This is a genomic window from Streptomyces sp. MK7 (assembly GCF_032658145.1).
In the GTDB taxonomy this organism is placed as follows: domain Bacteria; phylum Actinomycetota; class Actinomycetes; order Streptomycetales; family Streptomycetaceae; genus Streptomyces; species Streptomyces spiralis.
Genome location: NZ_JAVACL010000051.1, coordinates 1 through 52,537, shown reverse-complemented (window position 1 = coordinate 52,537; position 52,537 = coordinate 1). Strand labels below are relative to the sequence as shown.

General features: G+C 69.3%; 41 protein-coding genes and 10 pseudogenes. 24 read left to right on the top strand and 27 right to left on the bottom strand.

All coding sequences use genetic code 11. The features are described 5' to 3' along the window. Nucleotides 1–326 precede the first annotated feature (326 nt). From R2S09_RS34515 to tnpA, 5 genes and pseudogenes are all read right to left on the bottom strand, one after another. Nucleotides 327–806 carry an alcohol dehydrogenase catalytic domain-containing protein gene (locus tag R2S09_RS34515; protein ID WP_316745301.1) on the bottom strand — a complete coding sequence of 160 codons (480 nt, stop codon included), beginning with the start codon at nucleotides 804–806 and terminating at the stop codon, nucleotides 327–329. A gap of 468 nt (nucleotides 807–1,274) precedes the next feature. After that, the gene (locus tag R2S09_RS34510) at nucleotides 1,275–3,191 is read right to left on the bottom strand and encodes a SpoIIE family protein phosphatase (protein WP_316745300.1); all 1,917 of its coding nucleotides are present in this window, start codon (nucleotides 3,189–3,191) and stop codon (nucleotides 1,275–1,277) included. Between the two features lie 986 nt (nucleotides 3,192–4,177). Then, nucleotides 4,178–4,684 (bottom strand): anthrone oxygenase family protein, encoded by a 507-nt coding sequence (locus tag R2S09_RS34505; protein WP_316745299.1) that lies wholly within the window; start codon nucleotides 4,682–4,684, stop codon nucleotides 4,178–4,180. 228 nt (nucleotides 4,685–4,912) lie between these two features. After that, nucleotides 4,913–5,902 (bottom strand): annotated as a pseudogene (locus R2S09_RS34500) (RNA-guided endonuclease InsQ/TnpB family protein); the annotation flags it as partial. Beyond that, a complete protein-coding gene (gene tnpA, locus R2S09_RS34495; protein WP_316745298.1) occupies nucleotides 5,899–6,336 on the bottom strand; it encodes an IS200/IS605 family transposase in 438 nt (145 codons plus the stop codon). The pseudogene R2S09_RS34500 and the gene tnpA, both read right to left, overlap by 4 nt. Before the next feature lie 149 nt (nucleotides 6,337–6,485). On the opposite strand from tnpA, the gene R2S09_RS34490 reads away from it, so the two are divergent. Beyond that, a complete protein-coding gene (locus R2S09_RS34490) occupies nucleotides 6,486–7,478 on the top strand; it encodes an AraC family transcriptional regulator (RefSeq protein WP_306192924.1) in 993 nt (330 codons plus the stop codon). 174 nt (nucleotides 7,479–7,652) lie between these two features. Here R2S09_RS34490 and R2S09_RS34485 read toward each other — a convergent pair whose 3' ends face one another. Further along, nucleotides 7,653–8,447 (bottom strand): SDR family oxidoreductase, encoded by a 795-nt coding sequence (locus tag R2S09_RS34485; RefSeq protein ID WP_316745297.1) that lies wholly within the window; start codon nucleotides 8,445–8,447, stop codon nucleotides 7,653–7,655. A 529-nt stretch (nucleotides 8,448–8,976) separates the two neighbouring features. Between R2S09_RS34485 and R2S09_RS34480 the strand changes: the two genes are divergently transcribed. Beyond that, the gene (locus R2S09_RS34480) at nucleotides 8,977–9,291 is read left to right on the top strand and encodes a helix-turn-helix transcriptional regulator (protein WP_306192922.1); all 315 of its coding nucleotides are present in this window, start codon (nucleotides 8,977–8,979) and stop codon (nucleotides 9,289–9,291) included. Continuing rightward, nucleotides 9,288–10,871 (top strand): helix-turn-helix transcriptional regulator, encoded by a 1,584-nt coding sequence (locus R2S09_RS34475; protein WP_316745296.1) that lies wholly within the window; start codon nucleotides 9,288–9,290, stop codon nucleotides 10,869–10,871. Before R2S09_RS34480 ends, R2S09_RS34475 begins: the two co-directional genes overlap by 4 nt. Before the next feature lie 835 nt (nucleotides 10,872–11,706). On the opposite strand, the gene R2S09_RS34470 is transcribed toward R2S09_RS34475, so the two are convergent. Together R2S09_RS34470 and R2S09_RS34465 are read right to left on the bottom strand one after the other, a co-directional pair. After that, nucleotides 11,707–12,138 (bottom strand): peptidoglycan-binding domain-containing protein, encoded by a 432-nt coding sequence (locus tag R2S09_RS34470; protein WP_316745295.1) that lies wholly within the window; start codon nucleotides 12,136–12,138, stop codon nucleotides 11,707–11,709. 135 nt (nucleotides 12,139–12,273) lie between these two features. Continuing rightward, entirely contained in the window at nucleotides 12,274–13,554 is a 1,281-nt protein-coding gene (locus R2S09_RS34465; RefSeq protein ID WP_316745294.1) for a DUF6348 family protein, read from the bottom strand. Between the two features lie 32 nt (nucleotides 13,555–13,586). Here R2S09_RS34465 and R2S09_RS34460 point away from each other — a divergent pair. Beyond that, nucleotides 13,587–13,757: pseudogene (locus R2S09_RS34460) on the top strand (transposase); the annotation flags it as partial. Between the two features lie 396 nt (nucleotides 13,758–14,153). Next, nucleotides 14,154–14,729, top strand: coding sequence for a transcriptional regulator (locus R2S09_RS34455; protein ID WP_306192974.1), 576 nt, complete (start codon nucleotides 14,154–14,156; stop codon nucleotides 14,727–14,729). 165 nt (nucleotides 14,730–14,894) lie between these two features. Here R2S09_RS34455 and R2S09_RS34450 read toward each other — a convergent pair whose 3' ends face one another. Beyond that, the gene (locus tag R2S09_RS34450; protein ID WP_316745293.1) at nucleotides 14,895–16,955 is read right to left on the bottom strand and encodes a calcium-binding protein; all 2,061 of its coding nucleotides are present in this window, start codon (nucleotides 16,953–16,955) and stop codon (nucleotides 14,895–14,897) included. A 136-nt stretch (nucleotides 16,956–17,091) separates the two neighbouring features. Between R2S09_RS34450 and R2S09_RS34445 the strand changes: the two genes are divergently transcribed. From R2S09_RS34445 to R2S09_RS34435, 3 genes are all read left to right on the top strand, one after another. Further along, nucleotides 17,092–19,590: a SpoIIE family protein phosphatase gene (locus R2S09_RS34445; protein WP_316745292.1), complete on the top strand. Its 2,499-nt coding sequence runs from the start codon at nucleotides 17,092–17,094 to the stop codon at nucleotides 19,588–19,590. 101 nt (nucleotides 19,591–19,691) lie between these two features. Next, nucleotides 19,692–19,844 carry a hypothetical protein gene (locus R2S09_RS34440; protein ID WP_306192983.1) on the top strand — a complete coding sequence of 51 codons (153 nt, stop codon included), beginning with the start codon at nucleotides 19,692–19,694 and terminating at the stop codon, nucleotides 19,842–19,844. A 71-nt stretch (nucleotides 19,845–19,915) separates the two neighbouring features. Further along, nucleotides 19,916–20,116 (top strand): hypothetical protein, encoded by a 201-nt coding sequence (locus R2S09_RS34435; protein WP_306192977.1) that lies wholly within the window; start codon nucleotides 19,916–19,918, stop codon nucleotides 20,114–20,116. On the opposite strand, the pseudogene R2S09_RS34430 reads toward R2S09_RS34435, so the two are convergent. Beyond that, nucleotides 20,106–20,476, bottom strand: a pseudogene (locus tag R2S09_RS34430) (VOC family protein). The gene R2S09_RS34435 and the pseudogene R2S09_RS34430 sit on opposite strands and share 11 nt — an antisense overlap. Nucleotides 20,477–20,658: 182 nt before the next feature. Here R2S09_RS34430 and R2S09_RS34425 point away from each other — a divergent pair. Further along, nucleotides 20,659–21,914 (top strand): annotated as a pseudogene (locus R2S09_RS34425) (IS256 family transposase). 34 nt (nucleotides 21,915–21,948) lie between these two features. On the opposite strand, the gene R2S09_RS34420 reads toward R2S09_RS34425, so the two are convergent. After that, entirely contained in the window at nucleotides 21,949–22,902 is a 954-nt protein-coding gene (locus R2S09_RS34420; RefSeq protein WP_316745291.1) for a MerR family transcriptional regulator, read from the bottom strand. 198 nt (nucleotides 22,903–23,100) lie between these two features. Between R2S09_RS34420 and R2S09_RS34415 the strand changes: the two are divergent. The 3 genes and pseudogenes from R2S09_RS34415 to R2S09_RS34405 all read left to right on the top strand — a co-directional run. Next, nucleotides 23,101–23,307, top strand: a pseudogene (locus R2S09_RS34415) (IS21 family transposase); the annotation flags it as partial. Nucleotides 23,308–23,691: 384 nt separating this feature from the next. Then, nucleotides 23,692–24,393, top strand: a complete 702-nt coding sequence (locus R2S09_RS34410; RefSeq protein WP_306192982.1) for an SMI1/KNR4 family protein — start codon at nucleotides 23,692–23,694, stop codon at nucleotides 24,391–24,393. Between the two features lie 161 nt (nucleotides 24,394–24,554). Next, nucleotides 24,555–24,689: pseudogene (locus R2S09_RS34405) on the top strand (MerR family DNA-binding transcriptional regulator); the annotation flags it as partial. Nucleotides 24,690–25,003: 314 nt separating this feature from the next. Here R2S09_RS34405 and R2S09_RS34400 read toward each other — a convergent pair. Next, a complete protein-coding gene (locus R2S09_RS34400) occupies nucleotides 25,004–25,273 on the bottom strand; it encodes a hypothetical protein (RefSeq protein WP_316745290.1) in 270 nt (89 codons plus the stop codon). Nucleotides 25,274–25,833: 560 nt separating this feature from the next. Between R2S09_RS34400 and R2S09_RS34395 the strand changes: the two genes are divergently transcribed. Beyond that, a complete protein-coding gene (locus tag R2S09_RS34395) occupies nucleotides 25,834–26,493 on the top strand; it encodes a class I SAM-dependent methyltransferase (RefSeq protein ID WP_316745289.1) in 660 nt (219 codons plus the stop codon). Nucleotides 26,494–27,038: 545 nt separating this feature from the next. Here the strand turns inward: R2S09_RS34395 and R2S09_RS34390 are convergent. Further along, nucleotides 27,039–27,629 (bottom strand): hypothetical protein, encoded by a 591-nt coding sequence (locus R2S09_RS34390; protein ID WP_316745288.1) that lies wholly within the window; start codon nucleotides 27,627–27,629, stop codon nucleotides 27,039–27,041. A gap of 160 nt (nucleotides 27,630–27,789) precedes the next feature. Here R2S09_RS34390 and R2S09_RS34385 point away from each other — a divergent pair, with 160 nt between their 5' ends. Beyond that, nucleotides 27,790–28,359: a WHG domain-containing protein gene (locus R2S09_RS34385; RefSeq protein ID WP_316745287.1), complete on the top strand. Its 570-nt coding sequence runs from the start codon at nucleotides 27,790–27,792 to the stop codon at nucleotides 28,357–28,359. Between the two features lie 37 nt (nucleotides 28,360–28,396). Further along, nucleotides 28,397–29,575: a GDSL-type esterase/lipase family protein gene (locus R2S09_RS34380; protein WP_316745286.1), complete on the top strand. Its 1,179-nt coding sequence runs from the start codon at nucleotides 28,397–28,399 to the stop codon at nucleotides 29,573–29,575. 193 nt (nucleotides 29,576–29,768) lie between these two features. On the opposite strand, the gene R2S09_RS34375 is transcribed toward R2S09_RS34380, so the two are convergent. The 8 genes from R2S09_RS34375 to R2S09_RS34340 form a co-directional block, all read right to left on the bottom strand. Continuing rightward, the gene (locus tag R2S09_RS34375; protein WP_316745285.1) at nucleotides 29,769–30,296 is read right to left on the bottom strand and encodes an SMI1/KNR4 family protein; all 528 of its coding nucleotides are present in this window, start codon (nucleotides 30,294–30,296) and stop codon (nucleotides 29,769–29,771) included. 31 nt (nucleotides 30,297–30,327) lie between these two features. Next, the gene (locus R2S09_RS34370) at nucleotides 30,328–30,747 is read right to left on the bottom strand and encodes a hypothetical protein (protein ID WP_316745284.1); all 420 of its coding nucleotides are present in this window, start codon (nucleotides 30,745–30,747) and stop codon (nucleotides 30,328–30,330) included. A 53-nt stretch (nucleotides 30,748–30,800) separates the two neighbouring features. Further along, nucleotides 30,801–31,229, bottom strand: coding sequence for a hypothetical protein (locus R2S09_RS34365; RefSeq protein ID WP_306193059.1), 429 nt, complete (start codon nucleotides 31,227–31,229; stop codon nucleotides 30,801–30,803). Continuing rightward, entirely contained in the window at nucleotides 31,226–31,972 is a 747-nt protein-coding gene (locus R2S09_RS34360) for a class I SAM-dependent methyltransferase (protein WP_306193061.1), read from the bottom strand. The genes R2S09_RS34365 and R2S09_RS34360 overlap by 4 nt, the downstream gene beginning before the upstream one ends. After that, a complete protein-coding gene (locus R2S09_RS34355) occupies nucleotides 31,969–32,733 on the bottom strand; it encodes a DUF2071 domain-containing protein (RefSeq protein ID WP_306193063.1) in 765 nt (254 codons plus the stop codon). The genes R2S09_RS34360 and R2S09_RS34355 overlap by 4 nt, the downstream gene beginning before the upstream one ends. Continuing rightward, the gene (locus R2S09_RS34350; protein ID WP_316745283.1) at nucleotides 32,730–33,653 is read right to left on the bottom strand and encodes a hypothetical protein; all 924 of its coding nucleotides are present in this window, start codon (nucleotides 33,651–33,653) and stop codon (nucleotides 32,730–32,732) included. The genes R2S09_RS34355 and R2S09_RS34350 overlap by 4 nt, the downstream gene beginning before the upstream one ends. Next, nucleotides 33,650–34,024, bottom strand: coding sequence for a DoxX-like family protein (locus R2S09_RS34345; RefSeq protein ID WP_316745282.1), 375 nt, complete (start codon nucleotides 34,022–34,024; stop codon nucleotides 33,650–33,652). The genes R2S09_RS34350 and R2S09_RS34345 overlap by 4 nt, the downstream gene beginning before the upstream one ends. Nucleotides 34,025–34,789: 765 nt before the next feature. After that, complete coding sequence (locus R2S09_RS34340; protein ID WP_316745281.1) at nucleotides 34,790–35,968, bottom strand: hypothetical protein; 1,179 nt, start codon at nucleotides 35,966–35,968, stop codon at nucleotides 34,790–34,792. 273 nt (nucleotides 35,969–36,241) lie between these two features. Between R2S09_RS34340 and R2S09_RS34335 the strand changes: the two genes are divergently transcribed. Continuing rightward, a complete protein-coding gene (locus R2S09_RS34335; RefSeq protein WP_316745280.1) occupies nucleotides 36,242–37,432 on the top strand; it encodes an IS110 family transposase in 1,191 nt (396 codons plus the stop codon). A gap of 98 nt (nucleotides 37,433–37,530) precedes the next feature. Here R2S09_RS34335 and R2S09_RS34330 read toward each other — a convergent pair whose 3' ends face one another. After that, nucleotides 37,531–38,307, bottom strand: coding sequence for an SDR family oxidoreductase (locus tag R2S09_RS34330; protein ID WP_316745279.1), 777 nt, complete (start codon nucleotides 38,305–38,307; stop codon nucleotides 37,531–37,533). A 104-nt stretch (nucleotides 38,308–38,411) separates the two neighbouring features. Between R2S09_RS34330 and R2S09_RS34325 the strand changes: the two genes are divergently transcribed. After that, a complete protein-coding gene (locus tag R2S09_RS34325; protein ID WP_316745278.1) occupies nucleotides 38,412–39,260 on the top strand; it encodes a LysR family transcriptional regulator in 849 nt (282 codons plus the stop codon). A 1,136-nt stretch (nucleotides 39,261–40,396) separates the two neighbouring features. On the opposite strand, the gene R2S09_RS34320 is transcribed toward R2S09_RS34325, so the two are convergent. Continuing rightward, complete coding sequence (locus R2S09_RS34320) at nucleotides 40,397–40,885, bottom strand: excalibur calcium-binding domain-containing protein (protein ID WP_316745277.1); 489 nt, start codon at nucleotides 40,883–40,885, stop codon at nucleotides 40,397–40,399. A gap of 352 nt (nucleotides 40,886–41,237) precedes the next feature. Then, entirely contained in the window at nucleotides 41,238–42,065 is an 828-nt protein-coding gene (locus R2S09_RS34315; RefSeq protein ID WP_316745276.1) for a helix-turn-helix transcriptional regulator, read from the bottom strand. Between the two features lie 114 nt (nucleotides 42,066–42,179). Between R2S09_RS34315 and R2S09_RS34310 the strand changes: the two genes are divergently transcribed. The 4 genes and pseudogenes from R2S09_RS34310 to metF all read left to right on the top strand — a co-directional run. Continuing rightward, entirely contained in the window at nucleotides 42,180–42,956 is a 777-nt protein-coding gene (locus R2S09_RS34310; protein ID WP_316745275.1) for an alpha/beta hydrolase, read from the top strand. A gap of 328 nt (nucleotides 42,957–43,284) precedes the next feature. Further along, nucleotides 43,285–44,533, top strand: a pseudogene (metK, locus tag R2S09_RS34305) (methionine adenosyltransferase). Between the two features lie 17 nt (nucleotides 44,534–44,550). Further along, nucleotides 44,551–45,527: pseudogene (locus R2S09_RS34300) on the top strand (carbohydrate kinase family protein). Between the two features lie 43 nt (nucleotides 45,528–45,570). Further along, nucleotides 45,571–46,443, top strand: a pseudogene (gene metF / locus R2S09_RS34295) (methylenetetrahydrofolate reductase [NAD(P)H]); the annotation flags it as partial. Between the two features lie 76 nt (nucleotides 46,444–46,519). On the opposite strand, the pseudogene R2S09_RS34290 reads toward metF, so the two are convergent. Beyond that, nucleotides 46,520–47,266: pseudogene (locus R2S09_RS34290) on the bottom strand (LysR substrate-binding domain-containing protein); the annotation flags it as partial. Between the two features lie 425 nt (nucleotides 47,267–47,691). Here R2S09_RS34290 and R2S09_RS34285 point away from each other — a divergent pair. Next, nucleotides 47,692–48,450, top strand: a complete 759-nt coding sequence (locus tag R2S09_RS34285) for an iron-containing redox enzyme family protein (protein WP_316745274.1) — start codon at nucleotides 47,692–47,694, stop codon at nucleotides 48,448–48,450. A 43-nt stretch (nucleotides 48,451–48,493) separates the two neighbouring features. Then, entirely contained in the window at nucleotides 48,494–49,714 is a 1,221-nt protein-coding gene (locus R2S09_RS40765) for an aminotransferase class I/II-fold pyridoxal phosphate-dependent enzyme (protein ID WP_399145307.1), read from the top strand. Here the strand turns inward: R2S09_RS40765 and R2S09_RS34280 are convergent. Together R2S09_RS34280 and R2S09_RS34275 are read right to left on the bottom strand one after the other, a co-directional pair. After that, on the bottom strand, nucleotides 49,654–50,043 hold the full coding sequence (locus R2S09_RS34280) for a VOC family protein (protein WP_306193110.1): 390 nt from the start codon (nucleotides 50,041–50,043) through the stop codon (nucleotides 49,654–49,656). The two genes, R2S09_RS40765 and R2S09_RS34280, sit on opposite strands and share 61 nt — an antisense overlap. A 383-nt stretch (nucleotides 50,044–50,426) precedes the next feature. Then, nucleotides 50,427–50,750: a transposase gene (locus tag R2S09_RS34275; RefSeq protein WP_316745273.1), complete on the bottom strand. Its 324-nt coding sequence runs from the start codon at nucleotides 50,748–50,750 to the stop codon at nucleotides 50,427–50,429. A 426-nt stretch (nucleotides 50,751–51,176) separates the two neighbouring features. Here R2S09_RS34275 and R2S09_RS34270 point away from each other — a divergent pair, with 426 nt between their 5' ends. Continuing rightward, a complete protein-coding gene (locus tag R2S09_RS34270) occupies nucleotides 51,177–52,256 on the top strand; it encodes a MerR family transcriptional regulator (protein ID WP_306193109.1) in 1,080 nt (359 codons plus the stop codon). The last annotated feature ends 281 nt before the right edge of the window (nucleotides 52,257–52,537 follow it).

The window sequence follows — 52,537 nt, the reverse complement described above, 5'->3', positions numbered from 1 at the left end:
ACGGCGGCGCTCCGCGCCGCCCCGCTCATGATGCAATTCCTCGGGCCTGAAGACCCGGGGTTCCTTGCAAGAGAGGCTGAAGTCGGGGGTTTTGGTGAGGAGTTGGAGTTGGTCTTCGTTCGGGTGGGGGGCGGGTTCGGTCGTGGGGATCTGCGGTGGTGGATGGGGGACTGCGTCCGCGGCCTGCAGGCGCCGGTGGGCCGCGAGAACGGCTGGCGATTGGCCGAGTATGCCGGACATCGTGACCCTGCTGGGCTGTGGCACCTGCTCGGCGGTGCTCGCTGGGAGGTCGAGGCCGGATCGGTGGCCAGCCGGCCCCATCCTGGCTACATGACGCGACCGCAGCGGCCTGGCAGATCCTTGGCCGCGGCGAGCTGGATGGCCAGGGCTCCGGTGGCCCCGCCTCCGTTGGTGATCAGGAGCCGCTGTTCTCGGCTGAGGTCCAGCTCCTCCAGGGCCTGCAACGCGGTGAGTCCGTTGACCGGCAGTGCCGCCGCGTGCACGGCGTCAAGATCGGGTGGGCACGCTGCCGTGTGATCCGCGTTGATCAGAACGCGTTCGGGCCAGAAGCCGCTTCCCCCGCGCAGCGGGGCTTCGTGTGCGAGTACCCGGTCGTCTGCGGCAAACCCGGTGACACCCGCGCCGACGGCGAGCACCTTGCCCGCGCCCTCCACTCCCAGCGCTGCCGGGGGGCGCAGCCCCACGTCCCAGCCGGCGCCGTTGAGCAGTCGGTCCCACGGGCCGACCCCGGCCGCCTCAACCGCCACCAGGATCTGACCGGGCCCGGGCGATGACGGTTCGGACAACTCCAGCAGGGCGGCTTCCCTTCTCGGCCCCGGACACTCCGCACGCCTTCACAGCAGATCTTCGGCCTCTCACTCAGTCCGGCCGACCGGGAGGTACGGGCCGGGAACCCAAAGCAGGCAGCAGTATCAACCGCGGCACTCCTGATTGAGGTCGCTCGTGGTCTCAGCCGCATCGGTGTCGAGCGTATGCAGCTGGTGGCCCGGTCATGCGGTCAATTTGAAGAGCGACTGACTGGGCCAACCGTGGGATGGAGACGCTTCAAAAAGGCGCAAGGAGTCCGCGGGCCGTGCAGCCAACCAACTGTGGGCGCCGCGCGGCTGCTGTCGTGGCGCCCCGAGCCGCCGGCATGGTGCCGGCGGGACACGGCCAGGGCGATGGAGCACGGCCCATGCGTTCCGGCCCGTTGTATCCGGACGGCGCAATTCACTCGGGGGCGCGGCTTTCCGCCCAGGGAAGAGCATCGGGTCTCATGCGCGTCGGATGACCAGCACGGCCACGTCGTCGAGGTGGTCCACCGCGGCCACCGCGCCGAGGATTCGGTCTGCGGTCGCCTCGACGTCGAGCCGGTCCTGGAGGGCTCGACCGGCCAGCGCTCCCGCTCGCTCCAGTCCGGCTTCCAGGGTCAGGCCCGGCCCTTCGACCACACCATCGGTGACCATGACCAGCGCGGTGCCCTCTTCCAAGGTGAAGGTCTCCTCGGGGTACTCGCTGTCGGGCACGATTCCCAGGACCGGCCCGCCGGGAAGTGCGCGGATGGTGTGGCTGCCGTCGTCGCGTGCGTGGAGCAGCGGCACATGGCCTGCGCTGGTGCCGATGACCTGTCCGTCCTGCGGATCGACGTGCAGCATGATGCAACTTGCGAAGCGTGGCACGTCCATCGCGACGAGCAACTCGTTGGTACGCGCCAGCACCGTTCCCGGCTCAGGCTCGTGGGCGGCGATCGCGCGCATGGACGAGCGCACCTGGCCCATGAAAACCGCGGCATCCACGTCGTGCCCTTGAGCGTCGCCGATTTCCAGTGCGACCGCACCGTCGGGCAGGAAGAACGCGTCGTACCAGTCTCCGCCGACGTCCAGCCCGTCCCGGCTGGGCTGATAGCGGGCGGCGATCTGCAGGCCTGGGAGGTGCTCCGGCAGCGTCGGGAGCATGCTCTGCTGGACCGCCGTGGACAGCTCGACGTGGGCTTGTTGCAACCTGATGCGCCTCAGCGCCTGGCCTGCCAATTCGGCCAGAGCCGTCGTGAAGGCGAGCTTCTCGGAGGACGGGGGGTGCTCACTGTCGTACGTCACCACCCAGGCCCCGAGCGGCTGGTCGTCCGGCGGGCTGAGGGGGGTGATCGACAAGGCGGTGCCGGGGACGGGGCGCGGCACGGACAGACTGTCATCATGCATCCAACGGCGGACGAACTCCTCGTGGTTGGGGAAGAACTGCGCCTGACCGGTACGGATCACGCAGGGCAACGGCCGGTCCTCGTCCAGCGACAGGCCGTGCAGAGCACCAGCCTCCCACAAGGGAATCCCGGCATCCGAGGAGACCCGCAAGCGCCCGTCGTCGACGACGGCGAAGAGCGCGCCGCAACCTCCGACGGCCGCGGCGAGCCGGGCCAGGACAACCTGCTGCAGTTCCTGCTCGGTGGCGGCGGTGAACAGGGCGGAGGAGAACGCGGTGATCCCGTCGGCGCGCTGCCGTTCCGCGCTCACCTCGGCCAGCATCTTCTGGCGGTGTGCCTCCGACTGGGTGTCGTCGCGGACCACCGCGAAGACCCGTTCGGGGCCGCCGTATCCCAACTGGACCCGGCGGGTCTGGCCCGCGAGGACACGCCGGTCGCCGTCCTCGGTGAGGAACCGCGCCCTGATCCACGGGGACTGGGCGGCGGACGGGCGCACAAGCCGCTGCACGTCGCTTCGGTCATCAGGGTGCACTCGACTGATCATCTCGGACAGGGGCACCGACGGCTGCGGGAAGAGCGTGGCCAGGGCGGGTGCGCCCCCCAGCGACTCCAGCTGGTGCTCATCGGGGGAACACATCCACAGGCCCAGGCCGGCGTCCTTCGCCGCAAGCTGGAACGGGATCAGCAGACCACCGAGGTCGTGTTCCGCGTCCAACGAATGCAGCCACACGAGCCGCTCGCCACTCGCGTGATCCGTCACCGGCCGCGCCTCGAGGAGGCAGGCCGCGGATGCGGTGCCCGTGCCGGGAAACTCCAGCACACGCATCGCAACCATCTTCGTCGTGGCCCCGTGCACCAGCAGGCTCTCAGCCGAGATGCGCTGATCCTCGGAGAGCAGATCAACGAAGCCATGGCCCACGGACTGTTCCCGCGGCCTGCCCAGTGCCGCGGCCATCGCGGCGTTGAGCGAGCAGATGACACCGTCCGGGGTCAAAAAAGCCGACGGTGTAGCCCTCTGAAGAAGTTCGTCCGAGGTGTCCACGTGCCGCTCCCTGACCATCGTCGAGCGATATATCCCTATTGTTCTTCAATAACAGTATCCGCCGCAGGGCAGGTCGTTCCCCCTGTCGCTCATGACGAGGACATTCCCACTGCCGACCCGGTCGAGGGCAAGGTGTGGTCAGCCGGGAGCAGGGTCCCAGCCGGTGCAAGCCGACAAGAAGGCGGCGCAGTCGGTCACGGCGGCGGGTCTCCCGGAACGTCTCGTACGACGCCAGGGGCACGCCGGCCCGGACGATCACCGCAAGCGTCGCGACCACAAGGAGCAGGGCGCCGACCCGGTTCGGGCTCACTGTGCCGATCCGCGCGGCGATCGACGCGCGTCGACGAGCGCCGGTGGCGACCTGCTCAGGATCGGGCGGGCCCCGGCGTGACGGTCAGCAGAACCAGCCGTCCTGGACCCAGACGTGGCGGTTGATGTCGCCGTAGGCCCAGCCGCTTTGCTTGCTCTCGACCAGAAAGGTCTGGCCGTGGTAAAGCGTGCCCATCCATGCACCCTCGGTTACTTGTCATGTACTCAACCTCCGTGCGGGGCTGTCCCGACGCCGACGCGGCCGCCGCGACAACGCCACCCTGCGGTCACCGGCCAACGACGCCGACCGCAGGACTCGGACAGCGAAGAGCCCGCAGTTGTTCAAAGCCGTGAGCCGACTGCCGACCACCAACTGGACATCAAAGGCGCTCCCCGCCTGCGCGGGCCCTCCGGCGAAGCCGTCTGCGACCTCGTCGGCCTTCCCCTGGCCACCGTGTGTACGACGACTCGCCGTAGAGCACCCGGACCGGCCATGCGCCCGATCCCACACCGGCGCGGCACTTGCCGCGTGCTGCCGGGGGCTGCGAACTGCTGCTGTGGGACAGCGCATGAGTGCGCTCCGGCGTGCAGGGGTGAGTGCTCGGGCGGAGCCGGCGGGCAACCGGACGTCATATACGGCCGGTACCGCCCGCCATCCGCATCGCCCACACCAGGCAGCCGAGCGCGCCGCCGGTGACCAGGGTCCGTGCGATGTTCCAGTGCACCCATGCCGACTCGAACCGCGCCCGAACCGTCGCCGGATCGTGGATGCGCGCCGGCGCTCCCGCGTCCGCCAGGTGGTTGTTGAGCGGCACGTTGAAGCCCATCGTGACCACAAGCGAGGCCGCGTAGAGCACGACGCCCGCAATGATCCAGGGCAGGGCGGACCGCCCCGCCCCGCCGCGGTGCAGCACCGCGGCGACCACACCGAGCACGAGGGCGCCGCCGAAGGCGAGTGCGAACCAGCCGTTGAGAATCACCACGTTCACCCGCTGCATCGTCCCGATGAACGTACGGTCGTCGGCCCGCGCCAGAGCGGGCATCACGGCGACGGAGAAGGCGAAGTACAGTCCGGCCATCAGACCGGTGGTGAGCGTGGCGGCAAGCAGCACCAGGCTGCGCAGGTCGCCGGTCACGGCAACTCCTCGGGTCGGGCGGCCGGCGCGAAGCGGGGCGGGCGCGAGCGGTGCCGGCGGCGCGGATAGCGCGGGTGGCGTGTTCTGCGTCATGACTTAAGTGAATCCGCGCGGCACATCGCCCGGCCATCGCCGAGAAGCTCATCCCCATACGCAGGCGTCCACACCTACTCTGTGGCCGTGACTCCACCCACGCGTAGACGCGCGGGCTTCCTGTGTCGATGGCTGGGCTACGTCGCAGAGGACCAGCCCGGCCCTGTCGAGGACGTTCGTCGCGCCGACGTGGTCCGCGTTCGCCGTGAACCCGCACGCCGTGCATGCGAACTTCGCTTGCGTTCCGCGGTTCTCCTTCGCGGCATGCCCGCACTCGGGGCATGCACGGGAGGTGTTGCGCGCGTCCACCGGGACCACGAGGCGACCGGCACTCTCAGCCTTGTTCGCCAGGATTGCGAGGAACTGCGCCCAACCCGCGTACAGGACGCTGCGGTTGAGACCGGCCTTCGCGGCAGCACCGTTCGGCAGGAAGCCGCCGGGCTGCTCGGGGTCGGGCTTGGGGGCGGGGCTCTTGGTCATGCCCGCCGTGTTGAGCCGCTCGTGCGCGATCACGTCGTGGTCACGGACCAGCGTGCGGGCGGTCTTGTGGTGGAAGTCGGCGCTCTGCCGCCGAATCCTGGCCTGCAGCGTGGCGACCTGTCGGGCCGCCGCGCGGTGGCGCTTGGTCGGCTGCCGGGTCCGCTTGGGGAACCTCGCAAGGTGCCGCTGAGCCTCGGCCAGTTCCCCGGCCACCGCGTCGAGGAAGCGGGGGTCGGCGACGTGCTCGCCGTCGGAGGTGGTGGAGTCCCAGCGGCAGCCGTCGCCGTCCTTCGGGAAGGCGACGGTGTCAAAGTGGCCGACGCCCTTGAAGCGCGAGTACCCGGGCTTCTCACCCGCCTTGACCCGGAGGAAGAACGCAGCGAACGCCTTGTCCAGGCGCCGCAAGGTGGCCTGCTGGGAGGAGAACGATCAGCGGCCCTGCCGCTCGGGGTCGAAGGTCCGGATCGCCTTGAGCTGGGCGGACTGGTCGCCGTAGCGGATCGTGGTCTTCGAGGCGTGTCGGTGGGCGTCACGGCGCTCTTGCAGGGCGCCGTTGTACAGCGAACAGTGGTCCGCCGGCATCTCGCGCAGCGCGGCCGTCTGACGGGCTGTGGGGCGCGGGAGGAACTTGTACGCGCGGATCACGAGCTGTCCTCCTCCTCCTCCTCCTTCCGCGGGCGTTCCCACTGGGTGTCGATGTACTTCTCGACCGTCGCCGCCGACACGGCACCGACCGATGCCGCGAAGTACGACGACGACCACAAGGTCGGCATCCGCGACTTCAGGTGCGGGAACTCCTCGCGCAGGACGCGGGAGGTGAAGCCCTTGAACTGGTTGGCCACGTACGAGGCCGACGACTTCGGGTCGTGCTTCACGAAGAGGTGGACGTGGTCGGGCATCACCTCAAGGGCGATGATCTCCCAGCCGCGCTCGTCGGCCTTCTGCCGGATCAGTTCCTCCAGTCGTTCCGCGACCCGGCCACCGAGGACCGGACGGCGATACTTCGGGCACCACACGATGTGGAGTCCGAGGTCGTGCACGCCGCTGGAGAATCGGCGAACCTTCCTGGTCACGGCCATGCGGTCACTCTACACACGCCGCAGGTCTAATGCGGCAGAAAGGCGGCACAGGTGAACAGTGCAGATCCGTGCACCCAGTTGAGATCAGAGCAGCCCAAAAAAGCCATTCCCCACCCCGCTCAAGCGGGGCGTCCCCTGGCTAGGTCCTGATGGACGCACTGGCCACCCTCCTCGACGGGCCGCGGGCGCGCGGCGCGTTCCTGCTGCGGTCGGTCCTCACCCCGCCCTGGTCGGTCAGGATCGCCGACCTGGCACCGCTCACCCTGATCCACATGGCCAGGGGCGACGCCTGGATCAGGACCGACGACGGACAGGCGCGGCCGCTGCACTGTGGCGACATCGCGGTGATCCGCGGACCGGAGCCGTACGTCGTCGCCGGCGACCGGCGGACCGAGCCGCAGATCGTCATCCGGCCCGGCCAGGTCTCCACCGACACCGACGGCAACGAACTGTGCGAGCAGATGAGCCTGGGAGTGCGGACCTGGGGTGACGGGCCCGACGGGGCGGACGGCGCCGGGAACAGCGCAGCGAAGCAGACCCCGCTGTCCGCGGTGATGATCAGCGGCACCTACCAGATGCGCGGCGAGATCAGCAGCCGGCTGCTGTCCGCTCTGCCGCAGGTGCTGGTGCTGGCGCAGGACGCCTGGTCCAGCCCGCTGCCCGCGCTGCTGAGCGAGGAGATCGTCCGGGACGAGCCCGGCCAGGAGGTGGTGCTCGACCGGCTGCTCGACCTGCTGCTGATCGCGGTGCTGCGGACCTGGTTCGCCCGGCCCGAGGGCGGAGCCCCCGCCTGGTACGCCGCCCAGAGCGACCCGGTCGTCGGGCCGGCGCTGCGACTGCTGCACGACGACCCCGCCCACCCCTGGACCGTCGCGGACCTGGCCGCCAGAACCGGCGTGTCCCGGGCCGCCCTCGGCCGCCGCTTCACCGACCTGGTCGGCGAGCCGCCGATGGCGTATCTGACCGGTTGGCGGCTGGCACTGGCCGCCGACCTGCTGCGCGAGCCGGACGCCACCATCGCCTCCGTCGCCCGCAGGGTCGGCTACGGCAGCCCCTTCGCGCTCAGCGCGGCCTTCAAACGGGTCCGCGGGCTCAGCCCGCAGCAGCACCGGGAGCGCACCGCGGCAGCCGCCCCCTACTAAAGGCAGCCGGTCGACCGGAAGATGACTGCAAGCGCATGTGGAGGGAATCCCGGGGGTGTCCCTTCGGCCTGCGAGACCGCAATTCGGCCTGTGGCCGGACCGCCCTTTGCGCAGGACGGTCCGGCCACAGCCCTGGCACCGGGCGGGGCGGGGACGCAGTTGGTCGGCGACGGCTCAGGGGAGGATGGAGTCGACGTAGCCGCCGTCGACGCGCAGGGCGCCGCCGGTGGTGGCGGAGGCGAGGGGCGAGGCGAGATAGACGACCATGTTGGCGATCTCCTCGGGCTCGATGAGGCGCTGCAGCAGGGACTGGGGACGGTGCTTGACCATGAACTCGTGCTGCGCCTGGTCCCAGGGCAGCTCGTTGCCGACGAGTTCGCGGACGAACTCCTCGACTCCGCCGGTGTGGGTCGGCCCGGCGATGACGGAGTTGACGGTGACGCCGGTGCCGGCGGCGTCCTTGGCGAACCCGCGGCTGACGGCGAGCAGCGAGGTCTTCGTCATGCCGTAGTGGATCATTTCGGCGGGGATGACCACCGCCGAGTCGCTGGCGAGGTTGAGGATCCGTCCCCAGCCGCGTTCCTTCATGCCTGGCAGGTATGCGCGGATGAGCCGGATCGCGGACAGGACGTTGACCTCGAAGTAGCGGCGCCACTCGGCGTCGTCGATCCCCAGTGCAGCGGCGGTGCCGAAGATGCCGAGGTTGTTGACGAGGACGTCAACCGTGGGCACGGCCTTCAGCACGGCGGCGCTGCCCTGCTCGGTTGCCAGGTCGCCCACGGCGCCGGTGACGTCGTCGCTGCCGGAGCCGGCACGCACGGTACGGACGCCGCCCGCGACGCGCTCTTCGCCGCGCCCGTTGACGACGACGCTGGCTCCCGCGCGGGCGAGGCCGGTGGCGATGGCGAGGCCGATGCCCTGGGTGGAGCCGGTGACCAGAGCGGTGCGGCCGGAGAGATCGATCTGCATGATGGGTTCTTCTCGTCGAGGCGGTGGCGCTGCTACGGCGTACCTGGTGCCGCCCGTCAGGTCGGGGGTGACGGACTTGGGGATCACGATGTTCCCAGCCCGCAGGTGCCGGCACAGCATGACCTGCGCCGGGGTTAGGCCATGTGCCTCAGCGATGTCCCACGTTCGCCCCGTTGCCGAGGGCTGCGCCCCTGAGCCAGAGCCTCCAGGCCTCGGTGGCGACACCGTGCTCTGCGGGCCGGTATGCGTCCAGCTGATGCAACGCAACGAGCGAAGCGGCGGGCTGCAGTTTGGTGTCGTGGTGCCTTGCGCTGACAGGACGCATGGCCGGGGCGGCCCCCACGTTCCCGCGCCCTGGGCAAGGGCCGCCCCCCGTCTCCTGTCTCGTCTTGTCCCCAGCTGGCTGGAGAGCGCCGCCGGGTACGCCACTCGAACGGGCGGTGCGGTCGGACGTCGAGCAGTCCGCCACCCCACGACCTCTCATGCGGGATCCGCATGAATCATGAGTTTCTGCTGGTAAGTTGTCACCATGCGCACGAGTCTGGATGAGCGGGTACGGTCCTCCGTGGCCGCGCTCCTGCACGCGACCGGCGAGTCGCAGACCGACCTCGCCGCGGCCCTGGGAGTGGGCCAATCCCAGGTGAGCCGCCGGCAGTCCGGCACAGCCGCATGGACCCTGGCCGACTGCGACGCGGTCGCCGCACACTACGGCATCGACGTCCTCGAACTCCTGGCGGGACCCACCCGGGCCTTTGAGGCGCTGCCCGCTGAACGCCGTCGCGGCCATGCCCGCCACGTCAGCACCGCACGCGCTGCGGCCGCAGGGGACGGGGGAGCTCGATGACGAACTTCGACGCGATCGACGCTCTGCTCGCCGGGGCCAGGAAGGAGGTCCCGCTGCCGCCCGCCGAGGAGCGGCGCGCCCTGCGCGAGGGCCTGAGCCTTTCACGCGCCCAGCTCGCGCAGGCCTTGAACGTCAGCCCGTCCACGGTCGGGGGCTGGGAGTCCGGACGGGACCCGAGCGGTGAAGTACGGGAGAAGTACGCGTACTTCCTCGAAGGAGCCCGGGCCAAAATGGCTGCCGCCGCGGCCGAGGAGGCCCCGGCCGAGGAGGCCCCGGACGAGGAGGGCGTGGACGAGGAGGCCCCGGCCGAGGAGGGCGTGGACAACACCCCGGCCGGGACCGTCAGCGTCGAGCAGGAGCCAGGTCCGGCAGACGGTGACGACGTTGAGGCCCTGTCCGCGCCCCAGCCCTGTGTGCTGTGCGGGCAGCCCGCCTCCCACCAGGTCGCCGGATTCCCGCAGCACCTGGACCCCGCCGACTGCGGCACGGCCGAGCGCACACACGCGCGCGAGCCCGCACGGCCGCAGAAGCCCGCTCCGCACAGGGAGCCCCGCCGGCCGGCGCCCGCCGGGAGGCAGGACCAGGCGGCGCGCGGGCTCAGGGTCGTACCCGCCGGCCGCCGCCTGAAGACCGCCGACACCCCGGACCTGATCGGCTCCGCCGTCACCGCCGCCCTCGCCGCCCACTGCGGCGACATCGAAGCGGCGACCGCAGCACTGGTGAAGCGGGCCATCCCGGACGCGATGGCGCTGCTGGACGAGACCCGCAAGGGCGGCCGGTACGACATCGTCGCCCACCCCTGGCTGCCCGACATCCTGCGCAAGCAGACCGCGCGCGGCGCCGACCGGATCTGGGAGGCCCGGCCCAAGTGGTCGCGCTGCGAACTGCCGCCCGGCGAGCACGAGGTGACCGCGCTCGACGTCAACGGCGCATACCTGTCCGCACTCAAGACCCACCTCCCGATCGGCCAGCTGGAACACTCCGCCGGCGACCACCACGACCGCCGGCGCGCCGGCGTCCATCTGATCACCCCGCCCGACTGGGAACACGACGCCTACCTGCCCAACCCGATCGGCAGCCGTGACGAGCCCGGCCCGCTGTGGGTGACCGAGCCGACCCTGCGCCTGCTGCTGCGCCTGGCGGGCCCGAAGCACGCCCTGTGCGACCCCCCGCAGATCCACGAGTCCTGGACGTCAGGGGCCACCGAGAGCCTGCTGGAGAAGTTCCGCATCGCGCTCAAGGACGCCCGGGAGCGGGCCATCACCGACAACGACGAGGTGACGCTGGAGTACGTGAAGGCGATGTACTCCAAGTTCGTCTCCACGATGGGGGAGTCGAACTACAACCGGGAGATCTACCGCACCGACTGGATGCACCTCATCCGCTCCCAGGCCTTCGTGAACCTGTGGTGGAAGGCGCACCGCGCGTACGACGAGGGCCTCATGGTCGTCCGCGCGATGGGCACCGACGAGCTGCACGTGATCGGAGACTGGCGCGCGGTCTTCCCCGAGGGACGCGGCGTCACCGAGATGAAGGTCAAGGACGTCTACACCGTCGGCACACCCGCCGCCCCGGACTAAAGTCCCCCGGTCTCGCCGGCCTCGACACCCGCCACACCCCGCCGCGCCGGCCAGCTTGAGCGACGCAGGCCGCGCCGCGCTGGTCGACAACCGTCGCCCCAAGCTGCCCGAGGCACAGGTGCCAGCGACGCGACCGGGAGCGTGGGCATCCGCCGGCTCTTTACCTGCAACGGGACCACCACAGAGGCACGTTCCGTTTCGTGCAGGCGCAACTGCCGCTGTCTTCCATAGCGCTGTCCTGGCTGATCCACCGTGGCTGTCCGCCCGAGGCCATCGCATTCGCCCCCGAACGCGGCACCGCGCCGGCCGACGAAGCCACAAGGCCCCTGGAATCCGCAGGAAGCGGCTGCCAGTCATCTGTGGTTCCTGCAGAGGTGCATCGAACTTGTCGGTTCGCCGGAGTTGCGTAAGGCGGCGGAAAACTATGTGTTGCGGCTACACGATGTGGTGTATCGGGAACTTCCGAGAGGCCGGGACGTGTGGGATCACATGGCCGAGCGCCGGGAACCATTCCTGGATGCCGCACGCAAGGAGTTGGGCGTTGCGGACCTCCCTCCCAGCGGGAGCCAGGGTTTGCGGTCGCCAGGCGCCCGCCCAACTGCAGGCCGGTGGCTTCCCGGGTGTCACGGTTCCCGATGCCAGACGGTGGGCGGCGAGGGCGTGCCGACGGGGAGATCCTGGGCACCGTACTCGCTGCACGACCTCATGGTGCTCCCGCAGCAGGCGGGCCTTGAGGGCTGGGACGCACTGGACGTAGCCGCGCACGCGGAGCTGATCGAGTGGCGGGGTGGTGGGCCGCACGTGTGCGAGAGTTGGCAGTCTGTCCCAAGTGACGTCAGCAGTAGGGTGCGCCTGAACTGTTGGCCCAGAAGGAGAGGAAGGACCAGGTTTGAGCTCCTACGCGCCCGTCAGTATTGATTTCCGCGCATTGCTGGGAGGCCCTGGTCGCGTTCCGGGTTTCGCTGCCGAACTTGCCGTCCTCATCCAGGTTTGCGCCGATGGCGTGATTTAGGTAGCACTGTGCTTGTTGGACGGCTGGCCCGGCGGAATCGCGCTGCAGGTTGGGTCGCTTCTTGGTGTAGTTGCAAACGTCGTCCGGACCGGGGCCGTCCTTGCGCATCGTTGGACCCTTCGACTTCTCTGCATGGACGACTTTGCCGGACACGGTCGGTGGAGTGTCGTGCGAGGCGCCGGCGGCCGGCCCTGCTGACAGGGCAACCGGGAATACAAGGGCCGCGGCGACGGTGTATGCACGCCGCATGCTCATCACCACCTCCATCACAGGTGCGTGCCCTTTCTTCCATGCTGCGCTGGTGCCTCGCGGGCCGCATCTGGGGGAGAACCGGGGCGCGCGGCGATCGCTGCAGGCATCCCGTCCCGCTGAGCAACAACTGCGGTCAGCTCACGGGGAAAGTCGGGGATCGTGCTCGCCGAGCACGAACTCCGCCGGCCAGCGATCGTTCAGCACCTTGGCCAACAACGGGTGAGTGGATGCGACCACCTCACAGTAGGGAACCCGCCCCTCCCTCTTGATCGGCTGGCCCTCAAGGACGACCGGTGCGCGCAGCACCTCCTCGCCCCACGGCCCGACGGCGTTGCACAGCAGGCCCTCGAAGCGGTGTCCGGGCAGGGTGCCGTCGTGGACCCGCGCTACGAACTCCTCGATCACCTGGGCCGCGAGGTAGATCCAGACCAGGAAGACCACCGTGCGGCCGTCCTCAAGCGGGATCGGGAGGCGCACCTTGAGGAAGTTGCCAACGCCGTCTGCGACCATCATCGCCCCGGTGTCGACCTGCACGCGCTTGGCCCGCTCCTCCTCGGAGAGTTCCGCGACCAGGTGGGGCAGAGTCAGCTCGAAGCCCGGGTGCTCAGGGTCCAGTTCTCCGCCGCAGGAGCACCCCGCGTCGTGGGCGTGGTGGGTGTCGAGGTCGGTCGCGGGACCGCTCGGTGTGGCGCCGTCAGCCGACAGCGGGAGCAGCAGCGCGTAGTAACGCACCGCAGTGAACGCAGTCGGCTCGGGCAGGTTCAGCGCCGCCATGGCGGCCGAGGCGGCTTCGTGGCGCTCGCCGTTGACCCGAACCTCCGTCTCCATCGCGCCCGGTCGCCCGCCGTAGAAGACTTTGACGCCGTTGAAGAACGGGGATTCCAGGTCCGCGATGAACGTGTCCGAGACGCGGTGCAGCACGTTGGCCTCCAGCAGAGCACCCTGCATCCGCCGGTTCTCGGAGGTGTCGAGGCCGAAGGCCACAGCGCCGGAGATGATCGAGCGCCAGCCGGGCACGCCGCGTTCGTGTTCGGGACCCGCCTGGTCCGCGAAGCGCTCACGCTGGTCGAGGAGTTCGAGCAGGCAGGCTCCGGCCGTCTGCACCCATGCGTCGGCCGCCTCGCGAGGATCGGCGGATATCGCCACCACGCAGTCCGTGAAGCAGGGCACGTCCGGCTGGATGCTGACATCCGGCAGCGCGACCAGGTCGTAGTGCCGACCACCCCCGTGCCGGGGCGGGGCCACCGCTACCGCCCAGCCGTGCGGACTGAGCAGCGAGTTACCCTTGAGCTCGGCACCCTCCGTCACGCCGGGCGCGAAGGCCTCAAGGCCGGCCTTCACCAGGGCGAGCAACTCGGTGTCGGGCAGGCGCTCGTCGGGCTGCTCGGCCCTGCGGGCACGGCTTCGTATCCAGGACATGCGGTGGATCCTACTTAGATGTCGATGACGAGCTGTGGGCGCTGATCGAACCGCTGTTGCCCGAGGTGGAGCGCCGGACTCGGCACCCAGGGCGCAAGCGGCATCCGGACCGGCTGGTGTTCCAGGGGATCTTGTTCGTGCTGCGCACCGGGATCTCCTGGGAACACCTTCCGCAGGATCTCGGCTTCGGCTCCGGCATGACATGGTCAGGACCTCTTGACCACCAAGCTCCACTCGACCGTGCACGGATTTGAGCCGCCGGACAGAGCGCGCTGCACGGCAGGCCCGCCATGCCGCTGAGACGGCGAGAACCCGCGCCAAGCGCTCGCTGACGCGAATGCCACATCACCGCACGGGGCTGCCGTGCCGGCAGGGCAGAATGTACGGCAAGGGTCGGACCGTACGAAAAGGGCGAGGGGCGACACGGTTCAAAGCGGAGTGATATCGGGGCAGTGCGCGGTGCAAATGTGCTGTCCCGACCGGTCTCCAGCAATCGGGAGGCTGTACTTCCGCGTCGCGGAACCCGGTATCCTTGACACACGCTCAGAGATAGGTGCGCTCGCGGTTCTGTCACATGTTCGCAGGCTGAGGAGACGGTGGTGCCGGAGAGGAATATCGAGTTCGGTACATACGGTGCCCGTGGCATCAAGGGACACGAGGCCGTCGCTCGCCGGCTCGATGCGCTCGCCGGCTTCATCGCCACGCCGATCACGGCACGTCGTGGCCTGCTCGCCCGTCTGCACTACCTCACCCGCACCGACCACGCCCGTGAGGCGGCCCGTGAGGCCGGCCTGACCGTCACCGACCGCACGCTCAAGGCGTGGCTGGACGGCAAGCGCAGTCCGTCGAAGAAGAACCTGGCGCGCATCCAGACGGCCTACCGAATGGTGCGCCGACAGAATGTCGCCCGCTATCTGCTCGCGCGCCTCAACCGTGAAGGCCGCGGCACCCGTGTCGAGTTCCACCCGCTCAATCAGTCCCAGGTCGGCCGGCCCCGCCAGCGCGTGGTCTCCTACCGCACGCTCAACGTGCGCCACTGGGACCGCATCGTCGAGGCATGGGCCAACGACGACGAAGAGGCCATGGACGACGCCTGGATCAGTGACGCGGTGGTGGACCTCGGCTCCGAGTGGGGCCAGTACGAGTACGTCACCAACGTCGGGTTCGCCGCGTAGCAGGACTGTCCCAGAGCGACGAGAGCAGCCGCGAGACAGACACGAGTTGACGGCCTTGCGAAGCGGCAACCGCGCCAACGGCCCCTTGTCGCACAGCGGTCCGACGATGCCGGGTGAGGCCGGCCTCCCGCCTGAGGAAGCCGGCCTCGTCAGGTGGGGTGGGGGTCAGGGGCAGCTGATCCGGACGTCACCCGAGTCGGTCGTGCAGGTGTCGAAGTTGGGGCCGCCGTTGGCGGTGTCGTTGCCGGAGACGTTGTCGACGGTGTCGAGGTTGTCGCTGCCGTAGTAGCCGATCAGGTTGTCGTTGCCGGGACCCCCGTTGAGGGCGTCGTTGCCGTAGCCGCCGTCGAGGCGGTCGTTGCCGTAGCCGCCGTAGACGGTGTCGTTGCCGTAGCTGGCGTTGACGGTGTCGTCGCCGCCGAGGGCGCAGATCACGTCGTTGCCGCTGGTGCCGGTGATGGTGTCGTTGCCGCTGGTGCCGACGCGGGTGCAGCCGCGGGCGTTGTTGACCGTGGTGGTCGCCGTGGCGGTGTTGTTGCCGGGGACCGGGTCGGTCTCGCTCGCGGTGACCGTGGCCCGGTCGGTGAGGGTGCCGATGGCCCGGGGTTCGGCGGCGATGGTGACCGTGGCACTGGCTCCGGGGGTGAGGGTGCCCAGGGAGCAGGCCGCGCTCGTGGCGGTGGTGGTGCAGATGCCCGAGGTGGTGGTCGCCGAGACGACCGAGGCGGCAGGACCGCTGAGCGTGTCGGACAGGGAGACGTTGGTGGCAGCGGTCGTGGTGCCGGTGTTCGTCACCCGCACGGTGTAGGTGGCCCGGTCACCGATGCTGACGGCGGTGGGGCCGCTCTTCGTCACGGAGAGGTCCACGCCGGCCGGGGGCGGCGGAGTGCTGCCCCCGCCGAGGAAGCGGGCCAGGGCGAAGTCGGTGTTCGGTCCTCCCACACCGGCGGCGACGATCTTGCCGTCGGTCTGGAGGGCCACACCGTGGGCCACGTCGTTGCCGCCGAAGTCCGCGGTCGCGACGCCCCCGGTGCCGAAGCCGCTGTCCAGGCTGCCGTCGGGGTTGTAGCGCAGGACGGCGAAGTCGCCGCCGGGCCCGTTGCTTCCGGCGATGACGATCCGGCCGTCGCCCTGCACCACCACGTCGCCGGCTCCGCCGCCACCGGGGGTGAGCACCTTGCCGTCGCCGTCGAAGCCGGTGTCCAGGGTGCCGTTGGTGTCGTAGCGGGCCAGGGCGAACCTGCCGCTGCTGCCGCCGGCCGCGATGATCTTGCCGTCGGACTGCAGCGCGAGCCCTTCCACGGACTCGTAGTCGCCGAAGTCGGTGCGCTGGATGCCGCTGCTGCCGAACCCGGCGTCGAGGCTGCCGTCGTGGTTGTAGCGGATGAGCGCGAAGTCGAAGCGGGTCGACCCGACCTCGCCGCCGACGACGATCTTTCTGTCGGGCTGCAGGACCAGGGCACGTGCGTCGCCGCCCTCCTGCAGGGACGGCCCGGCCGGATTGGTGGTCACCATGCCGTCGCCGCCGCCGAAACTCGTGTCCGGGCTGCCGTCGGCGTTGTAGCGGGCCACGGCGGCGTCGCCACCGACATAGCCGGCGGCGACGATCTTGCCGGTGCCGGGCTCCACGGCGACGTCCATGGCCTCTTCGGGCTGGCCGAAGTCGGTGAACACCCTGCCGTCGCCGTCGCCGAAACTCGTGTCCAGCGTGCCGTCGCTGTTGTACCGGGCCACCACGAACCAGCAGCAGTTCTCATACCCCCGCCAGCTGCCGCCCGCCACGACGATCTTGCCGTCGGGCTGCAGCGCCACGGCGTGGGCCTCGCTCCACTGGAGCTCTCCGGGCGGGATCATGTTGTTGATGGCGGTGGTCACCTTGCCGTCGCCGCCGCCGAAGCTGGTGTCCGGGCTGCCGTCGGCGTTGCGACGGGTCAGCGCGAAGTCGCTCTCCACCGTGGTGGTGTCGGCGGCGGAGCCGACAGCGACGGTCTTGCCGTCGGGCTGCACTGCCACGTCGTTGGCCTGATCGTCTCCGACGAAGTCGGTGAGCACCTTGCCGTCGCCGTTGAACGTGGGGTCCAGATCGCCCGGGGTCGCGGCCGCCATGCCGGGAAGGGCGAGTACGAGCGCCAGACCGGTGGCCGCCACGATCTGGGCCCGGCCCGCCCTCGACCGCCGGCTCTCCCGGAATCGGCGCAGCACCGATCGCACATGAGTTGTCAGCATGGCCGCACCTTTGCGCCGGACGCATGGCATTGCGTCCGCGCCCGGGCCGCGTTGCGCTCACTGGACGCCGGAAATGCACCCCCGAGGGTGAGGGAGAAAGGTTGGCCGCCACTGGCGGCCTGCGCACACTGGGTGTATGGGCCGGATGACCGTCGGCCAGGCGGCGGAGCGCGAAGACATGCTCGCGGAGGCCGTCGCAGATGCCGTCCAAGGCACGAGCGCGTATGCGGGGAGCGTCTTCCTCCGCTCCCGCGATCGTCGGTCCCTCGTGCTCACGGCGACGTGTGGGGTGCCGCCCTCCCTGCTGGGTGGCTGGCGCCTCATCGCGGTGAACAGTCCCATCCCGGTCGCCGTGGCATACAAGTCCGGGCGCACGGTCCACCTGGCAAACGCTGATGAGACGATGCGGAGGTACCCGCAGCTGGCGGTGGCTCTGCCGTATGCCTTCGGCTCGTGCTCGGTGCCAGTGCAGGCACATGGTGAACGCTTCGGATCGCTGGCGATCGTGTGGCCGGCGTCACCGGGCAGCGCGGGGCTGGCCAAGGCCGAGCGCCGCTGCCTGCGGAGCGTCGCCGGTCGACTGGGTAACGGTCTGGCCGCGCTCTGTGACCGCACCGGTGATCCGGTGGAATGCGACCCGGGGACGTCTCCTGTGGAGACCCCGGCCCCCTCGGCAGCAGCCCTACAGGTGGGGTTGTTCGACTGGGACCCCGGCTCCGGCACCTTCGGCGTGGACGATGCGCTCTGCGGGATCGTCGGTCTCGATCCCGATGCTTTCGACGGACGAGTCGAAACGATCAGTTCGTGCCTGCATCCCGGTGACCGAGGGGCTTTTCGGGCCTGTGCCCGCGAGGCGGGGCTCGAGGGCCGGTTCAGCGCACGTCGTGTGCGTGTACGGGAGCGGGGTCACGCCGGCGGGGAGTATCGCACGGTCGAGCTGTGGGGCCGCGCACTGCGAGCCGGCGACCCGCGCTCCGGCACGCACCTGGTCGGCGCCGTCGTGGATGCCCAGACCGGTAGTGCGGCCCTCGCAGCGGTCGAACGGCTGCGGGACGGGCTGTTCTCCCTGGCTCCGGACGGGCGGGTGACCTACGCCAACCACAGTGCCCTGCGACTGCTGGGCGTGCCCGTCGACGAGATTCTGGGCCGGTGCCTGTGGGACGTGCTGCCGTGGCTGTCCGACCCCGGCGTCGAATACCGGCACCGGTCCGCGATGATTTCGCAGACGCCGTCGTCCTTCCTGGCGAGCCGGCCGCCCGACCAGTGGCTCGCCTTCTCCCTCCACCCACGGGCGGACGGGGTGACCGGCTGGGTGGTGCCCGCCCCCAGTGCCCCATCGGCTCATGCGATGCGTGCTTCCCCGGCCACTGGAGCACCCGCTGCCCCACCGGCACGTCTGGGTGCCATGTACCACGTCCTGCAGCTGAGCAGCGCGCTGACCGAAGCAGTCACCACACGCCAGGTGTGCGAAGTCGTCTCCGACCAGCTCTTGCCGGCCTTCGGGGGCCAGCAGATGGCGATCTATGTGGTCCGCAGCGCAACGATGCACCTGCTCCACCACACCGGCCGCCACGAAGAATTCCTCGACTGGCTGGAGGGCGTTCCCCTGCACGCTCGCCTGCCGGGAACGGAGACCCTGACCTCCGGTGCTCCGCTCTTCATCGAGTCACAGCAGGACCTCGCACGGGGCTACCCGGGAATCCCCATGGGCCAGGTGAGCTCCTGGGCGTATCTGCCGCTGATCGCCTCTGGCCGCCCGGTCGGCACCTGCGTCCTCGGCTTCGACGAGATCCACCACTTCACCGAAAAGGACCGCGGCGTCCTCACCGCACTTGCCGGGGTGATCGCCCAGGCCCTGGAACGAGCACGGCTGTACGACTCGGAGTTCGCCGTCGCACACGGCCTGCAAAAGACGCTTCTGCCGCACCGGCTGCCAACCGTCCCGGGTATCCGCACCGTCGCGCGCTATCTGCCGGCTACCAGCGGCATGGACATCGGTGGCGACTGGTACGACGTCATCCGCTCCGCCACCGGGGTCTGTCTCGTCATCGGCGACGTGGAGGGCCACAGCATCGCTGCCGCGGCCACCATGGCGCAATTGCGCAGTGCCGTACGGGCTTTCGCAGCTGCGGGCCATACGCCCGGCGAGATGATGGCGGGCGTCAACCGAACCCTGATCGACCTCGACTCCGACTTGCTGGCGAGCTGCTGCTGCATCCACCTCGAGCCCCGTGGCGAGCACGCCTACGCCGTCACGGCCGGCCACCCGCCTCCGCTTCTGCGCCGCCCCGACGGCACGACCGAGGCCCTTGGCCTGGACATCGGACCGGTTCTGGGCGTGGATCACGCGAGCGCCTACGCCCATACCCGCATCGCCCTCCCGCCAGGATCCGTTCTCGCCCTCTACACCGACGGGCTGGTGGAGGAACCCGGCACAGACATCGACGTGGGGATCGACCGCCTGCGAGCATCGCTGGCCCACGCTCGTGCGGACTCACTGGACGAACTCGCCGACCGGATCCTGCACAACGCCCGCGGCTCCCCCTACCGGGCCGACGACATCGCCCTGCTGCTCACCGAGCATGGTGGCGACCAGGGCCCCCATCACCCTCAAGCCGGCTCGTGCGGGCCGTGACGACAACTCCACGGCGGTGCGGTGACTCGGCGAGTTCCCTCCGCTCACCACAGTCCAGCACCACACCCTGAAGATCAGCGATCACGTAGTCGACCAACCCGCTGGAGCGGATCAACCGCGAGGTCATGCGCACCGACATCGTCCAGGTCTTCCTCAACGACGACTCGCTCCTGCGACGGGTCACCGCAGTGCTCTTCGAACTGCACGACTCAAAGGGCCAGAAGTCGAGCCGGGCAGGAAGGCACCCTGGCTGACAGCAGCCGAGTTCCCCGAATGCGTCGCGCTGACCCACACGTTCACGTCTCCCCGCTGGAGGAAACTGGCGATGAGCGACGACTTCTACGTCTCCTGCAGTTGCATCGCCCAGTTCCACCAGCGCTTCCCCACCGAGAGCCCGATTCGCGGCACGAGCCGCGGCTGGCTCACGAAAACCGTCGGGTCAACGGCTGCGGCGATCGAATATCGGCTCGGCAACCCCGACGGCATAGCCACGCTCATTGCCGCGAGAACGCCAATCAGCGCGTGACGATGCAGAAGGGATGCCCAGCAGGGTCGGTGAGGACCCGCGCCTTGTCTCCATGCGGCTGGTGATCCGGTTTGCCCGCACCCAGCTCCAGCAGCCGGGCCTCGGCCTCGTCCAGGCTCTCCGCGACCTTGAAGCAGATGTGAAGCTGCTGGGGAACGATCTGGTCAGGCCAACTCGGAGCCGGGTAGTCCTCGACCCGCTGGAAGCCGATGAAAAGTCCGTCCTCACGGTTGAGACCGGCGAACTCGGCGTCAGACTTCGGGTGTGGTTCAAAGCCGGTGGCTGCTGATAGAACGCCGCCAGAGCCAGCGGATCAGGGCAATCAAGTGTTATCGCGACCAATTCCATCTCCAGGGGCATGAGACCTCCGAGCCGATCAGTGGACTTCCGTGCACGCCATAGAGGCGGCTGCCTACGGATGAGGAGCAATGCTCAGTACCTGTGGATCACTCCTGACGGAAGGAGGCGTACCTTCCCGATGGATCGATCGATAGGTCCTCGAGCAAGGCCGACGTTGCCGCGTCGGTCGGGAAGGCACGCCCGTGCTTACGGTAGTCACCGAGGGCGGCAGCGCGCCAAGTGGCAGTTCGTTGGTGGATGAGATTGTCCGGGAGGGCGCACGGCGGATGCTGGCCGCCGCGCTGGAGGCCGAGGTCCACCAGTACATCGCCGAGTTGGCCGATGAGCGTGATGACAAGGGGCGCCGCCTGGTGGTCCGCAACGGCTATCACCAGCCCCGGCAGGTCACCACTGCGGCTGGCGCGGTCGAGGTGAAGGCGCCGTGGGTGTACGACAAACGCCTCGACGAGGCCACGGGCGAGCGTAAGCGGTTCTCCTCCGCAATCCTGCCGCCGTGGTGCCGCAGGTCCCCGAAGATCAGCGAGGTGCTGCCGCTGCTCTACCTGCACGGCCTGTCCTCCGGCGACTTCGTTCCTGCCCTGGAGCAGTTCCTCGGCTCCACCGCCGGGCTCTCGGCGGCGACGGTCACCCGGCTGACCCAGCAGTGGCAGGCCGACCACAGTGCCTTCATGGACCGCAACCTCGCGGAGGTCGACTATGTCTACGTGTGGGCCGACGGTATCCACCTCAACGTCCGCCTGGAGGAGGCCAAGGCGTGCGTCCTGGTGCTCATCGGGGTCCGTGCCGACGGCTCCAAGGAACTGGTCGCGCTCAAGGACGGCTACCGCGAATCGGGCGAGTCGTGGGCCGACCTGCTGCGCGACTGCGCCCGCCGGGGCATGCGTGCCCCGGTCCTCGCGGTCGGAGACGGTGCCCTGCGCTTCTGGAAGGCCCTCGCGGAGGTGTTCCCTGACAGCCGTGCGCAGAGGTGCTGGGTTCACAAAACAGCCAACGTCGTCGACTCCATGCCGAAGTCCGTGCAGCCCGGCGCGAAGAAGGCCATCAAGGACATCTACAACGCTGCGGGCCGTGACCACGCGGCACGAGCGATCAAGACATTCGAGAAGCTCTACGGTGCGAAGTTCCCCAAGGCGGTCAAAAAGATTACCGATGACCAGGAGCAACTGCTGGCGTTCTACCACTTTCCGGCCGAGCGCTGGATCCACCTGCGCACCACGAACCCTATCGCGTCGACCTTCTCCACCGTCCGGCTGCGGACCAAGGTCACCCGCGGCGCCGGCTCCCGCGTTGCCGCCCTGGCATGGTCTTCAAGCTCGTCGAGTCCGCCGAGCAGCGGTGGCGGGCCGTGAACGCGCCCCACCTCGTGGCCCTCGTCCGCGCCGGAGCCCGCTTCGAGGTCGGCCGCCTTGTCGAACGCCCCGAGATCCTCGCGGCCTGATCGAAGCCGCGAGGAGCGTTCGGCCGACGCGGGACTACCGCACGCGGGATGACTGCCCGGTGCTGGCGCGCAAGGCTTGCGTGAACCACGTGAACACTGGAGCCAGGCTGGGCGGGACGGACCATCCGTTGATGACGGCGAGCAGGTGCCAGTAGCGTTCTGCGCGGGGGGTGCCGGCGATCTCCAGGCGTGTCAGCAGCCAGTGGCGCAGGTCGGCGTCGTCGGCGCGGTTGAAGGTGTGCGCGTAGCGGGCGGTGAGGGTGTCGATGATGGGTGCGGCCTCGGCGGAGGCCGGGGCGATGCCTGCATCGATCGCGCGGCCGACGCTGTTCCGGACGGTCTCGGTGAGGTCGTGGTGCAAGCCGGTGTGGTCGCCCTGGGCGCGTTCGGCCGCCTGGTATTGCGCCATGCGGCGCACGGCTGCGCGGAAGTCGGGATCCTGGGTGAGTTCGGCGAGTTCCACCCAGGCGTCGACCTGCTCGGATTCGGGGTCGTCCGGCAGTTCGGGCATGGCTGAGCGCATCATGTCGACGAAGTCGGCGTTGGCGTCGAGTCCGCCGAACGTGTCGTCGATGAAGTCGGTGATCAGGCGTCGGCGTTCGTCGTCGGAAAGCTTGGCGAGCTTGTGCATGAGATCCATCTCCTCGGGGCTGGAGCCACGTTTGGCCACGGCGCGCAGCACAGCGCGCCGCAGCCGCAGCGTGCGGATCTGCACCTCCAGGGCATCGGCGTGTGCGGCCGCGACCTCGGGCACGGAGACTTCCCGGTCCAACACCTGCCGGATGACAGCAAGGTCGAGTCCCAGGTCACGCAGGGTGCGCACCAGATCCAGACGCGTGAGCGCGCCGATGTCGTAGAGCCGGTAGCCAGCCGGGCTGCGGTCTGTCGGCGGCACGATCCCGGTGTCGGAGTAGAACCGGATGGTCTTGACCGTCAGCCCGGTCCGCCGGGCCAGGTCACCGATCCTGAAGAGCGTGTCGCCGTCCATGCCCTCACTCTCACGCCTCCCCCTACGGGAGACTCAAGCCTCCCTCTCCCCGCTGAGTCGCCATCCACAGGTATTGACAATCACTCACGGAAGAGCGAGACGGGGAGGGTGCGTTCGTTCCGCTCAACCGTAAGCACAGCAGGTCAGGGGCACACCATGCCAGCAGTTATCTGGGAGAGGACATCTGCTGGTTGAACGATGCAAGACGGAGGTCGGTTGACGGTGGTCCTGGACTCGCATCGCCGGCTGGAACTGCGACGCTTCCGTGGTCTGCCGGAGTCCGGGGCGATGAGCCTGTCGGAGATTGCCAGGGAGACAGGGCTGGACCGGAAGACGGTCCGCAAGTACCTGTCTGCACCGGGCCCGGCCACTCCGCCGCGGTGGTCACCGAACGGGTGGTCACGCGCAAGTGGCCTGTCACGTTCGTTACCGGGGAGGCCGCGAACGGTCGGCGGCGTTCCCGAACCGGTGCGCCAGACAGTCACACGTGAGAGTGGCCGAAGCGGACTTCACCCCCGCAGTGACGTACAACTGCGACAACGGGCCTCCTGGTACTCGAGTTGGCGTAGACACCCACCGAGCTACCAAGAGTCCCTGTCTCCATGTCCGACTGTCGTTGTAATCACCTGATCGAGACTCCCGTTCGACGAACACCACTCAAGAGCGAATAGGACGGGAGCCGCGTCGCGGCTGCCCCTTCGCCGTTACCCACTTCGGCGACACCAAGGGCGAACCTCCGTTGTCGGTGGCATGGACTAACGTCCGTGCTCGCCATTGACAGGAGGAGCCGTGGACACACAGACAGGCTGGTCGGGGGTCCGGGAACGTGTAATCGCGCTGGTGGAGGCACGGTATCGGACACACGGCTGGGAGCCTCCTCAGCATCCCGTCTTCGAGCCGGTCCTGACTGCCGCAGAGATCGCTGAGGTCGAGGCCCAGTACGGAGTCGAACTCCCCACGGAGTACCGCACCTTCTTGGCGGAGGTCGGCGCGGGCGGACCCGGACCTGAATTCGAGCTGACATCGTTGCGCCGGGTCGACGGGAAATGGGGCTGGGTCTGGGAAGACGGCGATCCCATTCCGCTGGACCCGAGCGAGCCCTTCCTGGAGACGGAAGAATGGGCCGACCAACAGCTGGCAACCCTTCGCGCTGCCGGGTGCGAGCCCACCACCCGCGACGAGGACGACGACTACCTCGACGACTACCGCAAGGTTTTCGGCGACGCCGCAGACCAGGTGTGGCACGAGCAGCGTGACCGGGGCGCGATCCTCATCAGCGACAACGGATGCGGGATGACCAGTTGGCTCATCATCGTCGGCCCGCACCGCGGAGAACTCCGCGACCGGAACGTTGGGACCAATCCGCCCTACATACCGTTCGTCGATGCGCACGGAAACCGCCACAACTTCCACACCTGGTATCTCGAATGGCTCGAGCGAAGCGAGAGGGAAGCCCTGGGATCCTGGGACGACGGCCCGGACCCGCAGTAGCTCTCAGGCCGGCGGCCTGCGATGTCCAGCCCATGCCGGCACCGGCAGCACCCTCCGCGCCGCCCGTCCACTTGAGGCATTGTCAAAACTCGTGGAGTGATCGGACGTCGGCAGGCGGTTGGGTTCGAGTCTCCCGTAGGGGGAGACGTCAAGGTGGGGGCATGGACGGCGAGACGCTCTACTCGATCGGTGAACTGGCCCGGCGGACCGGCCTGACGGTCAAGACCATTCGGTTCTACTCCGATCGCGGGATCGTGGCGCCGACGGACCGTAGCCCGGTTGGCTACCGCCTCTACGAGGGGTGGCTGCAGTCACCGCCCGCACCCTGAAGGCTGCGCGTCCTGGCAGGGCGGTGGCGACGAGGGCGAGGAGCCCGGCGGCCGCCACGACGGCGACGTGGAGCAGCGGAGTCACGGCCGGGGCGGCGTGGCCGGTCATGTCGATGCCCGTCGGTCCAAGTAGCCCAGCACCGCATCGGGCCGGCAGTACCCTCACGCACCGACGCCCTCGCTCAGCGCCCGCAGGGCCACCTTTCAGGAGACGCCTCTCCACCGTTTGCCGGCCATGTGGCAGCCGCTGACGTGTACGGCGACGGGCGGCGAACTGCAGTTCAGGCTGTTCTCGAGGATCCAGTCGGGTATCGGCGGCCGGGCTTGCTCACCCCGATGCCGCTCCTGTCGGCAGGGCCGTCCGCAGGCAACGCCGCACGGACGAAGCATGCAGGAGGCCGGCACAGGCCCAGCGGGAGGCGGAAACAGCCGAGCAGCGGGCCCGGCAGCGGGAAGAAGAGGACGGCCAGGCCCAGGCAGCAGTCGAGCTTGCCGAGGCCGCACTGCGGGAACTCGAGGAACGCGCCACCGAGCCGGCCCAGCAGCTCCACGCCACGGTCGAACTACGGCGCCGCAGGCGAGGCGGCCTGGACCGCGCACGTCGGCGAGCCGCACGGGCAGAGGACACTGCACGGCAGGCACGCCATGCCGCGGAGACGGCGCGGACCCGGGCCGAACGGTCGGCGAGCTATGTCGAACAGACGGAGGGTGCCGCGCACCCGGGGCGGTCGATGTGGGCCTGAGACGCCGCGGAGGGCCCGGTGTTGCAGCGGCGGAGTATCGGGTCCTCAGGGTTGATCAGTGGTGGTGATGCCATCAGTACGGCAGCGAACGTTTCGTTCCCGCTGACGCTGGCTTTCACGCCCGCGCGCATGAGAGGGGCGGTCGCGCGAGCCCGAAGCTGATCACCACTCTTGGGACTGACGGCTAGCCCGTCCCGAAGGCCCCGGGCCCGCTCAAACTTCGATGGCACACGCTCAGGGTTCGGTGTCACCGAACAGTCGCTGACTCAAGCCACTCAGACTTCGGTGGCACACGCTCGCCCAGATCGACTGGTGCGGCCGAAAGTCGGGGTTGACCTTGCCTCAGGGGTAGGCCTGATCCTTTTGTCATGAGCAGCGATGACGATGCCCTCCTGGCGGAGCAGATGGCCTACTACCGTGCTGCGGCGGCCGAGTACGACCGGCCTTATGCAGAGCTGGAGGAACTGCAGCGGCTCCTGGCCGTGGTCGATGACCTTCCAGTCAGCGGGGATGTGCTGGAGCTGGCCTGCGGAACGGGCCAGTGGACGCCGAAGCTCGCCGCCCGGGCTCTGTCGGTGACAGCTGTCGACGCGGCAGCCGAGGTGCTGACCATCGCTCGTGCCCGCACTCCCTTCCCCAATGTTCAGTTCCTTCAGGCCGATCTGTTCGAGTGGCAGCCGCTGCGGCGCTACGACACCGTGTTCTTCGCCTTCTGGCTCTCCCATGTTCCACCGACGAGGTTGCCCGACTTCTGGAACACCGTCGCTGCCATGCTCGCACCAAGTGGCAAAGTGATCTTCATCGACGACGGACCCGCCGCTGTTGCGAGCGAGGAAGGCGTCACGGACGGGCTCGTTCCCACGGTGCTGCGCCAACTCGACGACGGCAGCCAATACCGCATCGTGAAGGTGTTCCATGACGCCCGAGCCCTCACGGGCGACCTCACAGCACTGGGATGGACGGTCCGCGTCCGGGCTTTGGACGGAAGCATCATCGGCATCGCAGAACCGCCGGCCGGCCCCACCTGACTTCCGGTTCCTCAGCATCCCCTTGAACGACACCGCGACTCACGAAGTCATCCGCACTCGTCCCGTTGATGATCTGCAGTGATCCAGACCACTCAAACTTCGATGGCACGCGCTCAAGGTTCAGTGGCACAGGACAGAGATGACCCGTCTCAACGACGTTTGACCGTGGTTTCTCACCGGCGGGTGTGGCCGGGAGTCAGCAGTGTCAGAACGGGGGTTCGGGGGAGAAGGTGCCACTCCAGACGGGTTCAGCCGGCTGAGGCCTGGGCTCTTGAAGAACTCGCACGGCGTCCTTGATGCGGCCGAGGTCGATGAGGCGCAGTCTCGGCAGATCGGTGTGCCATCGGTGTCCCGCCCGGGCAGCAGCCGGTCGGGGCCGCAAGAGGGGCAGCGGCCGCGGACGCGCATCGCGCGTTCGTAGCAGGTCAGGCAGATTGGGCCGTCCGACCACTCGGCGGACTTCGAGGCTCGACGGCCGCAGCGTGCGCAGTCGCGGATCATCCACCGCTCGTACTCCTCCGGTGTCACTGCTCACCCCTCCGGCGTCAGCCGGACCCGTGTGGGTCGGCGGGCGGCCAGTCGAAGGTCAGGTGGCAGGCGTCGCCGACCCGCAGTCCGCAGCGCAGGAGGATCAAGGTCAGCGCCCGTCCGTCGGGGGCGTGCCAGCGCTCCAGGTTGGCGGGCTGTTCGACCTGGGCCATCACGTGCTCGGCCAGGGCCCGCGGCAGCCGCTTGTCGGGGCGGGGGAAGTCATCTGGGTAGAAGATCGCGTTCGACGGGAGGCTCTGGTCCCGGCCGTGGCGGCGCACGGCGTGGAAGAAGGCGTTGAGCGAGCTGATGTCCCGGCTGCGGAAATGAGTTGAGCGCGAATCGAGTGCCAGGTCGGCGAGGTAGCGTTCCAGCACGGTCCGGTCCACGCGGGCGAGCTCATCGACGGCGACGCGGGGACCGGCCAGGAAGCCGGAGAACCGGTTGAGGGCCAAGATGTCCACGACGGCCTGGTTGACGCTGCGGCCGATACTCAGCCGCCAGCGCACGAACCGTTTGGCCACCTTGCTCAGCCATGGCTGGGGGACGCGGTCGAACCGCAGCCGGGCCCGAGTGTCGTCGATGCCGAGCCTGCGAAGCTCCCACACGTCGCGCGGGAACTCGCGGGTGCCCGCGCGGCTTCGCAGGCCCTGCCGTCGCGCTCACCCCCTTCGGCAGAGCCGCCAAAACTTAAGGTGTACAGTATCTACCTATAGATTGTAGGTAGACGCCTACTGGTCATAGGCGCATTGAGAGTAGGTGATGGTTGTGGTTCGGGCAGGACTGAGCCCGGAGCGGCTGACGCTCGCTGGTGCGGAACTCGCCGATGAGGCCGGGTTCGACCAGGTGACCCTGTCCGCGCTCGCCCGGCGTTTCGACGTGAAGTCGGCGAGCCTGTACGCGCATGTGAAGAACTCCCACGAACTCAAGACCCGGATCGCGCTGTTCGCACTGGAGGAACTCGCCGACCGGGTCGCCGACGCCGTGGCCGGGCGCGCGGGCAAGGACGCCCTGACAGCCTTCGCGAACGCCTACCGGGACTACGCCCGGGCGCACCCCGGCCGGTACGAAGCAGCGCGGTACCGGCTCGACCCGCAGACTGCCGCGGCCAGCGCTGGCGTCCGGCATGCACAGATGACACGGGCGATCCTGCGCGGCTACGACCTGGCTGAGCCGGACCAGACGCACGCGGTCCGCATGCTGGGCAGCGTCTTCCACGGCTATGCCTCCCTGGAGGCGGCCGGCGCTTTCGACCACACGGACGTCGCCGCTCAGCATTCCTGGGCCTGGACCCTGGACTGCCTGGACACCGCATTGCGGAGCCGGACCACCCCCTGACCGGCCGCCCCACCCCAGAAGCAAAAGGCTTGAGGCAATGAGCACCGAACAGAACCTGATCACCACCCCCATCACCGCCGACTTCCTGCGCGGCCACCTCGACGTGGAAGAGACTGCCCACGGCCTGCTGCCGCACCGGCTGCCTGCCTGGGCGCGCCGCCAGATCCCCGACGACCTGCTGGCCGTGGCCGAGGCCCAGCCCTCCGGTGTCCGGCTGGCCCTCCGTACCAGCGCCACCACCATCCGCCTGGACACCCTGCCCACCAAACGCATCTACCGGGGCTTCCCGCCCCCGCCGGGCGGCATCTACGACCTCCTGGTCGACGGCCGCCTCACCGCCCAGGCCACCGTGGACGGCGGGAACCTGCGCACCATCACTGACATGCAGACCCAGACTGCGGAATTCACCCCGGGCCCCGCTGGCACCGCCCACTTCACCGACCTCCCCACCGGCGAGAAGGACATCGAGATCTGGCTCCCGCACGCGGAGATCACCGAGGTCATCGCCCTGCGCACCGACGCCCCCGTCGAGCCCGCCCCGGACAAGGGGCGCCGGGTGTGGCTGCACCACGGCAGCTCCATCAGCCACGGATCCAACGCCGTCTTCCCCAGCACCATCTGGCCCGCCCTGGCCGCCTCCGCAGGCGATGTGGAGCTGATCAACCTCGGATTCGGCGGCAGCGCACTGGTCGACCCGTTCACCGCCCGCGCGATGCGCGACACCCCCGCAGATCTGATCAGCCTCAAGCTCGGCATCAACGTCGTCAACAGCGACGCCATGCGCCTGCGCGCCTTCGCCCCCGCCATCCACGGCTTCCTCGACACCATCCGCGAGGGCCACCCCACAACCCCCTTGCTCCTGATCTCCCCCATCCTGTGTCCGACCCACGAGAACACCCCCGGACCTCTCATTCCGGACCTCTCCAGTGGAACCCTGAAGTTCAAGGCCACCGGTGATCCGGCCGAGACCGCCGCCGGACGGCTGACGCTCACGATCGTCCGCGACGTCCTGGCCGACACCGTCAAGCAGCGGTCCGTCGAGGACCCCAACCTCCACTACCTCGACGGACTCGACATCTACGGCGAGAGCGACCACGACGAGTTCCCCCTGCCGGACGCGATCCACCCCAGCCCCGAAGGACACCGCCGCATCGGCGAGAACTTCGCCAAGCTCGTCTTCGCAAACAACGGGCCCTTCGCCATCACGACTGGCTGACCCGGATGACCCGTGCCCGGCGGGGAGAGCGTGATGGCTGACTCCCCCGTACCGCACCACCCCGTAGGCGAACTGGACTCGGCCACACATTCCGGGGCTACCCCTCCTAGGGCCGCATCAGGCAACGTTCGCCCCGGTGATGGGGCTCGTGGCGGGGAGTTGGCTGCGGCTGGTAGGCGCTTCGCCGGTGAGGTCAGTCGGGTGAGCGATTGCTCCGCTCGCTCTCGAACTCCCCGGCAGAGGTGAGTCCCTTGATGAAGGAGCGGAAGTCTGGCGCGAGGGTCAGTTCCGAGTTGTCGTCCGCATCGAACCAGGCAACGGACGGTTCCCCGTTCCGGTCGCAGGTCCGGTAGTCGAGCCCGATCCAGTAGTGCCCGTCACCCGAGACCAGCACCATTGCCGCGGGCAGGCCCCATTCTTCGACCAGGTACGGGCTGTCGAGCATGGACAGCGTCCGCTCGCGGTGACCGATGCCCATCACGCTGTCGAACGGGACGTGGTCGGCACTCCATGAGGTCGGCTGGCTTGTGGGAAAGGCATTCCGGCTGTCGCTGACCTGGCCGCCGTTCTGATCGCGGAGCAGGTCCAACAGTGAGTCGGGGAGTGTGACGTTCAGCAGCCGCTCAGCCTCCTCGACCGCCCGGTCGGTCAGGGGCGGCTGCACTCCATAGTCGCTACTGGTGTCCCAGAAGGGAGGCTGAAGATCCTCAAAGCGTGCCATGACCGGCATCGTAGGAGCCCGGCTCGACAGTTCACCGTCCGGCCTCGGCCGGACGAGTACACCACTCACCCAGAGGGCCGCCCGCCCGCGTCTGCGTGAAGTCGTGCACCAGCTCCCACGCCCGATCGATGTCCAGAAAAAAGCCGCCCGTGAACACGGCGAGGTTGTCCATGATCGGGACTTCGACCTCGGCACCCGAGGGCACGGTGCCGTCTCCTACGAGCAGAAACATCCGCTCGGTGTCACTCATCAGGTGGACGACCGCGTGATTATCTCGGAAGGCCAGGATCAGCACCGGGAACTCCCTGTTCGGCGACCGAACCTCGAGGTACCCCTGGCCACAGGAACGCAGGTCGTTAAAGCAATCTGACAGATCCTCCACCTCTGAACGTCTCTCAACCGGATGGAACAGCCCAGATTCCGGCGACGTCGCCGCCCACATCACGCTCATCCGGCAACTCTTCCCCATACAAACTGTCGGCGCTGGCATTTTGTAACGAAGCACTACTGGACTGCTGCGTGGACCGTCGCCACCGCGAACACGGCGGTCACCCACGTCCACAGCGCGGAGAGTGCGACGTGCCCCGCCGTCCGCAGCCGATGACCCCGCCACAACCGCGGTGAGAAATAGGCGAACTCCATCACCCAGCGCAGGCCCCAGAACAGGGTCTGCCCGCACAGCAGAACGGTCGGCAGGGATCCGCCGGTCAGGAGCTCCCGGGCGAACGCCAGCGACAGTGCGCCGAGCAGCACGCAGGTGAGGCCGATGAAGAACAGATGCGCGTAGGAAACCTGCCGGGTCAGCAGGCTGGTGTTGCCGAGGTCGTCCGGCCAGCCCAGGACGCGCGGCAGCACCACGTGCAGCAGCCCCATGCCGATGAGGGCCATACCGACCAGGCGCAACTGCCAGGTGAGAGCGAGGAGGTGGCTCATGACGGTCCCCTGGTGAAGGCGAGCGCGGTGACCAGGCGGGCGATGCGATGCTCGGTCGCCGGAAGCAGACCGGCGTGCGCGGCCAGCCGGAGCCACTCCGCGCGGGGGAGGAAATGCCAGGCACCCGGCCCGAAGACGGCCGTATTCGGGCCGTCCCTGAGGTGTTCCACCAGGACCAGGCGGCCACCGGGGCGCAGCACCCGGGCGCATTCCTCGAACAACCGCTCCCTGTCTTTCACCTGCCGCAGTTCGTGGGCGGCGAAGACCAGGAATACGGCGTCCACCCCGGACCGGGGCACGGGAAGGGCATCCGGACGGCCGGGCAGGGCGTGCGATGGCGGGGGCACCCGGCGGCGGGCCCGGCGCACCGAGCCCTCGGTCATCACGGCGGGGTCGTAAAGGTCGACGGTGATCTGCCGGGAGGCCGGCCAGCGGGCGGCCAGCGGGGCGCTCGCCTCGTCCAGGCCGGTGCCCACCACCAGGTGCTCGGACGGCGTCTGCGGCAGCAGCGTGTCCAACCAGTCGAAGTCGTACAGTTCGGAGCGGTCGTAGACCAGCCAGCTCGCGACCGTTGCGGAAGTGAGCAGACCGACAGCGGCTGCTGAGCCTGCGCGAGCCAGGGTGCGCAGCGGGTACGGCAGACGGCCGGCCAGGGCGGCGAAGACCGCCGTGGTGGCCAGGCCGGCGGCGTACTGCGGCCAGTTGTAGGCGATCACGTCCCGCACGCCCGACCGGCGGGTCACCGCTCGCTCCCGTTCTCGGTCCGGCGCAGGCCGCGTTCCCAGCCGTACTCCAGGTCGGCGACGTGGAAGGCGTTGGCGAGGAGCGGCCGCGTGCCGGCGAAGGGACCGTGGTCGAAAAAGGTCAGCCGGCGCACGTCGACCGAGACGGGCTGCGGGTCCCAGTGAGCACGGAACGCCTTGATCACGATCATCGACCGGGTCTGCGGCTCGTACTCGAAGGTGTAAGGGAGCGGGCCCGCGAAGCGCCGGGCGGCGCGGGCGTCCTCGAAAGGGCTGCCCGCGGGCAGTGGTGCCGGCGCGCTGCCGAGGTCCGCCCGGACGTGCAGGTCCGCTCGGCCGTCGGCGCTGTCCACGCGGAACTCCAGCGATTCGCCCTCGGCCCTGGCGCTGATCCGGGCCAGGCGGTAGTTGTAGCGGGTCAGCAGGTTGCCGCCGAGCACCATCAGTCTGCGGTCGGTGTCGCTGCGCAGGATGCGCAGTCCTCGCATGACGCGCCCGCCCGGAGTGCGGAAGCGGGTGAAGACGCGGTAACCGGTGAGCACACAGTCCGCCCCGAAACGGGCGGGCAGGACCGTCGGCCGCAGGGCGCGGGTGTCCACCAGCGCGGCCGCCACGAACCCGTGGTCTTCGTATGTGTCCAGTTCCAGGCCCGGTGGGACCAGTGGGTGCAGCACCGCGGAAGGCAGCGCGTACGTCAACACCAGTGAGTGAGCGAAGTGCGTGCGTATCGCCACGGGATGGCGCTGCAGCAGATGCCTCATGGTTCGATCCTCCGATCCGGGGCAGTGGCCCCGAGACGCATGGCTCTTATCACACCCCACAACGCCGAGCGGTCCTGTGCCGCCCAGCCCGGCCCGTGCGGACCCGGCTCACGGACGCTGCGCAGAACCACCACCCCGCCGGGCCGCACCGCGTGCCGTACGGCCGACCGCAGCCGACGGGCGAAGTCGGCGCCCGGCCCGTCCAGAACGTTCGAGAGCGTCACCGCGTCATAGCCGCCGCGCGGCGCCTGCTCCAACGCGTGCACCACGTCGTCGCACACCAGCCGGACGCCCGGTGCCCACAGCGCCGGGGTGCCCGGCGGCTCCTCGCCCGCCAGCAGCCGCCACAACCACGGGTTGCGTGCATTGGGATGCCTGCAGACAGTCCGCTCCAGGCGCCGCCGCAGCACCTCGTCGAAACGCGTCGGTACGACACCGGCGAACGACGGACGCAGCGCGACCGCCAGGGCTCCGCCGGGGCGCAGCGCCACCCGCATCAGCCGGCGCAGACCCTCGGTGTCCAGCTCCTCCCGCCAGCGGTGAGCTTGCTCCACCGGATCGTCCAGCGTCAGGAAGCCGTGCAGCTCTCTCTGCCGCCACGCGGGCAGCAGCCGCGCCGTGGCGCCCCGGCCCAGACGCATGACCGCCTCCGCCGTGCCCTCCCGGATCCCGCCACCGGCCAGCCGCTCCCGCGCGTATGTGAGCTGTACCGGATTGACGTCGACGGCCGTCACCTCGTACCCCGCCGAATGCAGGGCTGCCGCTGTGTCCCCCGCCGAGGCGATGCACAGCACCCGAGCACCGGGCGGCGGGAAGACCGCCAGCTCGACACCCCAGTCCTCGTACATCCGCCCGAAGAGCAGGCGCGGACCGCCGAATCCGCCGAGCAGCCGACCGCGCGCCCACGGTGTCCCGCTCACTCGGCCGCCGTCCAGGTCACCATCCAGATCAGCGCCAGGAAGGCCAGGTCCTGCGTCACCAGCCGTCCCGGCTCGTCGATCTGGCCGGAGCTGAAGAGCAGACCGCCCAGGTTGAACGCCACCACCAGCACGGTCTGCACGAGCGCGGCCAACCGCGCCCGCCGCCCGCTCAGCACCCATGCGCCGATCGCGACCTCCGCCAGACCGATCCCGACGAGCACTCCCGTCACCGCCCACCCTGGCAGAAACGGGACGTCACCCACGATCGCCCGCTGGTCCGCCCGCCCCGGCCAGATCTTGCACCAGAACCCCTCGTAGAACCACACCAGGGCGATCGCCCACCGCGCCACCCGGACCCGCCACATCTTCATCACGGGATGATCATGCCTGCCGCACCATCCAGGGCGAGCTCCGGCCCCATGGGCGCCGAAGACGTCGTACAGAGCGCCTTCGTCAAGGCATAGCGCGCCCCGCCGACAGGGGCTCCTGCCTGAGCATCGGCCCCTCGGCCTGTCTTCGGATTCCGCGGACTGGCTCAACGCCACCGCCGGCACGCCGGCGACGGCGATGCAGGGCGCGGCCGACGACACGAACACAGGGCGCGAAGGTGTGGTTCTCCGACCCGGCGGAGTCTCAATGGCCAAGTCAGGGCCTGAAGCGCGGCCATCGGCTGGGGCCGGCACCCTGCGAGCAGGGTTTGCGGTCTGGCCTCATCCAGTCAGGATTCAAGGTGCCGCACCGCTACAGAGCGGTCGACGGGAACGTGCGGTGTGATCGCCTCGTTGACCCACCGGGAGCGCAGGTGAAAACACGGCAGCGGGGCCGAGACGTCCCTGGGCCTGATACGCCTTGGGATGAGGTTGTGCCCGGTCTATGGATGGGAGGCCATTTCTGGACAGGCCCCACCGGAGAGATACAGCCGGCCATTGCGGTCCGGGAGTTCGACCTGGTGATCAGCCTCTTTGCTCGCGATGGGCACGGACGGGACCCTCAGATCGAGCACGTGGTCTCTGAGATCCCAGATGCCCCCCTCACGGCTGGGCAGATCCTTATGGTCCAGCGGCTTGCCCTCATGGCTGCAGTGAAGTCGACCAGTTGCGGAGCGACGACTGTGCGATCGGTTGTCGTCGGTGCGTCTACTGCATCAGCTCGGTATGGGGATGCTCCGGCGATGTCGGGCAGACGTAGAGCTGCTGCCTTTGGCCGCTGGCGATCTGGACGGCGGTCGGCTGCCTTGGGACAGGGTCGGTGCCGAGCGGCGTGGCGCGGGTATCGCGGGGGACGCGACCGCGGTCGTGCACCTCAAGGCCTTGGGCGCGAAAGAAGTCGATCAGGTCCTGGCCCTCCGGGCGAGTGTGGATGGAGGACGGACTGGTGTGTTCTCGATCTTCGCAATCTTCGTACGGGATCCAGCTGCGGGTGCTGTCGTCCCATTCGAAGGTGGGGATGGTCAGCAGCGGGACCATCGTGGTGTCGCAGGCGGGGCAGGACTGGGTGGTGGGGTCGGTGTAACCCCAGGGGGCCCAGCCGCCGACTTTCCAGCCGGGCGCGACGGACAGATTGCCCGAGTAGAACTCCTCCGGGTACGACGCGTACCGGCTGTCCACCGCGGCGCCGGCGGCCTGCCACTTGTTCCAGTCTCCGAGCGCGGCTCGGAGTTCCTGGCTCAGCTCCAAGGGGTTGGGGTACTCGGTGATCTGCTCCGGAGCGAGCAGGCACGGCTCGGGCAGGTAGCCGTCGAACTGCACCAAGGGCGGTTCCGGGGGTGCGGAGAGGATGTCGGTGACCGTGGCCGCGGACCGCCAGAACAGCACGGTCCTGGGCATGAACTTCATCGGAGGGTGGTCGAAGGGGCACCACAGCACCTGGAGCAGATCTGTCCCGGCGGGCGCGCGTAGATCGGGCACGTCACGCACGTACAGCTGCGCCAGCGGCAACATCGCCATCGCCCCGTCATACGGTTGGCGACTCGGCCTTGGTCTCGGATAGGTCCTCGGGGGACGGATGCGGGTGAGGGTCTCCCGTTCCTGCGGGGTCAGATCCCGGCCCTGCGCGGCGGCACGTAGCCGCCGTTCCAGTCTCAAATCCACCGGCGACAGAGCCGGGTTCACCCCGTCCAGCTCGTGCGGTCCTTCGCAGTGCGGCCACGGCTCTTCGGCCGGCCACAACAGCGGGCCGCCGACGGAGCTGTCGCGCGGCGACGGCGACCCGGGGTGAGGGTGCAGCCGGGTCGCCGTGCGTGCCAGCGGGGCCAGTTGGGGGAAGAGTGCGGTCACGTCGAGCGGCCGCGGCGGGGTGGTACGGGTGATGTTCATAGCGGTTGATGCTGCCAGCAGCCTCTGACACTGGGCAGATCAGTCCTCCCTACCTTGTTGTTCGGGATGAGCGAGCCATTCGTAGGGTTGGCTCACCCAGGGGGTTCGGGTGTGGCTTTCAGTCCTCTGCCGTTCGTGGCTGCCTAGGGTTCGCCGCCCGGCCTCCACGACGACTCGGCTGCTCATTAGGAATTGCGGCACTGATCGCTCTGTAGGGACTCGACAGCGAGGTCGTCCGTGGTACCTGTACGAACACGACCTGCGGAGAAGCGAGTGACAGCGATCTGGGCCGGTATCGACGCCGGGAAGACCCATCACCACTGCGTGGTAATCGACGACACCGGCAAGCGGCTGCTGTCCCGGCGGGTCGCCAACGAGGAGAGCGAACTGCTGAAGCTCCTCGGCGACGTCCTGGACCTCGGCGAAGTGACGGCCTGGGGCATCGACCTGGCCGATGGCGGGGCCGGCCTTGCCATCGCGGTCCTGCTCAACCACGGCCAGCACCTGCTCTACATCCCCGGCCGGGCCGTCAACCGTGCCTCGGAGGGCTACCGGGGTGACGGCAAGACCGATGCCAAGGACGCCGCGGTCATCGCCGACCAGGCCCGCGTCCGGCGTGACCTGATGCCCCTGCGGCCCGGCGACGAGCTGGTCACCGAGCTGAAGATCCTCACCGGCCGCCGGCGCGACCTCAGCGACGACCGCACGAGAGCCGTCAACCGGCTGCGCGGCCACCTGACCGGGATCTTCCCCGGCCTGGAGCGCGAGCTCGACCTCGGCAACGTCGGCCCGCTGGTGCTGCTGACGGGCTACCAGACACCAGCCGCCATCCGCCGCACGGGCGTCAGGCGGCTGGCCACCTGGCTGCGCAACCGCAAGGTCCGCGGCGCCGACCAGCTCGCCGCCGCAGCCGTCCAGGCCGCCGAGAACCAGCACACCGCTGTCCCCGGCGAGAAGATCACCGCCCAGGTCGTGCACTCCCTCGCGAAGGAGGTGATGGCCCTCAACGAGAAGATCGCCGAGACCGACAAGCTCATCGAGGGCCGGTTTCGCGAGCACCGGCACGCCGAAGTGATCGCCAGCATGCCCGGCATCGGGCCCCTGCTGGGCGCCGAGTTCCTCGCCGCCACGGGCGGCGACATGGACGCCTTCGACAGCGCCGACCGGCTCGCCGGATTCGCCGGCGTCGCTCCCGCCGCCCGCGACTCGGGAAAGATCAGCGGCAACCTGCACCGACCCAAGCGCTACAGCCGACGCCTCCAACGCGTCTTCTACACCTCGGCGTTGATCAGCATCCGCTGCTGCGACGAGTCCCGGCGCTTCTACGACCGCAAGCGCGCCGAGGGCAAACGGCACGTCCAAGCCGTACTCGCGCTCGCCCGCCGACGGGTCAACGTCCTGTGGGCCCTCCTGCGTGACGGACGGTGCTACGACCCCATACCGCCCGTCACCCCGGCCGCTTGACAGCTCCATTAGGAATCCACCACGGCCGGGGGATCCCGTCGGGCGCTGGTGTTGGCCACTGAGTTCACCTTCTACGAGCGGCCGTTGGAGAAGGACGGTCACCAGGGGATTTCGCCTTCGTCGGAGAAGAAGCGGCCCGTGGGGCCGTCGTCCGGGACGGTAGCCAGGCGGATCGCGGAGACGGCGCCCTGCTGTGGGGTGCGTACTCCTTGGAAGGCGTTGAGGTCGGTGGCGGTGTAGCCGGGGCAGACGGCGTTGATCAGGATGTTGGTGTCGGCCAGTTCCTTGGCGTACTGCACGGTGACGGCGTTGAGGAACGTCTTCGACGGTGCGTAGGCGGCGGAGATCGGGCCCGTCTCGGTGCCGGGCGTGGTCTGCAGGGTGAGGGAGCCGACGCTGCTGGAGACGTTCACGATCCGCGGCGACGGGGAGCGGCGCAGCAGCGGCAGCAGGGTGTTGGTGACGCGGATGACGCCGATGACGTTGGTCTCCACGGCCGCCCGCACCCGGTCCGGATCGACCCTGGTGGGTTCCTGCGGACCGCCGCCGGTGATGCCCGCGTTGTTGACCAGCACATCGAGCCGTCCGGTCCGCTCCTCGATCAGCCGGGCCGCCGCGGTCGGGCTCGCGTCGTCCGTCACGTCCAGCGGCACCCCGAACGCGTTGATCCCGTTCGCGCGCAGCTTCGCCACGGCGGCCTCGCGCCGCGCCTCGTCCCGTGCACCGACCCCGATCTCCCAGCCGAGGGCGCCGAGTCCGGCGGCGATCTCGTACCCGATGCCCTTGTTGGCGCCGGTCACCAGCGCCACCTTCTGTTCACCGGCCTGTCCATCGACCTGTTCACCGACGATGTTGGTCTCGTTCGTTTCGCTCATGCCTCCGATGGTTCTCCCGCACCCCGCGGCGGGTCCAAGACCGATCGGGTGGGTGGCGATACCGGCCGGGTATCGCCCCTGGTCGGCCGGGTTACGCTGGCGGGGTGGAGACACGTGAGCTGCGGTACTTCGTGGCGGTCGCCGAGGAGCTGCACTTCGGCCGGGCCGCGCATCGGCTCGGGATCGCCCAGCCCCCGCTGTCGCGGGCGATCGCCGGGCTGGAACGGCGTCTGGGGGCCGCCCTTCTGGAGCGCGGCAGCCGGGGCGTCACGCTGACCGGGGCGGGGGCGGTGCTGCTGCGGGAGGCGCGGGCCGCGCTGGACGCCGTCGAGGCGGCCGAGCGGCGCACCCGCCGGGCAGCCCTCGCCGGGACCGGCCGCCCCGCGGTGGTCCTTGCCGCGAAGGCCGGCGCCTCCAGCGAACTGCTGGCGAAACTCCTCGACGCCTACGTGGCCGAACCTGGCGCGGTCGCCGTGGACGTGCTCCTGTGCGGGCCGGGCGAGCAGGCGCCGGTGCTGCGCGACGGCCGGGCCGATGTGGCGCTGTTGCACCGGCCGTTCGACGACACGGCCGGTTTCGACACCGAGGAACTGCACACCGAGGGTCAGATCGCGATCCTCCCGGCGGGTCATCCGCTCGGTATGCGTAGGGAGTTGCGGCTCGCCGAGATCACCGGCCTGCCGGATCTGCCCCTGCCTCGCTGGCCCCGCCCGGACGGCACCTTCCCGGACGGCCCCGGTCCGCAGGTGCGCGACCACACTCAGCTCACCCAGCTCATCGCCCTCGGCCGGGCCTGCGCGATCGTCCCGGAGACGGGCCGCGCCGGCCTGGGAGAGGGCCTGACCGCTGTGCCGGTCGTCGATGCGCCGCGCGTCACGACGGTCATCGCCTGGCCCCCGCACAGCCGCTCCACGGCGGTCGCGGGTCTGGTCCGCGCGGCGACCGCGCTGTGACCGCCGCCGTGCCGAATCAGACTCACGGCGACCTGTCTCGTTGCAGCCTGCTTCACCCGTCGGCCAGTTGCTGGATGGTCTTGAGGGTGTGACCGGCTGCGTCCTCCATCAGAGGCAGCAGTCACGGCGGACAGAGCGTGGAAGCCTCTCCACGCCGCGTACGCACCACGGTGAAGTGGCGTCGGTCGAGCGTGGCGACGCGCAGCGTCTTGACCCGCTCGAACGACCGCGACGACCGAGGCGTCCGTGCCACCCAGCGGCAGATCGGTGTACTGGCGGACCAGCTCCGCCATGCGCTGCAGATCTTCGGGCATCAGGCCCGTGACGGTGCCGTAGGCGCCGGCCGCCAGGTCGTCGAGGAAACATGGCCTCCGCGGCGGCGCCCCCGTACCGTTCGATCAGGAAGCACGCTTCCGCCACGACGGTGGCGGGTACCACCAGGTCCCTGCGGGGTGGGCAGTCCGTCGAACCTGGCCCGGCACGACTACGGCCGCGATCAACGAGACATCCGCCCGGCCGGCTGCCCGACCCCACCGGGCGCGCGGGAAAGCCGCCATCGAAGCCAGGACGCCCCGATGCCGCTCCTGTCGGCAGGGCCGTCCGCAGGCAACGCCGCACGGACGAAGCATGCAGGAGGCCGGCACAGGCCCAGCGGGAGGCGGAAACAGCCGAGCAGCGGGCCCGGCAGCGGCAAGAAGAGGACGGCCAGGCCCAGGCAGCAGTCGAGTGCTCCGAGGGCCGCACTGCGGGAACTCGAGGAACGCGCCACCGAGCCGGCCCAGCAGCTCCACGCCACGGTCGAACTACGGCGCCGTATGCGAGGCGGCCTGGACCGCGCACGTCGGCGAGCCGCACGGGCAGAGGACACTGCACGGCAGGCACGCCATGCCGCGGAGACGGCGCGGGCCCGGGCCGAACGGTCGGCGAGCTATGTCGAACAGACGGAGGGTGCCGCGCACCCGGGGCGGTCGATGTGGGTCCGAGACGCCGCGGAGGGCCCGGTGTTGCAGCGGCGGAGTATCGGGTCCTCAGGGTTGATCAGTGGTGGTGATGCCATCAGTACGGCAGTGAACGTTGCGTTCCCGGTGACGCTGGCTTTCACGCCCGCGCGCATGAGAGGGGCGGTCGCGCATCCGCTATGCGCAGGCCACGCCATCGCCATCACGGCCGAGTCGACGGCTGTACCCGGGATCGCCTGCGTGCAGGGGTGTGACGTCGGTGTCGCGGGCTGCGGAGCAGTTGGCGTAGTAGGCGCTGCCGCCCCCCTCCCGCCACTGGTGCCGTCGCTGTAGGCGCTGTCGCTGCCGGTGCCGGTGCCGCTGGAGCCTAGGTCGGACGCGGCATGCGCCGTGGCGGTGACCTTCACTTGGAACGTCTTCGTGGCGGTCACGGTAGGCGCAGGCTCGGGTTCGGCGGTTTTTCGTGACGGTCGCTGTCGCGGTGACGGTCGCGGCCGGCTGCGGCTTGTCGTCCGCCGCCGCTTTCGTCTTCGGCGTGCTGTCACCGCCGTCGCCGACCCCTACACCGATGAAGCAGGCCAGTGCGAGCGCAGGGAGTACATACCGCCTCCGCGCCCACTTCGGTGCTGGTCTGACGGTCGACGGCGTGGTGTACCGGTTGGTCATCCTTCCCTCGTTGGGGGCTTGGGAGGGATGACCGTAGCCGGTTGCTTCGTGCCCTGTTGACTGGATTCGGGGTGCAGGCACTCGATCATGAAACGGTGGTTATGCCCTGGTCGCGGGCCGGTCAGGCTGGTCTTTGGGCTGGGGGTGCTCGGAGGTATGCGGGAGATCTGTCATGCCCCGAGGCATCTGGAGCGGTGCGATCAGCTTCGGGCTCGTCACTTCTCTGAACTTAAGAGGTGGCGCAGATAGGCGCGGTGGCGCCGATGCAGCGAGGCGAGTACGGAGTTCCGGCGATCATGGGTTGTGACCGTCCGTGATTAGGGATGTGAGTGCCTTTCTTGAGTGCACCGCCTCACTCGAGGGCTACCGTCGCCTTCCATGCGCCCGGGCGCATGCCTGTCGCGTTGTAGAAGAACACCGAGAAGTTGGATGCGTCGGGGAAGCCGAGCGTGGCGGCGCAGCGGGCTGCGGTGAGGCGGTCGTGCGCGAGGAGCCGTTTGGCTTCCAGGATGATCCGGTCGACGATGTATGCCTTCGCGGTGCGGCCTGTGGCCTGCTGCACCGCTCGTGAGAGGGTGCGGGGCGCGTATCCCAGAGCACGGGCGTAGTAGCTGGCGTCGTGGTGGTTGCGGAAGTGCGTCTCGACGCTGGAGCGGAACAACCGGAACACCGGATGTGTGAGTGGTGCTTCGGCGTGCGGGGGCCGCAGCCGGGCGATGAGCGCGGAAAGCAGGATTTCGGGCAGCTCCGTGGAGAAGACCTCGGGTGGTGCGGATGCTTCGAGGAGGAGATGGTTGCGCGCGGTGTCGACGAACAGCCAGTCGGCGTCGGGGATGCTCCAGTGCGCGGCCAGGTCCGGGGAGGCGACGAGCTGCCGGGTGGCGTGGGTGACCGGCGCTGTCGGCACGAACAGTACGAGTTGCCCCGCCACATCGCCGATGTCGTCCCACCGGTGCACCGCTCCGGGTGGAATCCACACCGCGGACCGCTCTGTGAGCGGGTGGTGGAGGAAGTCCACCGTGACCGAGCCGTGTCCGGCGTCGATGACGGCGAGGACGTGGAAGTCGGCGCGCTGGGTGCCGCCGTCGTTCAGCTCGCGAAGGCGGTCGAACGTCATGGTCTCGACCGCGGCGGCGCGGCGCCCTGCGGGCTGGTAGGTCATCTGCCGGATCACGGTCACGTGTCCAGTTTTCACCATCGGGCGACCAGTCACGCCGATGTCCCGTCCGGGTGCAGAAGTTTCAATGAACTCACAGGGCAATCGCTCGGAACACTGATTGGAAGAAGAGCCACCATGAGCATGACGCAGCAGACGCTTCTGCCCGTTTACGACCACCGGCCGGGGACCGGACCGACCCTGGTGTTCCTGCACTACTGGGGTGGTTCCGCCCGTACCTGGGACCTCGTCGTCGACCGCCTCGCGGGCCGTGACGTGCTCACGGTCGACTTCCGCGGGTGGAGCCGGTCGAGCGCTCTGCCCGGCCCCTACACGCTCGGTCAGCTCGCCGACGACACGCTCGCCGTGCTCGCCGACGCGGGGGTCACCGACTACGTCCTGGTGGGGCATTCGATGGGGGGCAAGGTCGCACAGCTGGTCGCGGCCACCCGGCCCGTCGGCCTGCGTGGCATCGTCCTCGTCGGCTCCGGCCCGGCGAAGCCCGCCGCACAGATCACCCCCGAGTACCAGGAAGCCCTGTCGCACGCTTACGACTCCGCCGATTCCGTCACCGGGGCACGGGACCACATCCTCACCGCCACCGAGCTGCCCGCATCGGTCAAGGCGCAGATCGTGACCGATGCGCGGACCGTCACCGAGGCCGCCCGCACCGAGTGGCCGCTGCGCGGCATCGCGCAGGACATCACCGAGCACACGCGCATGGTCAGCGTTCCCGCCCTCGTCGTCGCCGGAGAGAACGATCAGGTCGAACCCGTCGACGTGCTCCGCGACAACCTGGTGCCCTACCTCTCCCAGGCCGACTTCGTGGTGGTCCCGCATACCGGTCACCTGATCCCGCTGGAAGCCCCGGCCGACCTTGTCGAGGCCATCACGGCCTTCGCACCAGCAGCTTGACCACGACATCGCCGGTGCTTGTGTCCCGGACATGCTTCAGGCCATGGTCCGCGGTGAGCGCGACCCCGAGGTGCTGTGCCGGTCTGGACGGTGAAGCCTTCAGCGCAAGTGCAGGACATGGAAGGTCTCAGCGGCCCGGGGCTCAGTGGCCCTTACTGCACGGCGCGTAAGGGCGCTGCTTAGAGGTGATCTCGATCGGCGGGTGGCTCGTCGAAGCGACCCGCCGATTGGGACGCACAGTGCGGGCGCGGCGATTCGGGCATGCGTGAGTTGAGCCGGCTGATCGATGTCGAGGAACCGGCCTGGCTGTAGCTCAGGGAGACACTTGATGCAAGTCCGGTGTCTGTCGAGGTGCTTCCGCTCGACGGTGTCCGTGACCGAGGGCCACCCCGACAAGATCGCCGACCAGATCAGTGACATCATTCTCGACGCACTGCTGCGCGAGGACCCGACCTCCCGGGTCGCGGTGGAGACGTTGATCACCACCGGTCTGGTGCACGTGGCCGGTGAGGTGACGACCAAGGCCTACGCGGACATCGCGACCCTGGTCCGCGGCAAGATCCTGGAGATCGGCTACGACTCCTCGAAGGAGGGCTTCGACGGCGCCTCCTGTGGTGTGTCCGTGTCCCTTGGCGCAGTCCCCGGACATCGCCCGAGGCGTGGACACCGCCCATGAGGCCCGGGTCGAGGGCGGCGACGCGCTGGACCGGCAGGGCGCGGGCGACCAGGGCCTGATGTTCGGCTACGCCAGTGACGAGACGCCGGAGCTGATGCCGCTCCCGATCCACCTCGCCCACCGGCTCTCCCGCCGCCTGTCCGAGGTGCGCAAGAACGGCACCGTCCCCTACCTGCGCCCGGACGGCAAGACGCAGGTCACCATCGAGTACGACGGCGACCGGGCCGTACGCCTGGACACGGTCGTGGTCTCCGCGCAGCACGCCGCCGGCGTCGGCCTGGAGTCGCTGCTCGTGCCGGACCAGCGGCAGTACGTCGTGGAGCAGGTGCTGAAGCAGCTCGCCGACGACGGCATCAAGCTGGACACCGAGGGCTACCGCCTGCTGGTCAACCCCACCGGCCGGTTCGAGATCGGCGGCCCGATGGATGACACGGGCCTGACCGGCCGCAAGATCATCATCGACACCTACGGCGGCATGGCCCGCCACGGCGGCGGCGCGTTCTCCGGCAAGGACCCGTCCAAGGTCGACCGCTCGGCGGCGTACGCGATGCGCTGGGTGGCGAAGAACGTGGTGGCCGCGGGCCTGGCCTCCCGCTGCGAGGTGCAGGTCGCCTATGCGATCGGCAAGGCCGAGCCGGTCGGTCTGTTCGTGGAGACCTTCGGCACCCACAAGATCGACCCCGAGAAGATCGAGAAGGCCATCGACCAGGTCTTCGACCTGCATCCGGCCCCGATCACCCGCGACCTCGACCTGCTCCGCCCGATCTACGCCCAGACCGCCGCCTACGGCCACTTCGGCCGCGAGCTGCCGGACTTCACCTGGGAGCGCACCGACCGCGTGGACGCCCTGCGCAGGGCCGTCGGCCTGCACGGGACCCCGCTCCGCGCCGACCGCGCCTGAAGCCGAGGAGGAGCGCAGTGCGTATCGCCGTGTCAGGCTCCATCGCGATCGACCATCTCATGGTCTATCCGGGCCGATTCGCGGAGCAGTTCATCAGCGAGATGGTCGAGCACGTGTCCCTGTCCTTCCTCGCCGACCACCTGGAGGTCCGTGAGGGGGGCGTGGCCGCGAACATCTCCTTCGGCATGGGCCGCCTCGGCCTGCGCCCGGTGCTCGTGGGCGCCGTGGGCGTCGACTTCGCCGCCTACGGGGAGCGGCTGCGGGAAGCCGGCGTGGACACCGGCTCCGTCCGGGTCAGCGAGACGCTGCACACCGCCCGGTTCGTGTGCACCACGGACGCCGATCAGAACCAGATCGCGACGTTCTACGCGGGCGCCATGAGTGAGGCCGGCCGGATCGACCTCGCCGAGGTGCACCGCCGCACGGGCGGACTGAACCTGGTGCTCGTCGGCGCCGACGCCCCCGAGGCCATGCTGCGGCACACCACCACCGGGCACGCGCTCGGCGTTCCCGTCGCGGCCGACCCGTCCCAGCAACTGGCCCGCCTCGACTCCGACCAGATCCGGCGCCTGGTGCAGGGGGCGCGGCTGCTGTTCACCAACGAGTACGAGAGCGCGCTGCTGCGTGAGCGCACCGGCTGGAGCGAGCAGGACGTGCTGCGGCGGGTGGGCACCTGGATCGTCACCCGCGGCGCCAAGGGCGTGTCGCTCATGGCCGGCGGGCGACGGACGGACGTGCCGGCCGTAGCGTGCGAGCACGTGGTGGATCCGACGGGCGTGGGCGATGCCTTCCGGGCCGGCTTCCTCACGGGCCTGGCCTGGGAGCTGCCCCACGAGCGGGCGGCGCAACTGGGCTGTGCGCTGGCCACGTCGGTGCTCGGGTCCGTCGGGACCCAGGAGTACGAACTCCCCCCGAAATCCTGGCCCGGATCGGCGGGGCCTTCGGACCCGAGGCGGCGCGGGAGATCGGCGCGCACCTGGGGAACGGCACATGACCGCGCGGACCGGAGGCCGGACGTGACGACCCTGTGAGCTGTCCTCGACCGGGGAACCCCCACGTTCTCCTTCGAGTTCTTCCCGCCGAAGACTCACGCCGGAGCACGGAGTCTGTGGCGGACGATCCGCCGGATCGAGCGGCTGGCCCCGGACTTCGTGTCGGTGACCTACGGGGCGGGCGGCTCCTCAAGAGACCGCACCGTCGAGCTGACGAAACGGATCGCTGCGGAGACGACCCCGCGCCCCGTCGCGCACCTCACCGCGGTCGGCCACTCGGTGCCGGAACTGCGCCACATCATCGGCCAGTACGCCGACGCCGGCGTCCAGGACGTCCTCGCGCTGCGCGGTGATCCGCCCGGTACTCCGGACGCGCCCTGGATCCCGCATCCGGACGGGTTCACCTACGCCCACGAACTGGTCTCCCTGGTACGTGAGTCGGGGGACTTCAGCATCGGTGTCGCGGCCTTCCCCGAACGCCATCCGCGCTCACCCGACTGGGGCAGCGACATCCGGCACTTCGTCGCCAAGTGCCGGGCGGGGGCCGACTACGCCATCACGCAGATGTTCTTCCACGTGGAGGACTATCTGCGGCTGCGCGACCGGGTGGCGGCGGCCGGCTGCGACATCCCGATCATCCCGGAGATCATGCCCGCCACCGACGCACGCCAGATCAGTCGTTTCGGCAAGTTGAGTGGGGCCGCCTTCCCTGAGGAACTGGCCCAACGCCTGGAGGCGGCGGTGCACGATCCGGAACAGGGCCACCGCATCGGCGTCGAGTATGCCACCGTGATGGCCGAGCGGCTCCTTGCTGAGGGCGCTCCCGGACTGCACTACATCACACTCAACCGGTCGACGGCGACGCTGGAGATCCACGGCAGCGTACGCCCCCGGACACCGGCACTGACCGACAACTGACCTGTGCCGAAGGGCGGTTGAAGTGCGCCAACGGGCACGTACGGCGCGGCCCGCATCCCGCGGGCCGCGCCGTACGTCACGAGGGGGCGGTGGCGTCCGGGACGCCGAGGAGGCGCAGGAAGGCGGTCGCCGCGGGGGTGCGGCTGTCGGGGCTCCAGATGATGTACTCCACGCGGGCCGGCGCATCGATGACTTCGATGGTGGTCACGCCGCTGAGCTGGGCCACATACGCGGCGGGCAGCATCGCCACGCCGAGGCCCTGCCCGACCAGCCGGGCCAGGAAGTCCGCGTTGGTCACCTCGAACGCCACGTCGCGGGTCAGCCCGGCGGCGGAGAAGGCCAGGTCGGACTGGGCGCGACCGGCGGTCTTCGCCGGCAGGTCGACGAACACCTCCGAGGACAGCCGCCGCAGGTCGATCGCCGGCTCATCGGCCAGGGGGTGATCGGGCGCGACGACGGCGACGAGCCGGTCACGGGCGAGTTCGCGGCAACCGACCCCTTCGGGCCGCACCGTGGTCGGCAGCCCCAGGAAGGCGACCTCGATCGCTCCCTGCTTGACCTGCTCGACGAGGTCGTCGCTCGCGCCCACGCGGAGGCTGATGCGCACCCGCGGATACCGCTGCCGGTAGTCGCGCAGCGCGCCCGGGATGTCGACGGCGGCGACGGACGGGATCAGACCGACCGAAAGCTGCCCGCGGACCTCCCCGATGGCGGCGGCGACCTCGACGGCCGCGCGCTCGGCGGCCTCCAGGCACTGGCGGGCGGCGGGCAGGAACGCCGCACCGGCCGGGGTGAGCCGCACCCGGCGCGTGGTGCGCTCGAAGAAGAAGGAATCCTCGGCGAACCCCGTCTCCGAGGACGACCATCTGGCCCCGACCGCCTAACGGGCCGCCCTCGCGCAATTCCCGCGAGGCCACGCGCATCCCCTTGGCCGGATATCCCCCGACGGGCAAGGGGAACTGCGCGTTGGCCTCATTTTCTTTGCCGCCGCGCAGATTTCCGCTGCATCGGCCGTCGAATTACTCGGCACCCAATGGCTAATTGCCGCCTGTTGTCGTCAAGGCCCGTGCCTCATGATTGATCCAGGCAAGCTTCAGGGACGCTGCAGCCAGGCCAGAAGTTGAACCGGCCCGTCCCGGCTGTGCCACGACCCGCGGGGCGAATTCGCCCGCACCGGTCGATCGTTCGCAAATCCAAAACCGTCACCGGCCCTGTCCGAACCTCGCCCGAACTGGGAGTGGAAGCACGATGACGACAACCACCGCACCCGTACTGCACGACCAGGTCGTCTCCCTCATAGAGGAGCTGGAGCGGCACGACGTCTACACCAACGACTACTTCACGTTCCTCCAGGAAAACCAGTGGAGCAGCCGCACCTACGACTTCCACCGGGCCAACTTCTTCCACCGGACCGAGGGCACGGTCAAGGGCATAGCCCACGTGTGCGCCCAGGCGGCCGCCCGGGACGACCGTGACATGCTGACCCTGTTCTCCTTCATCCTCAACGAGGAGGCCGGCTACGGCGAGCCCGAGAAGTGCCACGAGGTACTGATGGAGAACGCCCACAACCTCCTCGGCGAGGCCGAGTTCGGGCTGGCGCCCCTGCGCGTGAAGGAGGCACGTGACAGCGCCCTGGTCATCCCCGAGACGTTCGCCTACCGCGCGCGCACCCGTGAGCTGGTGGGCGGCAGCTACCAGCGGATGCTGGGCGTCGCGATGGCGCTGGAGTCCCATGCGGACACCATGCTGAAAGTCTGCCGCACGGCGTTCCGCAACGCCAGCACCGGCCTGCCGACGACCGAGTTCGTCGAGAAGGTCGAGATCTACTTCAACATCCACGTCGCAGACGAGGGCGTCGAGGAGCGCCACGCCACCGACGCGCGCAAGTGCGTCCTGAACAACGCCCGCACCGAGGCGGACCTTGCAGAGATCGCCTACGGCGCGACCGAGACCCTGGACACCCAGTTGCGGATGTGGAACGCGATGTACAAGGCGGTCGCCGGCTGAGTCCGGGCCGAGCCGACCACGACAGAGAGGCAGCTCACCGGGCGTGCAGAGGACACGAGGCATCTCCGGCGTCGTTCTGGCCCTTCCCGGGATCGGCGGCTTACGGATCCGCGGCGAAGCTTGTCGCCCTCAACCGGCAATCCGCCCCCGACGAGCAGATCATCGACCTCGGCATCGGCGCGCTGGACACCCCGACCGATCCCCGGATCGACCAGGGCGTGCTCGAGTTCATCCGGTCCCACTCCGACGTGATCCACGCCTTCAACGCCGGTCAAGGACTTCCCGTTCCTACGGGAGTCCATCGCGGCGGCGCGCGGCGCGCCTGCACGGGATCGACTACGACCCCGACGCCGAGGTCCTGGTGACGCCGGGCGGCGTGAAGGGCTCGATCTCGGTCGCCTGCCAGGCGCTGCTCGACCCGGGCGACGAGGTCGTCGTCCCGGTGCCCGACTGGCCACACCACGCCGACATGTGCGGCCGCATGACGCCACGCCCGCGCCGTCCCCGTTTTGGTGGACGACGGACAGACCGCGCCGGCGCTGCGGGCAGCGCTGCCGGACCATACCAAGATCGTCATGCTGGGCGACTGCACCAACCCGCCGGAAAGGTGTACTCGACCGAGGAACTCACCGCGTTGGCCCGAGTCCTCGCCGAGCACAACACGCGACGCGAGGAGCGCGGCGAGAGCCCGGTCCACGTCCTGTTCGACACCCCCTACGAAGCCCATGTGCTGGGGGAGTGCGCCAGGACGTCCGCCGACATCGACGTCGCGCTCGCCGACGGCGGCCGCTGCTCCATGCGGCCGTGGACGACCTGGGTGAGCGGACCCGGCAAGACCTACGGCATGCACGGCGACCGCACCGGCCACCCGTGGTCCCGCGGACATCGTGAAGGCGGCCGCGCGGGCGCAGGTCGGCCTCACCTCGTTCGCGTCGACCTATGGCCAAGGTCGCCCCCACGTCGCGCTCCAGCCGGAGATGGACGAGGTGGCCACCGGCAGGGTGCGGACCGCCCGCGCCCACCTGGAGGCCAGGGTGCGGGAACCGGAGGCCCATCCCTTGCCGCGGATCCGGCGACCCCAGGGCTACTTCCTGTTCGCCGACCACTTCATGCGCCGGGGCAGCCAGGAGCCCGTGGGGGAGGCCGCACGGCGAGAAAGGCCATGGCTCGGCGCCGGTGCGGAGGCTACCGTAAACGTCGAGCTCAGGCGTCCTGCGGGTACCAGCGCAGTTCCACAGTGTTGCCGTCCGGGTCCTGCACATAGAGCGAGACCGCGGTGCCCTGGGCTCCGAAGCGCTTGCCGGGACCGTCCACTACCGTGAAGACACCGGAGTCGATGACCTGTTGCCAGTCCAGCGGCTCGACCACCAAGCAAATATGGTCGACGTTGGAGCCCCCCGGCCGCTCGGCGGGCGCAGTGACGAGGTCGATGATGGTGGTTGGGCTCACTCGCACTGACGGGAAGGAGACCTTGCCGGCCCGCCACTCCTCCACTCGCACCGGCTGCAGGCCCATAGGACCGGTGTAGAAGGCGAGCGACCGCTCGATGTCGGCGACGTTCAGGACGAGGTGGTCGAAGCCGATCACACGCATGGATGTCTCTCCGCAGGGTGGGGCGCACGGGGCGCCGATGGCGGTAACGACGGGGCCGGCTGTTCCGGACCTGACGCGTCCGCGACGGTTGGTCTCCCGGCAGCCGTGGCTTGCCCCTTGTCTGAGCATCGCGCAGCGGGCATTCATTGGTCCAACGCATGCTTGTCATTGGGTCCATCGCGCTTCGCGATCAATTATTGGATTTTCGCAGATGTGTTACTGACCTTCCAGTTGACTCGCCGGGGTACTGATCTTGACTCTGTCGAGGATCTTGGAGCGGTCGAGGTGAACTGCCCAGCGTTCGCCTGGACTTCGATCGGGGGATGCTGCGCTGGTCCAGGAAGGTCTGGAAGGCGGTCGGCGGCCGTGGTGAGGGGGTTTCCTCAGCCGGTGGCAGGCCGCTGAGGCGTTCGATGTGTTACGGCGACGGCCGTGAGTTCCTGTTGCAGACGGGTTTTCGGCTGTCCTCGGTAGCGGCAGTGGCGCATGCCGTGTCCGTGGGCGAACTCGTTGCTGGTGCCCTCGACTCTGGAGCGGACCGGGTAGCGGGTCTTCCAGTCGGGGGTCTGCTGCTCGGCACGGACGCGGAATTGCAGGTCGCGGAGTTCTCGTGGGGGGAAGCCCAGAGTCCGGGCGCTGCCGGCGGTGGTGGTGCACCGGGTGTGGAGTGGGCAGGGGCGGCACAGGCTCTTGGTGAACCGGGCCACGATCGATGGGGCGGCGGTGGGCGAGGACGTCGGGTAGGGGCCGTGCCGGCCGGCGCTGACCCGGCTCCTGGGGACAGGTCACCTGTCGGCGGTGGAAGTCGATGTGGAAGTCGTCCCGGTCGAAGCCTTCGTTCTCGCGGTGCTGGCGGGTGGGGTCGCCCGGCAGTGGGCCGCTGACGGTGATCCGGTGTTCGCGCTGCGCTCGCCTCCGTGGTCCCCCCTGCCCGGGCCAGAGGCTTCCCCATAGGCGCGCCGGCAGAGCAGACCGAACCTCCCCATCGGGCCAGTTCGTGGCCGATCGCGTTGTCAACGTCCATGGGAGACGATCGGGGGGGCCTCAGCACGACCCTTGGTTGACCTTCACCTTGGGGGAGGCCACAGCATCAGTGGGGCCGGGTGATGCGCTCGGCATGAGGAGGAGCGAGCATGGGGCTGCTGACCATCGGAGCGTTCGCGAAGGCGTCCCGACTGTCACCGAAGGCGCTGCGTCTTTACGACGAGCTCGGCCTGCTGACCCCTGCACGCGTCGATCCGGTGACCGGCTACCGGCTCTACGCACCGGAGCAGTTGGACCAAGCCCGCCTGGTCGCCTGGCTCCGGCGCTTGGGCATGCCGCTGGCCCGCATTCAGCATGTCTGCGCGCTGGATGCGGGCCCGGCGGGCCAAGAGGTCCGCGCGTTCTGGGCCCAGGTCGAGGCCGACACTGCCGCACGGCGGGACCTGGCCACCTTCCTCATCGACCACCTGTCACGGAAGGACCCCGCCATGTCCTTGACCGTCAAGTCCCTCGGAATCCGTTACGCCGCTCTTTCCGACAAGGGTCTCGTCCGCGAGAGCAACCAGGACACCGCGTACGCGGGATCCCGGCTCCTCGCTGTCGCCGACGGCTGCGGAAGCCAAGGAGCCCCTGCCAGCGCGGCCGCCATCGACGCGCTCAAGCACCTCGAAACCGACAGTATCCCAGCCGGCAACCTCCTCAACGTCCTCGAAGACGTCATCGAACAGGCCAAGCAGGCCGTGCACGACGTCGCCGGGACGGGCTCTGCATCCGAAGGCACCGGCACGACACTCACCGCGATGCTCTGGACCGGATCACAGCTGGCCCTCGTCCACATCGGCGACTCCCGCGTCTACCTACTGCGCGGCGGAGAGCTGTTCCAGATCACCCACGACCACACCATGGTCCAGTCGATGGTCGACGAAGGACGCCTCAGCCCGGAAGAAGCCGCCTCCCACCCCCAACGGTCGCTCTTGGTGCGGGCCCTGGGCCCAGGAGCCGACACCAACCCCGACATGCGCCTCCACGACGCTCAGGGGGAAGACCGATATCTGCTGTGCTCCGACGGCCTGTCGACTGTCGTGCCGACCCGAGAGATCCACCGAGTACTCTCCGAGATCAGTGAGCCCGAGCAGGCCGTCCGCGAACTCATCGCCCTCGCCAACGCCTCCGGCGGCCCCGATAACGTCAGCTGCGTAGTCGCCGACGTCATGGAGCTCCAGCAGTAGGAGCGAGCGGCATGCACTTCGACTTGCACCAGATCCGCTCTCGGGAACTCATCTGCGAAGCTGACGAGTACCGACTCGCCCGACAAGCCAGGAGGGTCAAGCTGGCTCCCCATACCAGGGCAACCAGAACATTGCGACCTGCCCGCGGCGCCTGCTGTCTTGGCTCCGCGGCTGAACATCACGCTGTCTGTGGTTGAGCCGGACGTCGCCCACCATCGACCAGTCGATCCGACCCTCCGCGTCGGCGTCGGTCAGGACGGCCGCGAAGATCCCGTCTCAGA

Coding starts and splice junctions, on each gene's coding strand:
- R2S09_RS34470 (WP_316745295.1), bottom strand. CDS start 12,138: ATGAGCATGCGGCGTGCATACACCGTCGCCGCGGCCCTTGTATTCCCG.
- R2S09_RS34370 (WP_316745284.1), bottom strand. CDS start 30,747: ATGAGCGTGATGTGGGCGGCGACGTCGCCGGAATCTGGGCTGTTCCAT.
- R2S09_RS34345 (WP_316745282.1), bottom strand. CDS start 34,024: ATGAAGATGTGGCGGGTCCGGGTGGCGCGGTGGGCGATCGCCCTGGTG.
- R2S09_RS34395 (WP_316745289.1), top strand. CDS start 25,834: ATGAGCAGCGATGACGATGCCCTCCTGGCGGAGCAGATGGCCTACTAC.
- R2S09_RS34380 (WP_316745286.1), top strand. CDS start 28,397: ATGAGCACCGAACAGAACCTGATCACCACCCCCATCACCGCCGACTTC.
- R2S09_RS34330 (WP_316745279.1), bottom strand. CDS start 38,307: ATGAGCGAAACGAACGAGACCAACATCGTCGGTGAACAGGTCGATGGA.
- R2S09_RS34310 (WP_316745275.1), top strand. CDS start 42,180: ATGAGCATGACGCAGCAGACGCTTCTGCCCGTTTACGACCACCGGCCG.
- R2S09_RS34475 (WP_316745296.1), top strand. CDS start 9,288: ATGACGAACTTCGACGCGATCGACGCTCTGCTCGCCGGGGCCAGGAAG.
- R2S09_RS34420 (WP_316745291.1), bottom strand. CDS start 22,902: ATGGACGGCGACACGCTCTTCAGGATCGGTGACCTGGCCCGGCGGACC.
- R2S09_RS34320 (WP_316745277.1), bottom strand. CDS start 40,885: ATGACCAACCGGTACACCACGCCGTCGACCGTCAGACCAGCACCGAAG.
- R2S09_RS34270 (WP_306193109.1), top strand. CDS start 51,177: ATGGGGCTGCTGACCATCGGAGCGTTCGCGAAGGCGTCCCGACTGTCA.
- R2S09_RS34365 (WP_306193059.1), bottom strand. CDS start 31,229: ATGAGCCACCTCCTCGCTCTCACCTGGCAGTTGCGCCTGGTCGGTATG.
- R2S09_RS34435 (WP_306192977.1), top strand. CDS start 19,916: ATGAGCGACGACTTCTACGTCTCCTGCAGTTGCATCGCCCAGTTCCAC.
- R2S09_RS34480 (WP_306192922.1), top strand. CDS start 8,977: ATGCGCACGAGTCTGGATGAGCGGGTACGGTCCTCCGTGGCCGCGCTC.
- R2S09_RS34285 (WP_316745274.1), top strand. CDS start 47,692: ATGACGACAACCACCGCACCCGTACTGCACGACCAGGTCGTCTCCCTC.
- R2S09_RS34340 (WP_316745281.1), bottom strand. CDS start 35,968: ATGAACATCACCCGTACCACCCCGCCGCGGCCGCTCGACGTGACCGCA.
- R2S09_RS34450 (WP_316745293.1), bottom strand. CDS start 16,955: ATGCTGACAACTCATGTGCGATCGGTGCTGCGCCGATTCCGGGAGAGC.
- R2S09_RS34280 (WP_306193110.1), bottom strand. CDS start 50,043: ATGCGTGTGATCGGCTTCGACCACCTCGTCCTGAACGTCGCCGACATC.
- R2S09_RS34375 (WP_316745285.1), bottom strand. CDS start 30,296: ATGGCACGCTTTGAGGATCTTCAGCCTCCCTTCTGGGACACCAGTAGC.
- R2S09_RS34465 (WP_316745294.1), bottom strand. CDS start 13,554: ATGTCCTGGATACGAAGCCGTGCCCGCAGGGCCGAGCAGCCCGACGAG.
- R2S09_RS34490 (WP_306192924.1), top strand. CDS start 6,486: ATGGACGCACTGGCCACCCTCCTCGACGGGCCGCGGGCGCGCGGCGCG.
- R2S09_RS34485 (WP_316745297.1), bottom strand. CDS start 8,447: ATGCAGATCGATCTCTCCGGCCGCACCGCTCTGGTCACCGGCTCCACC.
- R2S09_RS34445 (WP_316745292.1), top strand. CDS start 17,092: ATGGGCCGGATGACCGTCGGCCAGGCGGCGGAGCGCGAAGACATGCTC.
- tnpA (WP_316745298.1), bottom strand. CDS start 6,336: ATGGCCGTGACCAGGAAGGTTCGCCGATTCTCCAGCGGCGTGCACGAC.
- R2S09_RS34355 (WP_306193063.1), bottom strand. CDS start 32,733: ATGAGGCATCTGCTGCAGCGCCATCCCGTGGCGATACGCACGCACTTC.